The following is a 55,159-nucleotide window of genomic DNA, read 5'->3' on the forward strand; positions in this document are numbered from 1 at the left end:
CGCTGCTGGCCCGGCGGGCCGGCCCCGCCCGCCGGGCGGTGGCGCTGGCCGGCGAGTGAGCCGGCCGCGGCGGGGCATGGTGGGCCGGGGCCGCGGTAGGCCCCGATAGGGTGCGGAAGGGAACGTACGCACCAGGAGGCGCAGTGATCACCGCGATCGTGCTGATCAAGACCGATGTCGCCCGTATCCCGGAGGTGGCCGAGACGATCGCCGCCCTGGAGGGGGTCAGCGAGGTCTACTCCATCACCGGGGAGTACGACCTGATCGCGATGGTGCGGGTGCGTGAGCACGAGGAACTGGCCGAGATCATCCCCGGACGGCTCAACAAGATCCCCGGCATCCGCGACACCGAGACCCACATCGCCTTCGAGACCTACTCCCAGCACGACCTGGAGGCCGCCTTCGCCCTGGGGCTGCCCGACTAGGAGGCCGCCCGACCGGCCCCGTCCGTCAGGACGGGGACTTCGACGGGGACTTCAGGGACTGCGAGACCCGGACCCAGCGGTCCAGCAGCGCGGCGGCGGCACCGGAGTCCACCGCCTCGGCGGCCCGCCGGTAGGCCTCGCGCAGCGCCTCGGTGAGCTTGGCGGCCGGCGGGGTGCCCTCGGCCGCCACCATTACCGCCGCGGCGTTCAGCAATGTCATCTCCCGCACCGGCCCGTCCTCGCCGGCCAGCAGTGCCCGCGCCACCCCGGCGTTGTGCGCGGCGTCGGCGCCGCGCAGCCGGTCGAGGGTGGTGCGGGCCAGCCCCAGCTCGGCGGGGTCGAACCCGACCTCCTCGGCGGTGCCCTCGCGCACCACCCACACCGACGAGGTGCCCGTGGTGGTCAGCTCGTCCAGGCCGTCGTCACCGCGGAACACCAGCGAGGAGCAGCCGCGCTCGGCGAACACGCCGGCCAGCACCCCCGCCATCCGGGCGTCGAACACGCCCACCGCCTGCGCCCTGGGCCGGGCCGGGTTGGTCAGCGGGCCCAGGAAGTTGAACACCGTGGGCGTGCCCAGCTCGCTGCGCGGCTTGGCGGTGTGGCGGAACGCCGGGTGGAACAGCGGCGCAAAGCAGAAGGTGATGCCGACCTCCTCGGCCACCCGCGCCGTCCGCTCAGGCGTCAGGTCGATGGCCACGCCCAGGGCCTCCAGCACGTCGGCCGAGCCGCTGGAGGAGGTCGCGGCCCGGTTGCCGTGCTTGACGATCCGCACGCCCGCCGCCGCCGCGACGATCGAGGCCATCGTGGAGAAGTTCACCGTGTGCGCCCGGTCGCCGCCGGTGCCGACCAGGTCGGCGATCGGGCCGTCGGACAGGGCGGACAGGTTCATGGGGGTGGCGTTGGCCAGCATCCCCTCGGCTAGCCCGGCGACCTCGGCGACCGTCTCGCCCTTGGCCCGCAGTGCCACCGCGAACCCGGCGATCTGCGCGTTGGTGGCCTCGCCCGCCATGATCTCGTTCATCGCCCACGCCGTCTCCTCCGACGACAGCGGCTGCCCGTCCAGCAGGGCGTTGAGCAGAGCAGGCCAGGTCCTACGCGCGTCCATGGGTTCCCCAAACAGTGCGTTCCGAAGGTGATCAGGGGGGAGCGGAGGATACGCGCGGGCGCACCCCCCGGCGCGGGGGGCTAGCGGACCGGCAGCCGGGACTCCCGGCGCCGGCGCATCAGGTCGGCCACCGCCTGGGCCAGCGCCATCGGGTCCAGCGGCTGGCTCACCACGGCGTCGGCCCGCGACCAGGTCGCCAGCCACCCGTCGTCGCGGCGCGCGATGATCGCCACGAACGGCGGGCAGTCGTACACCTCGTCCTTGGCCTGCCGGCAGACCCCCAGCCCGCCGGCGGGCTGGGCCTCGCCGTCGACCACCGCCACGTCGATGTCGCCGGCGTCCAGCCGGGCCACCACGGCCGGCTGGGTGGCGACCTCCACGTACTCCACCTGGGGCAGGTCGGCGGCGGGCCGCCGGCCGATCGCCATCCGCACCTGCGCGCGGGTGTCGGCGTCGTCGCTGTAGACCAGGACCTTCATGGGGGCTTCGCTGCCGAAGGCGTCGGCCCCGGACGGGGAGGTGCTCATGGCAGGTAAGGGTATCGGGTCCACCGTCCCCGGACCCCCTAACGGGGGGTCATGCGTCAGACCATGACTAGGTGGCGCAATAATGCTGCCCGTGGCAACAGCATCCGCGATACAAGCAACTCCGCACGCTCGGACCAATCGCCCCAACCTGGTCAGCGTGGGGACGATCGTCTGGCTGTCGTCCGAGCTGATGTTCTTCGCGGCGTTGTTCGCGATGTTCTTCACCATCCGCTCGGTGATCATCGGCCAGGAGGGGCACCACGCGTGGCCCGGCGCCGAGCTGGACCTGCCGCTGTCGGCCTTCAACACCACCATCCTGGTGCTGTCCTCGGTGACCTGCCAGATGGGCGTGTTCAAGGCCGAGGCCGGCAAGGTCGGGCGAGACGGTGGGCTGCTCAACGTCAAGCGGTGGGGCCTGCGCGAGTGGTACGTGCTCACGTTCCTCATGGGCGCCTACTTCGTGGCCGGGCAGTGCTTCGAGTACTACAACCTGGTCACCAAGGACGGCCTGACCCTGTCGTCCTCGCCCTACGGCTCGGTGTTCTACCTGACCACCGGCTTCCACGGGCTGCACGTGACCGGTGGGCTCATCGCCTTCCTGTTCGTGCTCGGCCGTACGTACGCCGCCAAGCGCTGGACCCACGAGCAGGCGACCAGCGCGATCGTGGTGTCGTACTACTGGCACTTCGTCGACGTGGTCTGGATCGGCCTGTTCGGCGTGATCTACCTGCTCGACCTCTAGCCCCTGCCCGACTTCCACCGACAACACCCGAACGGGGATATCCGTGAAAAGGTTCACCGCATGGCGACGGCGCCCGTGGGCGGGCTACGCCGTCGTGCTGGCGGCCCTGGCGGCGATCGGCGCGATCTACGCCGGTTTCTCGCCGCGCACCGACCGCGCCGAGGCGGCCAACGCGGCCCAGGCCGCCGCGGACCTGGCCAACGGCCGGCAGCTCTACAACAAGAACTGCGCCAGCTGCCACGGGCCCAACGCCGAGGGCACCAAGGACGCCAAGGGGCGGCCGCTCGCGCCCAGCCTGATCGGTGTCGGCGCCGCGTCGGTCGACTTCCAGGTCTCCACGGGCCGCATGCCCGCGATGAACCCCGGCGCCCAGATGCCGCGCAAGCCGCCGATCCCGGAGTTCAACACCAACATCCCGACCGACTTCCACGACCCCGCGCAGCGGGCCCGCGCCGAGCAGCAGAAGGCCCAGGCCGAGAAGAACCTGGCCGACCTGCGCAACTACATCCAGTCGCTGGGCGGCGGCCCGGAGGTCCCGAGCGCGGAGATGGTCGACCCCCAGGGCGGTGACGTCGCGCTCGGCGGCAAGCTGTTCCGCACCAACTGCGCCCAGTGCCACAACTTCGTCGGCTCCGGCGGCGCGCTGACCGGCGGCAAGTACGCCCCGCCGCTGAGCAACGACAACGTCACGCCGACGCAGATCTACGAGGCGATGCTGACCGGGCCGCAGGCCATGCCGGTGTTCAACGACACCACGCTGACCCCGGAGCAGAAGAAGGCGATCATCGCCTACGTGGTGCAGACCCGTGAGGAGCCCAACCCCGGCGGCAACGGTCTGGGTCGCATCGGCCCGGTGGCCGAGGGCCTGACCGGCTGGCTGATCGGTCTGTCGATGCTGATCCTGGCCGCGATGTGGCTGACCGCCAAGAAGCCCAAGAAGCTGAAGAAGTCATGAGCGACAACAACCTCGGCTCGAACGAGCCCATGGAGCCGGGCGACGCCGCGCACGCGCGCAACCAGTCGCCCAAGCGCGTGATCGGCACTCCGGAGCAGGGCGGCCGGCTGCTGGCCACCGCCGAGTCCGAGCCCGCCCCGCACGGCGCGGGCGCCGAGCTTGACGAGGCCGCGGCCAAGCGCGCCGAGCGGATCGTGGCGCTGTTCTTCCTGCTGGCCGCGCTCGGCAGCGTCGGCTTCATCGCCGCCTACGTGTGGAGCGGGCAGCAGGGGCCCAACGGCATGCACGGCATCGAGGACGCGCGGGCCTCCAACTACGCGCTCGGTGTCGCGATGACCGTGGCCATGCTGGCGATGGCGATCGGCGTCACCATCTGGGTGCGCCGGCTCATGACCAGCAAGCAGATCGTCCAGCAGCGCGGCCCCCTGCGCTCGGACGAGGAGACCCGCGCGGAGTTCGAGGCCGCCTTCCTGGAGGGCGCCGGCGACAGCGCCGTCACCAAGCGGCCGCTGCTGCGCCGCACCCTGCTGCTGGCCGCGGCTCCCCTGGGGCTGGCCCCGCTGGTGCTGCTGCGCGACCTGGGCCCGCTGCCGGAGAAGCGGCTGCGTCACACCTTCTGGGGCCCGGCCGTCACGGAGGCCAAGAAGCACGGCAAGCAGGGCGTCCGCCTGGTGGTGGACGGCGCCCCCACCCAGGCGCTGAAGGTCAGCGACTTCGCCACCCCCGGCTCCATGATCACGGTGCTGCCGGAGGGGATCGAGGAGTCGCACCACGCGCTGAACGAGATCGCCAAGGCGGTCACCATCCTCATCAACGTCCCGGCCGACAAGTTCAAGCCGGTCAAGGGGCGGGAGAACTGGCATGTGGGCGGGATCGTGGCCTACTCCAAGATCTGCACGCACGTGGGCTGCCCGGCGGCCCTGTACGAGCAGACCACCCACCACATCCTGTGCCCGTGCCACCAGTCCACCTTCGACGCCACCGACGGGGCCAAGGTCATCTTCGGCCCGGCGGCGCGGCCGCTGCCGCAGCTGCCGCTGTCGGTGGACAAGGAGGGGTACCTGATCGCCACCGATGACTTCCCCGAGCCCATCGGGCCGAGCTTCTGGGAGCGCGGATGAGCACGTCGACCACGGGCGCGGCGGCCCCGAAGGCGGTCTCCGGACCGCTGAACTTCATCGACGACCGGCTCGGTTCGACCACCTTCTTCCGCCGCAACATGAAGAAGGTCTTCCCGGACCACTGGTCGTTCATGCTGGGCGAGATCGCCCTCTACTCGTTCATCATCCTGCTGCTCACCGGGACCTTCCTGACGCTGTGGTTCCAGCCGAGCATGCACGAGGTGGTGTACGAGGGCTCCTACACCAAGCTCAACGGCGTCAAGATGTCGGAGGCCTACGCCTCCACCCTGCACATCAGCTTCGACGTGCGGGGCGGTCTGCTGATGCGGCAGATGCACCACTGGGCCGCGATCCTGTTCATGATCGCCATCGTGGTGCACATGCTGCGGGTGTTCTTCACCGGCGCCTACCGCAAGCCGCGTGAGCTGAACTGGCTGATCGGCATCGGCCTGTTCACCCTGGGCATGGTCGAGGGCCTGTTCGGCTACTCGCTGCCGGACGACCTGCTGTCGGGCACCGGCCTGCGGATCACCCAGGGGGTGGCCGAGTCGATCCCGGTGGTCGGCACCTACCTCTACATGTTCCTGTTCGGCGGCGAGTTCCCGCACGGCACCAACGGCGAGATCATCCCGCGGCTGTTCACCCTGCACGTGCTGCTGATCCCCGGCATCATCCTGGCGCTGGTCACCGCGCACATGATGATCATGTGGCACCAGAAGCACACCCAGATGCCCGGCCCGGGCCGCACCAACGACAACGTGGTGGGGTACCCGTTCTACCCGGTGTTCATGGCCAAGACCGGCGCGTACTTCCTGTTCACCTTCGGGGTGATCGCGCTGCTGGCGACCTTCGCCCAGATCAACCCGATCTGGCTGTTCGGGCCGTACGACCCGGGCGCGATCTCGGCGGGCTCGCAGCCGGACTGGTACATGGGCGTGCTGGAGGGCTCGCTGCGGATCATGCCGAACTGGGAGACCACCGCGTTCGGCCACACCATCAGCTGGAACGTGCTCGTTCCGGCGCTGGGTCCGCTGGGCATCATCTTCACCGGCGCGGCGCTGTGGCCGTTCATCGAGCAGTGGGTCACCGGGGACAAGCGCTGGCACCACACCGTGGAGCGCCCGCGCAACGCCCCGGTCCGTACCGGTGTCGGCATGGCGGCGGTCACCTTCTACGGCATGCTGTGGCTGGCCGGCGGCAACGACGTCATCGCCGAGAAGTTCCATGTGTCGCTGTTCGCCACGACCTGGTTCTTCCGGTTCGCCGTCTTCATCGGCCCGGTCCTGGCGTACATCATCACCAAGCGGATCTGCCTGGGCCTGCAGCGCAGCGACGCCGCCACCATGCACCACGGCGTCGAGGCGGGCGTGATCATCATGTCGCCGGAGGGCGGCTTCAGCGAGAAGCACGAGCCGGCCAACGAGCAGGAGCGGGCGGTCATCCTCAGCAAGGAGAACAGGACCCCCGCGCTGCCGGCCACGGAGAAGGACGGCATCCCGGCCCCCGGCTCCAAGGGCCCGCTGGGCCACCTGCGTGCGCGCCTGCACCGCTACTGGGCCATCGACGACATCCCCGTGGAGGCGCACGACGACCACCACGAGGCCGAAGAGGTCGAAGAGGGCAAGAGCGGCCGCAAGGAGCTCACGCACTGACCGGTTCGTGACACCACGAGAGCCCGCCACCGGAACCTCCGGTGGCGGGCTCTCGTTCTCATGGCCTCGCCGTGCTCGGCGGTCCGCCGGAGCCGCGACCATGAGTCCGCCGTCGCGGCGAGCCGCGACAATGGACGCGAGATGACGAAGACTCTGGTGGTGACCAACGACTTCCCGCCCCGGCCGGGCGGGATCCAGGCGTTCGTGCACAATCTGGCGCTGCGCAGGCCGCCGGGTTCGGTGGTGGTGTACGCGCCGGCCTGGAAGGGCGCGGCCGCGTTCGACGCCGCGCAGCCGTTCCCGGTGGTGCGGCATCCGACCTCGCTGATGCTGCCGGAGCCGGCGGTGCTGCGCCGGGCCGGGCGGATCGCCCGGTCGGAGGGCTGCGACTCGGTGGTGTTCGGCGCCGCTGCCCCGCTCGGCCTGCTGGCCCCGGCGCTGCGGCGGTACGGGGTGGAGCGCCTGGTGGGGATCACCCACGGCCACGAGGCCGGCTGGGCGGCGCTGCCGGTCGCGCGGCGGCTGCTGCGCCGGATCGGCGACGGCGTGGACGTGCTGACCTATCTGGGGGAGTACACCCGGGCCCGGATGGCCGCGGTGCTGTCGCCGCAGGCCGCCGCCCGAATGGCGCGGCTGGCGCCCGGGGTGGACGAGCAGGCGTTTTGCGCGGGGGCGGGCGGCGCGGAGGTCCGCAGGCGGCACGGGCTGGGGGACCGGCCGGTGGCGGTGTGCGTGTCCCGGCTGGTGCCGCGCAAGGGGCAGGACGCGCTGATCCACGCCTGGCCCGCCGTGCTGCGCGAGGTGCCGGACGCGGTGCTGCTGCTGGTCGGCGGCGGCCCATACCGGGCGGAGCTGGAGCGGCTCGCCGCCGACCGGGGCGTGAGCGGCTCGGTGGTCTTCACTGGCAGCGTGCCGTGGGAGGAGCTGCCCGCCCACTACGACGCCGGTGACGTGTTCGCGATGCCGTGCCGGACCCGGCGGCGGGGCCTGGACGTGGAGGGCCTCGGCATCGTCTACCTGGAGGCGTCGTCCACCGGGCTGCCGGTCGTGGCGGGGGACTCGGGCGGCGCCCCGGACGCGGTGCTCGACGGGGAGACCGGCGTGGTGGTCAGGGGCCGTTCCGTGCCGGCCGTCGCGGAGGCGGTCGCCGGTCTGCTGGGCGATCCCGAACGTGCCCGCAAGATGGGGGAGCAGGGCCGGGCCTGGGTGGAGCGCGAGTGGCGCTGGGACGTCCAGGCCGGGCGCCTGGACGCCCTCCTCGGCTGAGACGGCGTGGCTCGGGGCCGGGCGGACGTGGCGGCCCGCTCGGCCCCGAGGCCCTCGGTCAGCCGTCGCGGCGTCTGGGGCGGCGGATGAGCAGGGCGGTCGCCGCCGCCCCGAGTAGCAGGCCCGTACCGACGTGCGTCAGGAGCGTCTTCAGCGACGTCCCGGCGTCCGGGGCGGGGGAGGCTCCGGACGCCGGGGTGCTGTCCAGCTCGACCACTGGTGCGGCCGACGCGCTGTGCGAGTGCTCGGCCGGGGCCGGGCAGACCGGTGTGGGACGGGCGGGGGCCGCCGGTCCGGACGGCGGCTGGGGCTGCGGCGCCGGTGCTGCCCCGGTGCCGCCGCCTTCGCCGCCGGTGAAGTCGATGTCGGAGCAGGAGTAGAACGCCTCCGGGCTGTCGGAACGCTGCCAGATGGCGTAGATCAGGTGCCGTCCGCTCCTGCCCTGCGGCAGGGTCCCGGTGAACGTGTAGGACCCGTTGACCAGCGTGGGGTCCTTCACGGTGAGGAACGGCGAGGTCTCCAGGTCGGCCCAGCGCAGCGGCTTGGCCGGGTCGTAGCCGCTGCGCGTCACGTACAGCTCGAAGGTGCCCTTGTGCGGCGCGGTCGCCTTGTAGCGGAACTCGTGGCGGGCGCCGCCGGTCAGCCGGGTGGCGGGCCAGTCGGCGCGGGCCAGGTCCAGCCCCTTGTACTTGGCCCGTCCCGCGCTGCACAGCTGCCCGTCCGGGATGAGTCGCCGGTGCCGGCCGGCGGCGTCGGCGATGTTGACCTCGTGCCAGTCATAGAGGGCCTGGGTGCCACCGAGGGCGACGGCGGCCTTGCACGCGGCGGACTCGGGGGACTCGGGGTTCTTCTGCCGGCAGGTGAACGACCTGCTCGCCGGGGTCTGCATGGAGCCGTGCGCCAGGGCGGGGACCGCGGTGAGGCCGAGCAGGCCGGTCACGCCCAGCGTGGCGGCGAAGGCGGCGGGTCCGCGGTGTCGTGCGGTCATCGGGGCAGTCCTCCGGTGGTCTGGGGATGGCCGGCGGGTCCGTCCGAAAACCTAGATCGCCGAAGGGCGGTGGGGAGGTGCGCTTAGGCGGCGCTTAAGCCCTGCCTACGTCGATGTTGATTCGGGCTCGGGCGGCTCGGGGGCGCAATCGGGGTCATGCAGCTCGAACCAGACCAGCCTTCCCGCGGCGGTGCGGCGGCTGCCCCACTGCTTGGCCAGCAGGTCCACGATGAGCAGGCCGCGCCCGCTCTCACCCTCGCCGTCGGCCTCGGAGTCCGCCTTGGGCGCCGGGACGGAGTCCGAGCCCGCGTCGCGGACCTCTCCCCGGACGACGTCCCCGACATGGCGGAGCGCCACCTCGACGGTCTCGGAGTCGGTGTGGACGATGGCGTTGGCCGCGACCTCGTCGATGAGCAGGACGGCGTCGTCCAGGACGGAACACCCCCGTAGCGCCGCCGCGGCGAAGCTGCGCACCCTGGCCAGCTCAGCCGGTTCCCCCTTGAAGGCTCTGCGGTGCACCCGCTCGTTCGTCACGGTCCTGTCCCTTCAGTGCCGGCTCGTTCCCGGAGACGTCACCCCCGGGTCGTCCGGCACGCCCGCCCCACCGACACCGTCCTTACGCAGCGTGCCGAGGTGCAACTGAAAGTAACGATACGCTCTCAAAGGGCTTCCCTCACTGCACTTGGGGATTCCGCTCCGGACGCGCCGTGATTCGCCTGCTGGTCCCCGCAGGGCACCGCCCGCCCTCTGGACGGATGCGCCGGGCCGAGGAGCGGGTGGCGCGGGACGCCGCGCGACCGGCGCTTCGAAGTGATCAACGCGGGGCGGCCGGTGACCGGGTGGCCCTGGAGGTCCGCCGGCCGGGGCGCCGGCCGTGTCGCTGCGCCCCGCATGAGGGCCTGTTTCCAGGCTGAGATCCATTATCGCGGTGTACGGGGGCGCGTGTCATCGATCCGCCGAACGATTTTTCGGAGGGTGGTCCGGCATTAATGTCGTGGCTCGATCCGGCTTGATCCGGCTCGATCGAATGAGGACAGGTGAGGCATGAACACCGAACTGGCGGACGAACTCGTCGCGATGGCGGAAGCGGACCACGCGGCGGTGCGCAAGGGGCTCAGCGACGACTTCGCCGAGCAGTTGCAGTGGCGGCGGCTGACCGCCGAGCACGGCGACCGGCTCGGCCGGATCATGGACGAGCACGGGTGGCCGACGGTGCCGATGGTCGGGCCGGAGGCCGCGCGGGCCGCCTGGCTGATCGCCCAGCACGCCGACCGGCAACTGGACGTTCAGCGGCGTGCGCTCGTGCTGATGGAGCAGGCCGTGGCCGCCGGTGAGGCCGGTGTCAGGGAGTTGGCGTTCCTGCGCGACCGGGTGCGGGTGAACGAGGGGCGGCCGCAGATCTATGGCACGCAGATCGCCGGCGTGCGGGACGGCGCCCCGGTGCCGTGGCCCTGCGAGGACCCCGAGGCGATGGACCGGCTCCGGGCGGAGGTGGGGATCGACCCGTTCGCTGTCCACGTCGCCAGGCATCCCGCCGGGTGATCCGCTGCGGGAACGACCGCCGGCCGCCGCCGTTCCCTTGGCGTGACGGCATTCATGCGCCGATGTTATCGGTAATTTATTTTGCTCCGATATGCTGGAATAAATGATCCCGCCGGCGTGATTGACATCGTCTGGTTCGCTCCCTCGGAAAGGACCAGGCGATGCAGGAAGGCCGGCTCGGCCGGACCGCGCTGATGGCGGCGGGCCGATGCCCTGCGCCCGTTCGACCTGATGCGGCTGGTCCGCGCCACCGTCCGGTAGCCGTCGTCCGATAACCGTCCAGGACACCGATAACCCTGTTGCGGCGCGGACGCGGAGCCGGGCAGAGTGCCGGGCATGGCGAACGAGTGGCCGGAACCGCGCAGCGTGCAGGACGTCCGCAGGCTGGAGGAGCAGGGGCGGCCGCTGCGGTTGCTGTTCTTCTGGGGCCACCGGTCGACCGGCACGGGAGAGATCGGCAAGGGCTGCCTCAGCCAGTGGTGGGAGGGCGACTTCACCGTCGACGGGATCACCTACCGCAGCGCCGAGCACTGGATGATGGCGCACAAGGCCCGCCTGTTCGGCGACGAGGAGACGTTCGAGCGGATCGTCGCGGCGGCGCATCCCGCCGAGGCCAAGGCACTCGGGCGGCGGGTGCGCGGCTTCGACGAGGACAGGTGGGCGGCCCACCGCGAAGAGATCGTCACGGCCGGCAACGTCGCCAAGTTCGGCCGGCACCCCGCGCTGCGGGACTACCTGCTCGGCACCGGGCGGCGGATTCTGGTCGAGGCCAGCCCGCTCGACCGCGTCTGGGGCATCGGCCTGTCCGCCGAGGACGAGCGCGCCGCCTCACCCGCCCGGTGGCGGGGCCTCAACCTGCTCGGCTTCGCGCTGATGGAGGCGCGTGCCCGGCTGCGGGGGGATGCCCCGGCCGGGTGACCTGCCGCTCCGTCGGCGCCGCGCCGCCGGTTTCCGGATGGACGCCTGCCCGCGCCGAAGACGAGGCGCCCACCCCGAGACCGGCGGCGTGTGCGCGGACGGCCGAGGCCGCGCCGGCACCCCCGCAGACCGAATCCACGCCGCCCTTTCCGTGTAGGGCGTGATCCGGTCGTTGCCGGCGGCCTGGCGCCCAGGGTGGGGGAGTCTGGAGGTGGGCGCCGGCTGCGTGGCGGCCGCCTGGCCGGATCGAATGCGGGCGTGGACGGGGGTGCCGGACGCGGTCCGGACTGCGGCCGGTCGTACCGAGGAGGGGTCGTGAGCGCTCGTTGGTGGAACGGGCGCATTGGATCCTCGGTGATGCCGGTGACCGGCCGCATCTGCGACGTTAGGCAGTTCGCGCGCCCGCCGCACCCCTCTTAGGTCTCCCTTAAGGCGGAGCTGAGACGGCGCTAAGCCGCCCGCAGTCGGTGGTGGTCGGCGACCTCGAACCAGACGACCCGTCCGTGCGGCAGCGCGACGGTGCCCCACTCGCGGGCGAGCATGCTGACCAGCAGCAGGCCGCGGCCCGCCTCCTGGGACCACGCCGGCGGCAGGGGCGTGCCGGGCGGCCGGCGGGGGCCGGCGTCGTGGACCTCGGCGCGGACGACGCCGGCGCGGTGGCGGATCACCACTTCGAACGCGCCGCCCGGCCGCCCGGAGTCGCTGTGCAGCACGGCGTTGGCCGCTACCTCGTCCAGCAACAGCAGGAAGTCGGCCAGCACAGGGCAGCCCGGCGGCAGCGCCTCGCGGGCGAAGCGGTGGACCGCCGCCAGTTCGGCGCGCTCTCCCCGGAACGTCCTGCGGTGGGCCTGCTCGTCCATCGGACCCTCCTCCCGTGCGGCGACTGACCGCGTTCGCACGCTAAACCCGGAAAGGACTGAAGGAAACAGCCTTATACGGCATTTAAGGATATGGACAGGAAGGGCTAATCCGGGCGTCGTGTCCGGCCCGCGGTGGCGGCGCCCAGCGGCTCCGCCGGGCGTCCGGACGGCGCCGCCCGCCACGGCGGTCCCCTCGCCGTCGGAGCGCGCAGCCCCTCCGCCGTGGGCGTCCCCGGACCGTACCGAAGGGCGTCGCGGGCGGGCGGGAATGGTCTTCTGGCACAATCCGGAGCGGAATTCTTGTGCCTGTCGGTCATCCGGACGGCTCTTGGGGCGTATGCTCCCGGACTGTCGGGACGTTGCCGGGCAGAGCGGGCTCGGGTAGCGTCCACGGCGCGCCGTAAGGCACAGCCTCAGGGAACAGCACAGCGGGTCAGTTCGTCGTTCGCCGACTCCACCTCCTCCAGAGGAGAGGGAATGGCACGACGCTCATCCCAGGATCCGTCGGATCCGTACCGGGAGTTTTGGGAGCATCCGGGCCGTTCGTCCCGGCGTTCCGGCCGGCGGGCGGACTCGCGGCGGACGGAACGCACCGGCCGGCCCGCCGAGCGGCCCCGTGGTCCCCGGCCGCGCTCCGACGCGCGCACGGACGTTCGTTCCGACCCGCGCGCCGGTTCCCGCGCCGAGCCCCGCGCGCCCTTCGACCCCCGCGCGCCCCAGGACCCGCGGGCGCGCGATCGCCGGACGTCCTTCGACGTGCGGATCGGTCCCGCCGTCCGGCCGGGCCGCGCCGCCCGGGCGGACGAGGACCCCGGACCGGGCCACGGCGCCCGCACGGGGGCCGGCGGGCGTGCCGGATTCGACGCCTGGAACTGGTTCGGCCCGGTGAGCGGGTCCGGCGGGCGCCCGGGGTTCGACGCCCGCACGGCCTTCGCCGAGGAGAACGCACGCCGGCGGCGTCCGGCCGCCAAGCCGCGGGCCAGGACGCGCAAGGCGGGGCGGCGGCGCGAGCAGCAGGCGACGGCGGCGATCCCCGGCTATCCGCAGCGGTCGGCCGACGGGTTGACGATCGGCTCGGTCGTCGTCGTCTTCGTGGTCGGGCTGTCCACCCTCGCCGCCGTCGAGAACAGCCTGCTGACCGGGCAGTTCACCGACGCGGCCGGCAGCACCCGGGCGGCCGGCGACGGCGTCTCCGCCACCCCGCGGCCCAGCCGCGACCCACGCCGTCCCCAGCGACCGGCGCAGCCTCCCGTCCAGAACCTCAACGCCCGGGTCAACGAGCTGACCCTGCAACTGCGCGGCCCGGCCGCCCGGCAGTCCTACGGCGGCGATCGTCCCCCGCTGAGCGGGGCGATCAGGTTCAGCCGCGACCGCACCTGGGCGTTCGGCACCACCGCGATCCCCGTTCCCCCCGACCGGGAGGCGATGCCGCAGGCCGCACTGTACGTGGCGCAGTGGACGGGAGACCGCTGGCGGATCGCCTTGTCGGGCACCGAGGAGTTCACCGACCTGCTGGCCAGGGTGCCGGCACCGATGATGCCCGCCGACGAGCGGCGGACGCTGGCCCGCTTCAGTTCCGGCGCCGGCCAGGCGGCCGGGGCCGCCGGGCTGACGCTGCCCTGGCGGACCGGCCAGACCTGGACGATGACCGCCGCGCCCCTGGGCGGGACGGCGGGCGGGCAGGCGGCGCGGCCGCTGGGCGCGGTGGCGTTCCGGGGCGGCGACGGCCGGGTGCTGGCGGCCGGGCCGGGACGGATCTACCGGTTCTGCCCCACCGGCGACGGCCGCGGCCTGGTGATGGTGATCCACCCCGACGGCCTGGCCACCACCTACTACCACCTGACCGGTGTGCGGCGGGTGCGCGACGGCGACACGGTCGCGCGCGGCGACCTGCTGGGGCGGATCGGCACCGACCGGCCATGCGGGGGCGCACCGGCCGACCGGCCCCAGGTGCAGTTCGGGTTGCGCAGCGGCAACGAGGACCTGCCGTTCGAGGGCGTGTCCCTGGGCGGCTGGACCTTCCGCGAACGGGCCCGGCCCCTGGTCGGCTGGGCCGAACGCGGCCTACTGCAGATCCTGCCGGGCGGGCTGCTGCGCAACTTCGGCCCGGACGCCCCGCCCGAACCCACCCCGGAGGAGGAGGACACCGGCCGGCCCGGCCCGCCGGATCCCGACCCGCCCGGCCTGCCCGGCTCGGGCGAGCAGGACCGGCCTCCCACGCAGAACGAGAGGAATGCCAGTGGAGACCCGCAACAGTGACCGGCCCCTTCTACCCCCGTGGGCGCTGCGCGTCATGGCGTTCGGCGCGCTCGCGGTGCTCGTCGGAGCGGCCACCCCGCCCGGCGCCGCCGCGGCCGCCGAGGTGCAGCGCTTCCTGGCCTTCTACGCCGGGGTGTTCTCGCTGATCGCGATGTCGGCGGCGGTGGTCAGCGGCCTGATCGCCACCGAGCGGATGATCCTGCGGATCGGGCACCGGGTGCTGGCCCAGGCGGTGCACCGCGCCTCGGCCCTGGTCGGCTTCACCTTCCTGGTCTCGCACTTCCTGGTGAAGGTGCTCGGCGGGCAGGCGGCCCCGGCGCAGATCGTGGTGCCCTACGCCGGGCCGGTCGGGCTGGGCGCGATCGCCTTCGACCTGTTCCTGATCGTGGTGATCACGGGATTGCTGCGGCCGCGGTTCGCCAGTGCCGCCCGGCCCTGGATGTGGCGGATGTTCCACGTCACCGCGTACGTGGCCTGGCCGGTGGCGATCACGCACGGGCTGACCGCGGGGCGGCCGGCCGCGAACTGGGTGGTGCTGAGCTACCTGCTGTGCGTGCTGGGCGTCGCGATGGCCGCCTTCACCCGGCTGCTGGTGACCGTCAAGCCCCGCTCGGTGCCGCGCGGCGCCCCGGACACGATGCCGGCGGCGACCGTCGCCGGGCAGCGGACCACCTCCGGGCAACGGCAGGAGGCGCTCAGGTGAACTCGCGTGGCGGCGCGGCGTCCGGGGCACGTGGCGGAGAGGGGACGGGCCGATGAGGACGGTGACCGTCACCGGCGTCGGCGGGCCCCGGCTCACCCTGGGCTTCGACCGGTTCGACCGGCTCGACCTCGACCGGCACCGGGCGATGCACGGTGGGCTGCCGGCGCCCTCGCTGGGGGAACTGGTGCGGATGGTCGAGGCGGCCGACCTGCGCGGGCGGGGCGGGGCGGGTTTCCCGTTCGCCCGCAAGCTGTCGGCGGTCGCCCGCCGCTCCGCCCGCTCGGCCGACGGGCGGGCGGAGCGGCCCGTGGTGGTCGTCAACGGGGCCGAGGGCGAGCCCGGCAGCGCCAAGGACAAGGTGCTGCTGGCACGGGCCCCGCACCTGGTGCTGGACGGCGCGAGCGTCGCGGCGTCCGCGCTGGGCACCGACGAGATCGTGCTGGCCGTCGAGAGCGGCGCGGCGGCGCGTTCGGTGCGCGCCGCCGTCGCCGAACGGCGGATGCCCGCGCGGGTCGTGCGGCTGCCGGAACGGTTCGTGGCCGGTCAGAGCGGTGCGGTGGTGCGCGCGATCAACGGCCGGACGCCGGTGCCGCCAGGCCGCCGCGAACGCGCCGCCGGGATCGGGGTGGACGGGCGCCCGACGCTGGTGTCCAACGCCGAGACCTACGCGCAACTGGCGGTGCTGGCCTCCCTCGGACCCGACCTGTACGCCACGGCCGGGACCCCGGACGAGCCGGGCACCACCCTGCTGACCGTGGGCGGGACCACGGTGGTCGAGGTGCCGTTCGGCACCCGGCTGGCGGAGGTGCTGGACCACTGCGAGGCCGCGGCCGGGCAGGGCGTGCTGGTCGGCGGCTACCACGGCCGCTGGTTGGATCCGGCGGCGGCGTCGCGGGCGGTGCTGTCGCGGGCCGGGATGGAGGCGGTGGGCGGCACGCTCGGCGCCGGGATCGTGCTGCCGCTCACCCCCGGCACCTGCGCGCTCGGCGAGGTGCGGCGGATCGCCGCTTACCTGGCCGGGCAGTCGGCCGGGCAGTGCGGGCCCTGCCGGCTGGGCCTGCCCGACGTGGTACGGGCGCTGGACGACCTGGCCGACGGTTCGGGTGGCCCGGATGCGGTCCGGCGGGCGGCCGGGGTCGGGCGTGGCCGGGGGGCCTGCTTCCATCCCGACGGCACCGCCCGCTTCGTGCTGTCGGCGCTGGAGGCCTTCGCCGACGAGATCGGCGCCCATCGGCGCGGCGGCTCCTGCGGGATGCCGGTCTACGGGGTACTGCCGCTGCCGGTGCCCTCGGGCGAGGAGGCCCGGCTGGCCGTCGACTGGACCCGCTGCGACGGCCACGGGCTGTGCGGACATCTGCTGCCGGAACTGGTGCGGCTGGACCGCTACGGATACCCGGTGCTGCTCGACTTCGACATCCCGCCGTGGATGGAACACGACGTCCAGCGGGCGGTGGGCATGTGCCCGGCGCTGGCGCTGCGCGTCACCACCGGTGTGCGGGAGACCGCCGTCCGGCGCTCCTGAACGCCCGGAAACAACTCGTTCCGCATTTTCACCGGTGCCGTGGGATGGCACCGGCGAATTGCCGTTCCCGCGGGCCGGGCAATGGATGAAGCGCGATTTTTTCGCCGAATTCGAGGAGATCGGTGAACGCGTGAGCCGGCGCGCCGCGTACTAACTGACGACCCGCATCGGGCGCCCCGCCCGGACGGCACCACAGAGCACATGACGACCGACAGGAGAAAGGAGGACGGCGCCATGAGGTTCCTCAACCGCGGCACGAACCGTCGCCGTGGAGGGCGGCTGGGACGGCGCGGCGACCTGGTGTTCCTCGCCGTCGCCGTGGTGGCCGCGGCGGCCGCGCTGTTCGTGGTGCTGAGCCCGCCGGGCACCCCGGCCGACGGCGGCACCGTGGCCGGGGTGTCCGGGACGGTGCAGACCCGCTGGGGGCCGCTCAGCGACCGGGACCGGGAGCTGCTCGCCGGGGTGAGGCGGGCCGGACTGTGGGAGGCGCCCTCGGGCCAGCAGGCCCAGCAGCGCGCCGCCAGCCGGCGGGTCAAGGAGATCGGCGGGATGATCGCCACTGAGCACCTCAAGCTCGACGAGGACGTGCGGCAGGTGGCCGAACAGCTCGGGGTGGTGCTGCCCAGCGAGCCCAACCGCGACCAGAAGCAGTGGATGGCCGAGTTGTCGGCGCGCTCCGGCGACGCCTACGACCGTCATTTCGTGTTCCGCCTGCGCGCCGCGCACGGCAAGGTCTTCGCCCTCATCGCCGACGTCCGCGCGAAAACCCGCAACAGTCTTGTACGCGATTTCTCCGCCCGCGCCAACGCCGCCGTACTCCGGCACATGAGCTATCTGGAGAGCACGGGCCTGGTGGATTACTCGACACTTTCCTGATCCGCATCCGAGGAGACCTCTCATGCAACGCAAGAAAGGCATGGCCGTGCTGGTGCCGGCGCTGGCGCTGGCCGCCGCCGCGGCGCAGGTGCCCGCGGCCGCCATGGCGGCGGCCACCCTGACCCGGCCGGCCGCGCCGGACACCGCGGCCGACGCGCCGGCCGCCGCCGCTCCGGGCGGGCACGGCGGGCACCTGCGCCGGGTGGCGGCCCCGGGCGACCCGGACGACAACGGCCAGGACCCCGGCCAGGCACCGGATGCGGGCCAGACCGGCGACCCCGGCCAGGGCCAGGACCCGAGCCAGGTCCCGAGCCAGGACCCCGGCCAGACCGGTGATCCCGCCCAGCAGGATCCCGGCGCGGGCCAGGACGCCGGCCAGGACGCCGGGCAGGATGGTGGCCAGGACGGCGGGCAGGATGCCGGCCAGGACGGCGGTCAGGACAACGGCCAGGACGTTGGGCAGGGTCAGGCGCAGCAGGGGCCGAAGGCCGAGGACTTCGTCGACATCCAGAGCGTGCGGCCCAATGTCCAGCGGGCGCGCAACGGGCGCGGAGCCTCGCGCGGCTCGTTCACCTCGCGCTGCGGCCGCAACGAGAACGGCCACTTCAACTCCGACAACTTCATCGTCGCGCCCGGCGTGAGCAACGGCGCCCACCACACCCACGACTACGTCGGCAACCTGTCCACCGACGGGTTCTCCACCGACGAGAGCCTGGCGGCGGCCGACACCACCTGCGCGCGGGGCGACCGCTCCACCTATTTCTGGCCCGTGCTGCGCGTCCTCGGCGAGGACGACGACAGCGAGCAGGCCGCGCAGAGCACCGCCGACGGCAACGTCGGCCGCATCGTCACCCCGTCCTCGGTGAGCCTGCGCTTCCAGGGCAACCCGCGCAGCCGGGTCACCGCGATGCCGCGCTTCCTGCGGGTCATCACCGGCGACGCCAAGGCCACCACCAATGGCACCGCCAACGCCAGGGCCCAGTGGACCTGCTCCGGCTTCACCAACCGGGTGCTGACCGACAAGTATCCGCTGTGCCCCGGCGGCAGCCGGGTGACGCGCATCCTGGACTTCCCGAGCTGCTGGGACGGGCAGAACGTCGACTCGGCCAACCACCGCACGCACATCGTCTTCCCGGATCGCAACGGCGCCTGCCCGTCCGGGACCAGGGCGGTCCCGCAACTGCGGATGACGATCACCTACAACGTGCCGAACGAGGCGCAGGCGTTCGCGCTGGACAGCTTCCCCGAGCAACTGCACGCCCCGGTCACCGACCACGCCGACTTCGAGAACGTCATGCCCGACCGGCTGATGCGGCAGGCGGTGGACTGCATCAACCGCGGCCGCAACTGCTGAGCGCGGGCACACCATGAGGCACACGACCGGTGAGGCAAGGAGGCCCGTCCCTTGGCGCACCCTCACCGGTCGTGTCGACGCAGGGCCGGGGGAGCGGAGCCGCAGCCTGGCGAACTACGGCGGGTTCCGCGGCCCACGGCATCGCACCCCCGGCCCTGCACTTCCCGTCCACGCACCGACCAGGGGGCGGCCGGCGTGCAGAGCAATCCAGGGTCGCCGCACAGTGACCTGACCCTCGCCGCCCGGCCCGGCGCGGCCCGGCAGGCGCGCCGGCACGTCGCGCGGGTCCTGCCGGGCTGGGGGATGGCGGGGCTCGCCGACACCGCCGAGCTGCTGGCCTCCGAACTGGTCACCAACGCGGTCCGGGCCACCGCCGCGCTCGTGGCCGCCGCCCCGGGCGAGGATCGGCCGCCCGTGGTCCCGCCCGACCGGCTTGGAACGATCCGACTCCGCCTGTCACGGCCCGGGGGACGGCTGCGCATCGAGGTCTGGGACGCCGACGGCCGCCCGCCCGTCCCCCGGGCGGCCGACGCCGACGCCGAGGGCGGCCGGGGGCTGCTGCTGGTGGCGGCGTTGAGCGCCGGCTGGGGCTGGCATCCCGCCCGCGACGGGGGGAAGGTCGTGTGGTGCGAGCCGGCCGGTCCGTAGGATCGCGGTCATGAACGTAGTGATCGCCGGAGGCCATGGGAAGATCGCGCTGCGGCTGGCCAGGGTGCTGTCGGCCGGGGGCGTTCAGGTGACGGGCCTCATCCGCAATCCGGACCACGCCGACGACGTCCGCCGGGCGGGCGCGCGGCCCGAGGTGTGCGACCTGGAGCACGCCTCGGTGGAGGAGGTCGCGGCCCTGCTGGAGGGCGCCGACGCGGCCGTCTTCGCCGCCGGGGCGGGCCCCGGCAGCGGCGCCGCCCGCAAGGACACCGTGGACCGCGCCGCCTCGGCGCTGCTGGCCGACGCCGCCGAACGGGCGGGCGTGCGCCGCTTCCTGCAGATCTCCTCGATGGGCGCCGGGAGGCCGCCGCGGCCCGGCACCGACGAGGCCTGGGCCGCCTACGTCAGGGCCAAGGGGGAGGCCGAGGACGACCTGCGCGCCCGCGACCTGGACTGGGTGATCGTACGCCCCGGGCTGCTCACCGACGACCCCGGCACCGGCCTGGTCACGCTGGCCGAGCCCGACGTGGGCCGGGGCGAGGTGACCCGCGACGACGTGGCGGCCGTCCTGGCGGCGCTGCTGGACGCCTCCGGGGTGAACCGCCGCACCCTCGACCTGGTGGGCGGCACCACCCCGATCGAGGAGGCCGTCGCCGCCCTCACCGCCTAGCGCGGCGCCGGGCCGGCGTGGGTCAGGACTTGCGGGCCGGGGCCCCGTCCGTGGCGTACAGGGCCTCGATCTCGGCGGCGAAGTCCTGGATCACCTTGTTCCGCTTCACCTTCAGCGACGGGGTCAGGTGCCCGCCGGCCTCGGTGAAGTCGACGTCCAGGATCCGGTACTTCTTGATCGCCTCGGCGTGGCTGACGCTCCGGTTGGCCTCGGCCACCGCGGCGTCGATGGCCGCGATCACGTCGGGGTCCTCGCGTAGCCGCTCGACGGTCAGGTCGGCGGGCTTGCCGTTGGCCTGCGCCCACGGGCCGACGGCCTCCTCGTCCAGCGTGATCAGCGCGCTGATGAACTTGCGGCCGTCGCCGACCACCAGGCACTGGCTGACCAGCGGGTGGGCGCGCAGCCGGTCCTCCAGCGGGGCGGGCGCCACGTTCTTGCCGGCCGCGGTCACCAGGATCTCCTTCTTGCGGCCGGTGATCTTCAGGAAGCCGTCGGAGTCCAGCGCGCCGAGGTCGCCGGTGTGGAACCAGCCCTCGTCGAGGGCCTCCTTGGTGGCCGCCTCGTTGCCCCAGTAGCCGCGCAGCACGTTGATGCCCTTGACCAGCACCTCGCCGTCCTCGGCGATCCGCACGGTGACGCCGGGGATGGGCTGGCCGACGGTGCCGACGCGCAGGGCGCTGGGCCGGTTGACGGTGGCCGGGGCGGTGGTCTCGGTCAGCCCGTACCCCTCCAGGATCACGATGCCGACCCCGCGGAAGAAGTGGCCGAGCCGCTCGCCGAGCGCTGCGCCGCCGGACACCGCGTACTTGACCTGGCCGCCGACCGCGGCGCGCAGCTTGCCGTACACCAGCCGGTCGAACACCCAGTGCCTGACCTTCAGGGCCGTGCCCGGCCCGCCGGGGGCGTCCAGGGCCTTGCTGTAGGCGATGGCGGTGTCGGCGGCGGCATGGAAGATCTTCCCCTTGCCCTCGGCGGTGGCCTTCTGCTCGGCGCCGTTGTAGACCTTCTCGAACACCCGGGGCACCGCGAGCAGGAACGTGGGCCGGAAGGAGGCCAGGTCGGGCAGCAGGCTGGGGATGTCGCTGTGGCCGAGGACGATCCCGGCCTCGATGGTGGCCACCTGGATCAGCCGGGCGAACACGTGCGCCAGCGGCAGGAACAGCAGTGTCGAGGCGCCGTCCATGGCGACCTCGCTCAGCGCGCCCTGGATGGAGTTGCGGGAGGTCTCCACGAAGTTGGCGTGGGTGAGCTCGCAGCCCTTCGGGCGCCCGGTGGTGCCGGAGGTGTAGACGAGGGTGGCGGTGTCGGTGCCCGTCCGGGAGGTGCGGCGCTCGCGGAACGTCTCGTCGGAGACCTCCGCGCCCAGGGCCGTCAGCTCCGCCACGGCGCCGGCGTCGATGCCCCATACGTGCGCCAGTCCCGGGAGTTGGTCGCGGACCTGCGCTACGACGTCCAGGTGGTCGTCGTTCTCGGCGAACATGGCCTTGGCGCCGGAGTCGGAGACGATCCACTCGACCTGCTCGGCCGAGGAGGTCTCGTAGATGGGAACGGTGACGCCGCCGGCCGCCCACACGGCGTAGTCCAGCAGCGTCCACTCGTAGCGGGTGCGGGACATCAGGGCGACCCGGTCGCCCGGCTCGACGCCCGCGGCGATGAGGCCCTTGGCCACGGCGGTGACCTCGTCGGCGAACTCGACGGCGGTGACCGAGCTCCAGGCGTCGCCGGACCCACCGGCCTTGCGGCGCAGGACGATCCGGCCCGGCTCGCTGTCGGCGCGGGAGAAAAGCGCGTCGGTCAGATTGGTGGAGCCGGGCACCTCCACCATGGTGGGGACGCTGAACTCGCGCACGGTCACTCCTCCATTGAGCGCGGTAGACGGCCTGGACGACCTGGTTGGACTCGAAGGGACGGTACCGCTTCCGGCTACTGGTGGGTAGCTCCCGCCGGGAGAAGCCGTTCACGATCACGTCACATGTCCGTCTCACAGGGTATGCGGTCGGCCCTCGGCGCCGGCCCGTGCGCGGCCGTCGTCTCCCCTACGCTGGACGGCACACCCATCGCAGGGGCCGCACGAGGAGGCGCCATGGCGCTGCTCGAAGTGATCGCACTGGACGCCGCCGACGCGCAGGCCGCCGAGGAGGGCGGGGCCGACCGCATCGAGGTCGTGGCCGACATGGCCGCCGACGGCCTGACCCCTGACCCGGAGGCGGTCGCTCGGATGCGCCGGGCCACCTCGCTGCCCATGCGGGCGATGCTGCGGGCCAACCCCGGCTTCCGCACCACGCCGCCGGAGCTGGACCGGCTGCGGCGCGCCGCCGGGGACCTGCGCGAGGCCGGCGTGGACGGCTTCGTCTTCGGCTTTCTGGACCAGGCCAGGAACGTGGACTTGGCCGCCACCGGCAAGCTCGCCGCGCTCGTGGCCCCGCTGCCGTGGACGTTCCACCGCGCGCTGGACCACGCCGCCGACGCCGACCGGGCATGGCGGGCGGTCCGTGAGCTCGGCGGCACCCTGGACACGGCGCTGACCGCGGGGTCGGCGCGCGGTGTGGACGCCGGGGTGGACGTGCTGGTGCGCCGGGCGGCGGGCGACCCGGCCGCGGCGCGGATGATCATGGCCGGCGGTGGGCTGCGGCGCAAGCACGTGGCGGTGCTCGCCGCCGCCGGCGTCGGCGCCTTCCACGTCGGTGGCGCGGTCCGCCCGGACGGGTCCTGGGACGCGCCGGTGGAGGCCGGTCTCGTCCGCGAGTGGCGTGCCCTGGTCTCCGCCGCCGTGGGCTGAGCCCCGAGCCGAACGGACAAAAGGGCCTTATTGTCTGTTCATGCGGATCCATGTGGTGAGCGACGTCCACGGCAATGTGGAGGCGCTCGGGCGGGCCGGCGAGGGCGCGGACGTGTTTATCTGCCTGGGCGATCTGATCCTGTTCATCGACTACTCCGACCACGGCCAGGGCATCTTCGCCGAACTGTTCGGGCAGGACAACGCCGATCGCTTCATCGCGCTGCGCACCGAGAAGCGGTTCGAGGAGGCGCGGGAGTTCTCCCGGGGCCTGTGGGACTCGCTGGAGGGTGGCGCCTGGCCGCACATCGAACGCGCTGTTCGCCGCCAGTACGCCGACCTGTTCGCCGCCATGCCGCAGCCGGCCTACCTGACCTATGGCAACGTCGACGTCCCGCAGATGTGGGGCGACTACGTACGCGAAGGCCACCGGGTGCTGGACGGGGAGGTCGCCGAGATCGGCGGCCTGCGGTTCGGGTTCGTCGGCGGCGGGCTGCGCACCGTCTACCGCACCCCCAACGAGATCGACGATGAGGAGTACGCCGCCAAGGTCGCCGCGCTGGGGGAGGTGGACGTGCTGTGCTGCCACATCCCGCCGGCCGTCCCCGACCTGCTGTACGACACCGTCGCGCGCCGGTTCGAGCGGGGCAGCGAGGCGGTGCTGGAGGCGATCCACCGCACGCAGCCGCGGTACGTGCTGTTCGGCCACGTACACCAGCCGCTGGCAAAGCGGATGCGGATCGGCCGTACCGAATGTGTCAACGTGGGGCACTTCCGGGCCGGCGGCGTCCCGTACGTGCTGGATCTTTGAAGATACTGATCACGGACGGCCCGGCACCGGGCCCGCGGCGGACGTGCAGGGCGTAAGGGCGTTAAGGCGTGAAGGGAAGGCATCCGATGGCGGACCGCGCGAGTTCTTCCATCACCATCAGGGCGGACCGGGACGAGATCATGGCGGTCATCGCCGATCTGCCGTCCTACCCCGAGTGGGCCGGTGGGATCCGCGACGTCGAGGTGCTGGAGACCGGGCCGGACGGGCGCCCGGCCCGGGCCCGGCTGACGATCGACGCCGGCCCGATCAAGGACACCTACGGGCTGGCCTACACCTGGGACCCCGACGGCGACGGGGTGCACTGGGAGCTGGTGGAGAAGGGCAACGTGGTCTCCGCGCTGCACGGCTCCTACCGGCTGGCCGGCGCCGGGCAGCACACCGAGGTCACCTACGAGCTGGCGGTGGACGTCCGGGTGCCGATGATCGGGCTGGTCAAGCGCAAGGGCGAGAAGATGATCATCGATTCGGCGCTGAAGGGGCTCAAGCGGTACGTCGAGCGCTGAGTGACACCTTCGTCACCGGTATCGGGGCGATACGGTGTCTGACCGATGACGGATGGATGATGTTCTCATGACGGACCGGTCGGACCAGTCGGACGACGTCCTCGACGAGGCCGCCGGGCTGCTGGACGGCCTGCGCCGGTGGATGCGGGCCCCCGGCGGCGAGCGGACTGGGGACGTCTGGGAGCGGGCCGTCGGACAGGACTCCCCGCACATCGCCGTCGAATGCCGCTACTGTCCCCTGTGCCGCGCCATGGCGGCCGCCCGGGCGTCCGGCGGTGACGTCGAGGGCCGTCTGCTGGAGGCCGCTAGGTCGCTGCTGGCGGCGGCCGGGGACTTCCTGGACGGTTTGGAGCGGTCCCGTCCGCCGTGCACCGGCACCGGGCGGGAGGGCCCCGACGGGGATTCCGCCGACATCCGACGAGCTGAGGGATCCTGAGGAGGAGACGTTCATGGCGCTGACCATCGGCGTGGACGTGGGAGGCACGAAGGTCGCGGCCGGCGTGGTCGACGACGGCGGGCGGATCCTGGAACAGGTGCGCAGGCCCACCCCCTCCACCGATCCCCGGCAGACCGCCGAGGTCATCGCCGAGGTGGTCGACCTGCTGAAGGGCAAGTACGAGCAGGTCGAGGCGGTCGGGCTGGGCGCGGCCGGCTTCGTTGACGAGGCCCGCGCCACCGTGCTGTTCGCCCCCAACCTGGCCTGGCGGGACGAGCCGATCAAGGACAAGGTCGAGGAACTGGTCGGGATGCCGGTGGTGGTGGAGAACGACGCCAACGCCACCGCCTGGGGGGAGTTCCGGTTCGGCGCCGGGCGCGGCGAGCGGTTCCTGGTGCTGGTCGCCCTGGGCACCGGCATCGGCGGCGGCATCGTGGTGGACGGCGAGTTGTACCGGGGCCGGTTCGGGCTGGCCGGCGAGATCGGCCACCTGCGGATGGTGCCCGATGGCCGCCGCTGCGGCTGCGGCAACCGCGGCTGCTGGGAGCAGTACGCCAGCGGCAACGCCCTCGTCCACGAGGCCCGCGAACTGGCCCGGGTCGCCCCGCTGATGGCCGCCCGGCTGCTGGAGCTGGGCGACGGCACCCCCGAGGGCGTCGGCGGCCTGGAGATCACCCAGGCGGCCCGTGAGGGCGACCGGGCCGCGCTGGAGTGCTTCGGCACCGTGGCGGCGTGGGCCGGGCAGGGGCTGGCCGACCTGGCCGCGATCCTGGACCCGGGCGCGTTCATCATCGGGGGCGGGCTGTCGGACGCCGGCGACCTGCTGCTGGAGCCCGTCCGCGCCGCGTTCGAGGCCGCGGTGACCGGGCGTGGCTACCGCAGGCTGCCCGAGGTCCGGATCGCCGAACTCGGCTCGGCCGCGGGCATCGTGGGCGCCGCCGACCTGGCCCGCCAGCGCTGACCGCCCCGCGGTGACGACGGTACGGGCGCTCAGCTACAACATCAGGTCCCTGCGGGACGACCGGGCCGCGCTGATGCGGGTCATCCGGGCCTGCGACGCCGACCTGGTGTGCCTGCAGGAGGCGCCGCGCCTGCTGAACTGGCGCGCCCGCCGGCGGGCCCTGGCCGCCCGGACCGGGCTGACGCCGGCCGCCGGCCGCCGCCCCGCCGGGCTGGCGGTGCTGGCCGGGCCGCGCGCCCGTCGCGTCCATGCCGAGTACCACTTGCTCACCCGGATACCCGGGCTGCACCGCCGGGGCCTGGCCCTGGCGGTGCTGGAGATCGACGGCGCCCGGGTGATCGCCGCCTGCACCCATCTGGACCTGGCCGAGGACGCCCGGCGCACCCACACCGCCGAGGTGATCGGCCTGCTGGAACGGGCCCGCCGCAGATTTCAGGCCCCGGTGGTGCTCGGCGGCGACATCAACGAGGAGCCCGGCGGGCCGTCCTGGGACCTGCTGACCAGCGTGTTCACCGACGCCTACGCCGCCGCCCCGCGCGGCCCCGCCCCCACCTTCTCCGCTCGCCGCCCTCGCAGGCGGATCGACGCCATCTTCACCGACCCCGGCATCGAGGTCATCGGCTGCGGCGTCCCCTCCGACGCCGCCCCACCCGCCGATTACACCCGGGCCACCGACCACCTGCCGGTCCTCGCCGACCTGAGACTCCCGAACGAACCACAGAACTAGCCGACGGCGCTGTCGTCGGTGTCGTGAGGGTCGTCGCTCGTGCGCGGGACCAGGGTGGCGGAGCTGCTGGTGGGTGGGTGCGGCGACCGCTTGGGGGTTAGACGACGGCGCTGTCGTCGGTGTCGTGAGGGTCGTCGCTCGTGCGCGGGACCAGGGTGGCGGAGCCGCTGGTGGGTGGGTGCGGCGATCGCCTGGGGTTAGACGACGGCGCCGTCGTCGGTGTCGTGGGGGTCGTCGCCCATGCGCAGGACCAAGGTGACGAAGCCGCCGATGAACGCGGCGACCGCCAGGAACGCCGCCCAGCCGGGGACGCTCCAGCCGAGGATCACCGTGACCAGCAGGTAGAGGGGGCCGCCGACCAGACAGAGCCAGGCGGTCTTGGTGATCGGGTCGGTGCTGGGCAGCGGCGGGGGCGGCGGCGGGACGTAGTGGCCCTCGTCGTCGGGGGGCGGCGGCTCCGGGTCGTCGGCGGGCTTGATCACCCGGGAGATCGGCAGCAGCCCGGCGCGGTCCTCGCCCTCGTCGGCCGGCCCGGGCTGTGCGCGTCCGGCCGGCGGCTCGTCGATGTTCTCCTGCTCGGGCCACGGGGTCTCGCCGTCGGCGGGCACGGTGTCGAAGCCGGCGACGATCTCGGCCCAGATGGCGTCCTCGTCGCGTTCGGCGGTGGTGCCGGCGACCGAGTCGGCGGGACGGGGTTCGGCCCGGCCGCGCGGCGACGGGTCGACGGCGCCCGGGTCCGCCGGGCCGGAGTCGGGGTCGGGGCCGTCGGCCGGATCGCCGTCGGCGGCCCGCAACCGGGTCAGGTGGGTGTGCAGGATGCCCTCGGCGGCCGACTGCATCGCGGTGTCGACGTAGAGGCGGTCCAGCGAGTCGCCGTCCGTCCCGGTGATGCGCGGGCCCGTCTCGTCGGGGTCGGGGGTAGGGGTCACGTAGGCGGCGACCCCGGCCTCCCGCAGCGCTTCCAGCATGGTGTCGGCCAGGTGGGGGGCCAGATCTATCAGCGGAGCGTACGAGTCGGCGTCCAGTCCATTGCCACGGCGCTTCACGGGGCCGGCTCCTTCGACGACTCAGGCGTGACCGACGGCACCGGCATGACGGCCTCCGCTCCCCAATCACGTGACTCCCCAAGGTACCCGCCGCGCCACCCGGCCGGGCCCCGGAAGTGCACTCCCGCGTGGGTTCTACGGTATTCGTTCGGCGGCGTTGGGCAAGACGGCAATGCCCCATTGTGTGCGACTTCCACGACGAACGCGCCGGCCGGCCGCGCCTTGCCGGGCGTTGCCGCCCCGGTGGTGTGGGCATGGGTGTCCGGAGATGGGAAGATGACCCATCATCATCGCCGCGTCGCGGTGCGGCGGGGCGTGGTGAGACAAGACGAGCGGGGGCCGCGGGCACGGCGCGGCCGAGGAAGGTGTCGGCATGTTCTGGTTCTGGGTGCTGCTCCGGATCGTCCTCTCACCGATCATGTACCTGCTGTGGCGGCCGCGGAACTCCGGCATGGAGAACGTGCCGAAGTCGGGTGCGGCGCTGCTGGTCAGCAACCACCAGTCGTTCGCCGACCACTTCTTCGGGCCGCTGCCGCTGCGCCGCCGGATCTTCTTCATCGGCAAGGCCGAGTACTTCTCCGGCCGTGGCCTCAAGGGGCTGGTCAGCAAGGCGTTCTTCACCGGGGTGGGCGTGGTGCCGGTGGACCGTACCGGCGGCAAGGCCAGTGAGGCCGCGTTGCAGACCGGGCTGCGCATCCTGGCGGAGGGCAAGCTGCTGGGGATCTATCCCGAGGGCACCCGGGCGCCCGACAACCGGCTCTACAGGGGCAAGACCGGGGTGGCCCGGCTGGCGCTGCAGTCGCGGGTGCCGGTCATCCCGATGGCGATGCTCAACACCTTCGAGCTGATGCCGTCCGGCCAGCCCTACCCCCGGCTCGGCGTGCGGCCCGGGGTGCGCTTCGGCCGGCCGATGGACTTCTCCCGCTACTACGGCATGGAGGACGACCGGGAGGTCCTGCGCAAGGTCACCGACGAGATCATGCAGGCCATCCGGGAGCTGTCCGGCCAGGAGTACGTCGACCGCTACGCCGCGGAGGTCAAGGCGGAGATGGCGGGCAAGGCCCCGCGCCCGGTCGACGACGACGAGTGAGCCGCGCCGGGTCCCGCCGGGCCGCGCCGGACCCGCTGGGCTTCGAGGTCCCGCTGTGGCGGGCGATCGCGGTCTTCCGGGCCGTCGCGCTGGGGTACGCCGGCGCCCTCATCCTGAGCAACGCCGACGAGTACCGCAGCCGGGCCGGCGGCTGGGCGGTGCTCGCCGTCATGGCGCTGTGGACGGCGTACGCGAGCTACGCCTACGCCGAGCCGGCCCGGCGCCGCCTGCCGCTGCTGGCCGCGGATCTGGCGGTGGCCGCCGGCTGCCTGCTCGCCACCGCCTGGGTGGAGCGTCCGGAACGGATCGCCGAGGGGGCGCCCACGCTGCCGCTGGCCTGGGTGGCGGCCTCGGTGCTGGCCTGGGGCGTCTCCGGCGGCAAACGGCTGGGCCTGCTGGCCGCCACGCTGATCGGCATCGCCGGGATCACCGTGCACGGCGTCTCCGGGCGCGGGTTCGTGCCGAGCCACGCCACCTTCAACGGCGTCGTGCTGGTGCTGATGGCCGGGTTCGTGGCCGGGCACGTCGCCAGGCTCGGCGCCAAGGCCGAGGCCCGGCTCGCCCGGGCGGTCGAGCTGGAGGCGGCCACCCGCGAGCGGGAACGGCTGGCCCGCGACATCCACGACTCGGTCCTGCAGGTGCTCACGCTGGTCCAGCGGCGTGCCGAACGCATGCGCGGGGAGCTGTCGGACCTGTCCCGGCGCGCGGCCGAGTCCCAGGCGGCGCCCGGCTCTGCGGAACGGCCGGATCGCGACCGCGATCCGGCGCCGCAGGTGCTGGCCCTGGTCCGGCGGCGCGGCGAAGAGCTGGGCGGGGAGGCCGCCGAGCTGGGACGGCTGGCCGGCGAGCAGGAGGCGGCGCTGCGCGCCCTGATCGGCCTCACACCCGAGGCCGCCGAATCCGGCGGCGGCACCGACCTCGACCTGCGCGCGCTGCTGGCCGCCCGCTCGTCCACGACGGTCACCGTGTCCACGCCGGCCACGCCGGTCCGGCTGCCCGCCCCCGCGGCCCGGGAGATCGACGCCGCGGTGGGCGCCGCCCTGGACAACGTGCGCCGTCACTGCGACCCCGGCGCGCGCGCCTGGGTGCTGCTGGAGGACGGTCCGGGCGAGGTCACGGTGAGCGTCCGCGACGACGGGCCCGGCATGCCCGCCGGCCGTCTCGCCGAGGCCGCGGCCGGCGGACGGCTGGGGATCGCCCAGTCGATCAAGGGCCGGATCCGTGATCTGGGCGGCCGGGTATCGGTGATCTCGGCCCCCGGAGAGGGCACCGAGATCGAGATGACCGTGCCGCTGCCCTGAAATCCCGGTTTACGGCGGCTTAACGGGACGGCGCCCATGATGGGCCTGCCGAACCGATGCCGAGGGAGAACCATGCCCGACGAAGACGACAAGCGCGTCGCCGGACCCGACTCCGGCGAGCCCCGGCAGGGGCCGCCCGCCGGGCCCCCGCAGCCCCCGCCCGCGGCCCCGGCACCGTCCGCCGGACCGGCTTCGGCCGCCCCGGGCCCCGCCGGTCAACCGCACCCTCCGGGCCAGGCGTCCCCCGCCGCCCCGCCCCCGCAGCCGGGCCAGGCGCCGCCGGGCGCACCGGCACCGGAGCAACCCGCGGCGGCCTTCCATGCGCCGCCTCCCCCTCCCGGCGGAGGCAAGTGGCGCGGGCAGGCCCGGGAGTGGGGACGCAGCCGGCCCCTGCAACTGCTGGCGGCCGGAGTCGCCGGCGCGATCATCGGCGGCGGCGCCGTCGGCCTGCTGGACCTCCTGGACGACCGTGGCGACGAGCACCATGTGCGGATGATCGACCGTGGCGGCCCGTATGGTCCGTACGGGCCGTATGGACCGGGCTGGCGCCGGTGGGGTCCCGAGCAGGACGAGGACTGGCGTGGGCGTATGCCGCCCGAATGGCGGCTTCCCCGGCGGCTCCCGCCCACCGAGCCCCCGACCGCCCCCGCACCCTCGCCCACCCCGACGAACTGATCGGAACGAACCGGCCGGGGTGAGCCGACTCGGCGGGAACGCCCCGGACTGCGGTCCGCCGGCCCGGCAGGACGCCGCCGGCCGGTTTGTTCGGAAGGAACGTCCTGGACTGCGGTCCGCTGTCCGGCAGGACGCCGCCGCCCGGCCGGTCTGTCCGGCGGGTTCGTCCGGTGGTGCGGCCGGGCGGTTGTTCAGTGGGGGTCGGGGGTCTGGTCTCGGGCCGCTTCCGTGGGAGTCTCCGGCGGGATGCCGGGCGCCTGTCCGTTCAGGACCGGGGGCAGGGTGAGCTGTACCTTGCCGCGGTCGCGGTGGGCGGCCAGCGCGCTGCGGTGGTAGGCCTCGACCTGGTGGGCGAAGTCGTCGTCGGCGTAGATCCGCCCGTCCACCAGCGGACCCCGGCGGCCCTCGATGACCGCCGCGATGTCCTCGCCCTGGAGGGTCTTGTGGGTCTCCAGGGCGTGGGCGAGGGCCAGCACCGCCCTGCGGTCGGCCTTGAGCAGCTCCTCGGCCCGGGCCAGCAGTGCGCCGAGCTGGTCCTCGATGCGGTCGGCGAGCTGCCGGCGCATCTCCTGCTCGGCCTCCTTGGCGCCCTTGCCGCCGCCCGGGGCGCCCATGCCGAGCTGAGTGCTGACGGCATGGGAGGACACCGTGGAGCCCATGCCCCAGTAGCCCTCCATCAGCGAGGCCACCCGGGTGGCGGCCTCCAGATCCCCGGAGACTCCTGAGGAGCTGTCGCCGCCGAAGAACATCCGCTCGCCGGCCAGCGAGGCGAGCGAGACCAGGATGTCGGCCTCGTACTCGCTGCGCCACTGGGTGAACTGGTCCTCGGCCGGGATACTGGCGACCATCCCCAGGTACTCCGCGCCCTTCTCGATGGTGGCAATGTCGATCTCCAGATGGCGGCGCACCCGGTAGGCGACGACCGCGTGGCAGGCCTCGTGCACCGCCGTGGCGTGCCGTTCCCGCTCGTGGTACTCCACGCCCTCGGGCGGGCCGAGGCTCTTGAGCTGCTTGGCCCGCATCACGTCCGCCCAGGTGATCACCTCGCGGTCGTCCCGGGTGGCGATGATCAGCGCCTCGTTGACCAGGTCCTTGATGGTCGCCCCGGTGGCGTACGGGGTGATGGTGGCCAGCTTGTCGACTTGTTCGGGGGTGAGCTCGTGCCGCACCTTGGCGAAGTAGCCCTCGTAGGTGCGGACCCGGCCGGCCTTGGCGGGGTAGCCGACCTTGTAGATGCGGTCGATGCGGCCGGGCCGCAGCAGCGCCTCGTCCAGGGCCTGCGGCATGTTCGTGGCCATCATGACCAGGATCCGGTACTTGGGCGGCGGCTTGGGCTTCATGCCCAGCAGCCGCCGCACGTACCGGTTGACGATCCCGCGCGGCTTCTTCAGCCCCGACAGCTCGGTGAGGAGCGCCTGCAGGGTGCCCATGTCGCCGCCCCCGCCGCCCATGCCGCCCATGAAGAACCGGTCACGGCGGACGCCGGGCTCGGCGGCCGGTGTCATGCCGTCCAGGACCAGCTGCCGGCGCGCGTCCGGCGACAGGTACGACAGGCCGTGGCAGCCGGCGGCCTGGAATGCCGCCGGCGGCCCGGAGCCGGCGGGACGGCCGCCCGGCCCGACCTGGGCGAGGGCTCCCCGGCGGCCGAGGGAGTCGGCCTCGTCGAAGAACACGATGACCCCGCCGTACCGCAGCGCCAGCTTGCGCAGCTTGCGGAACAGCGACTTGACCTTCAGCACCCCGACGCCCATGAACATCTGGACGAACGCGCCGGGATCGACGAACACGTACGGCTTGCCGGTTTCGCCCGCCACCGCCTCGGCCATCAGCGTCTTGCCGGTGCCGGGCGGCCCCCACAGCAGGATGCCGCCGGGCACGTAGCCGCCCCGCTCCTCGATCTCCCGCGGCCGTTCCAGGAAGACGATGTTCTCCTTGACCCGCTCGACCACGTGGTCCTGGCCCCACACGTCGTCGAAGCGGGTCGTGATGTCATCGGGCATGTAGGTGTCGATCCCGCCCCGCGACAGGAACCAGAACAGGCCGACGAACTGGATGATGATCACGAAGAACAGGAACACGATCTGCAACAGGAACGGCAGCGCCTGCCACAGCAGCGCCGGGGCCTCGAACAGCGCCAGCACCGGCGAGGTGTCCAGGACCTTGCCGGTCACCACCGCCGCGACGGCGATCCACAGCAGCCACACCGTGGCCCGCCAGACCCGGAACCGGGTCCACGGGCTGAACCGGCGGTGCGTGAACCGTTCGAACCCGCCGAACACCCGGTGCGTCCAGAACCGGTGGTAGCGCGACCACCGCTCACTGACCAGGAAGTGGACCTGCCGGACGAGTTCCAGCCCGGCGAGCACGAACACCCAGGCCGCGTCCCGGGACTGCATCCGCATCGCCTCGGTGAACGGCAGCAGCGGGTTGTCGGCCATCGCCGCCCACACCAGCACGAACCAGATCAGCGTCAGCAGCAGCAGGTACTTGACCCGGTCCCACGGCGGCAGCCTCCGCCGGGTCGGCCGCTCGGCACCGTGCGGGGTGTCGCCGGGCGGCCGCAGCCCCTCCCGCCCCTCGTCCACGACCGCCTGCGCGGTCCCCGCCGTTCCGTCCGCCACCGCCTGTGCCGGACTGGCCGTGCCGGCTTCGGCCGCCTGCGCAGAGGCGGTCGGCGTGGCCGGGGCCGCTGCGGTGAGCGGCTCCCGCGGCGCCGCTTCGCCGGGAACGTTCCCGGTGGGCGGATCCTGGGACGGGGCTCCGGGAGCCTTGTCGCCGTGTCGCTTGCGTCGCCGGAAGATCATGGGCGGATCCTCACCGTGAAGGACTCGGCGATCGAGTCGAACTCGCCCTTGCGCTCCTTGTAGCACCGTGCGGAGCAGCGCAGGACCAGGACGTACAGGCGGCCCTCATCGCTGGCGTAGGCCGTCACGTCGAAGGTCTGCAGCACCGGCAGCGGCGGTACCTGGTAGTTGTAGGCGACGCGCACGCCGCGCAGCCCGTCGCCCGGCTTGAGCGTGTCGTCGCGCAGCAGCTCGAACCCGGTGAGCAGGGCGCCGCGTTCGGCGGCCGCCGTCCGAGCCTCCTCGGTGACCGGCAGGAAGGCGTTCCGCATCAGGTTGAGCGAGACCGTCGCGTGCTGCTCGTCGGTCAGCTCGCGGACGAGGGCGTACGCGAACGGCTCGTCGCTGCCCCACCCGTACAGGTGGCTGGGATCGGGGGGGTCACCGGCGTCATAGGCGATCGACCAGCTCAGCCTGCGGTTCAGCTCGGCGGTGGCCGAATCGGGATCGGCGTCGCTGAGCACGGCCTCCAGCGCCGGCTGGTCGATCCTTTTCCATTCCGCGGGGACTTTGAAGTAAGTCCTCACCTTGGAGTTCTTGACATAAGTGTATTCGGATGCTCCGCACCCGGAAGCCGCCACCAGCAGTGCCGTGACCAGCGCGGACCGCAGTGCGACCGAGCGAGCGGCCGAACGAACGGGAGTGTCGCCCGCGCGCCTTCCTGGGATCCTCATATGCCCTCCGGAGCGTGCCGGCGACGGGAACGCCACCTCCCGTCTCCTGCGAGTATGAACGCAAATGCCTATTACGACCAGATAGCCGTCCGATAACGCGGTTATTTCGCGATCCGGGGCTGTCCTAGGGTGGCGTCCGTGGAGCGGGCGAGCGAGCAAAGCGGCAGGCCGGAGCCCCCGTCGCGGCCGGTGCGGGTGATGGTCGTCGACGACCACCCGATGTGGCGCGACGCGGTGGCCCGGGATCTGGCCGAGGCCGGCCACGAGGTCGTCGCCACGGCGGGGGAGGGCAGAGCCGCCATCCGGATCGCGGCCGCCGCCCGCCCCGAGGTGGCTGTCGTCGATCTGCAACTGCCCGACATCAGCGGGGTCGAGGTGGCCCGCGCCCTGGCCGCGCCCGGCGCGGACGGCGAGCCGGTGGTGCGGGTGCTGGTGCTGTCGGCCAGCGGGGAGCAGCAGGACGTGCTGGACGCCGTCAAGGCGGGCGCCACCGGTTACCTGCTCAAGTCCGCCGCCCGTGAGGAGTTCCTGGACGCGGTGCGCCGCACGGCCGAGGGCGATGCGGTCTTCACCCCGGGCCTGGCGGGACTGGTGCTCGGCGAGTACCGCAGGCTGGCCGCCGCGCCCCGCCACCGAGACGACGACACCCCCCGGCTGACCGAGCGCGAGACCGAGGTGCTGCGGCTGGTCGCCAAGGGGCTGACCTACAAGCAGATCGCCCAGCGGCTGGTGCTGTCGCACCGCACCGTGCAGAACCACGTCCAGAACACCCTGAACAAGCTGCAACTGCACAACCGCGTCGAACTGGTCCGGTACGCCATCGAAAAGGGCCTCGACCAGGACTGACCGGCAACCGCCGGAACTACTTCCGAACCGGATGAACCAGGATGTCCGTCCTGGCGTCCAAGAAACGGGGCCCGTCATGCAGGGCCGTGACACTGGGAGGCGCCCGTGGACGCGCTCGCTGTGGACGTGTTCGCCGGAACAGGCGACACCTGGGGGATCTCCGGACCCGACTTCCTCCTCATCTATGTCGCCGCGGCCATAGTGCTGCTCGGCGCCGCCCTGGCGGCGCGGCGGTGGGCGTGCCGGGGCCGCCCCCCGCAGGGCGACCTGGACGCCTACGAACTGGCGTACCTGGTCGGCGGGATGCGCCGGGCGGTCGCCGCCTCGGTGGCCGCGCTGCGCGCCGAGGGCGCGATCAACGTCGCCAGGAAGGGCAAGCTGCGTGACGTCCGCGAGCCGCAGACCTCACGCACCGAACTGGACCAGGCCGTCTTCGCCGAGGTACGGCACCTGGACCGGCCCGGCGTCCGCCAGATCGGCAACATGTCCAAGGTGCGGGCCGCCGCCGACCGGATCCGCGACGGGCTCGTCGCCAAGGGGCTGCTGGCCGGCCCCGCCGAACGCGCCCAGGCCCGGCTGGCCACGGTGCCACTGCTGATTCTGCTGGCGATCGGAGTGGTCCGGCTGGTGGCCGGGCTGCAGAACCACCGGCCCGTCTGGTTCCTGGTCATCGCCATGGGCGTGGTCGCGGTCGTCACCGCGGTGCTGTGGCTGAGGCAGCCCGGCCTGCTGCGCGCCGGCACCGCCGCCCTCGACGCGGCCCGCGCCCGCAACGCGCATCTCAACCCGACGGTGCGCCCGGCCTGGACGACGTACGGGGCCGAGGGAGCGGCGTTCGGCGTGGCGCTGTTCGGCGCGGCCGCCCTGACGGGCATCGACCCGCTCTTCGCGGAGGAGGCGGAGCTGGCCAAGCAGCTGGCAGCCGGCTCCGGCGGCGGCAGCTCATCCAGCGGGGCGTCCTGTGCGGGCGCAAGCAGTTGCGGAGGCGGCGGCGGTTGCGGCGGCGGCGGTTGCGGTGGCGGCTGCGGCGGCTGACCGGGGACATGGACGAAGGAACACGGCACAGGGACGACCCGCCGCCCGGCCTGGGGGTCGGCATCGGCTGGCGGCCCGAGATCGCCGGCTTCGTGGCCGGGCTGCCCGGGCTGCGCTTCACCGAGGTGATCGCCGAGTCGGTGCACCGGGACCATCCGCCGTCCGGCCTGACGGCGTTGCGCGACCGCGGTGTCCGGATCGTCCCGCACGGGGTGCGGCTGTCGCTGGGCGGGGCCGAGCCGGTGGCGGCCGAGCGGGTGGCGCACCTGGCCGCCACCGCCGAGCTGCTGCGGGCCCCGCTGGTCAGTGAGCACGTCGCGTTCGTCCGGGCGGACGGGATGGAGGCCGGGCACCTGCTGCCGGTGCCGCGCACCAGGGCCGCCCTGGACGCGCTGACCGACAACATCCGGCGCACCTGCGCCGAGCTGCCGGTGCCGCTGGCCGTCGAGCCCATCGCGGCGCTGTTCGACTGGCCCGACGCCGAGTACGACGAGGCGGACTTCCTCACCGAGCTGCTGGAGCGCACCGACGCCCTGCTGCTGCTCGATATCGCCAACGTCCACGCCAACGCCCGCAACCGCGGCGAGGACCCGCTCGTCCTGCTCGACCGGCTGCCCCTGGAACGCGTCGCCTACTGTCATGTCGCCGGGGGCAGGCAGCACGAGGGGCTCTACCACGACACCCACACCGACCCCGTCCCGGCCGAGGTGCTGGCGCTGGTGAGGGAGCTGGCGGCCCGGCACCGCCCGCCGGGCTTCCTGCTGGAGCGCGACGGCCGCTATCCGCCCGCGGCCGACCTGCGCGCCGAGCTGGACGCCATCGCCGGCGCCGCCGGGCTGGCGGTGATCACGTGACGGGGTTCGCGCCGGACGCGGCCTCGTCGGCGCCGCAGCCGGCGGATGCGCCGGCGGGCGGGCGGGAGGAGCTGGCGGCCGCCCAGCGGGCGCTGGTGGCCGCGCTGGTGGCGGGCGGGCCGCTGCCGCCGGGCTTCGACGCCGAACGGGTCGGGGCCGCCGCCCGGGCGCTGCTGCGCAAGCGGGCCGGAGAGGTGGCGCGCGCCTGGCCCGTGCTGGCCGCCGCCTACGGGCCGCAGTGGGCGCGCGAGTTCGGACGGTGGGCCTCCGGCCGGCCGACTCGGGGCTCGTGGCGGGACGGCTGGGACTTCGCCCGCGCCCACCGCGACTCGCTGCCGCCCGCCGCCGTCTGCGAGCTGGTCCTCACCGAGGCCCGATGGGCCTACGACGGGCGGGACGACCCTCGGCCGCGGCGGTTCGGGGTGCGCCGGATCCCCGGCGGGCTGGTGCTGATCGCCTTCGGCCGGGTCAGAACGGTCCGGCGCACCCCGAACTGACGCTATGGTCTAGACCAATGGCGTGACCCGCCGAGGCGCGCCGACGCGGGCCGGATATGCGTCATGCCGTCGTGCCTGCGCTACTAGGCTGGCCAGGTGAGTTCTGGGGAGGAATACATGCGCGTCGGAGTGCTGACCGGGGGCGGGGACTGCCCCGGTCTGAACGCCGTGATCCGCGCTGTGGTGCGCAAGGGCATCCAGGTCTACGGGTACGAGTTCGTGGGCTTCCGGGCGGGCTGGCGCGGCCCGCTGGAGGGCGACACGATCGCGCTGGACGTCCAGGCCGTGCGGGGCATCCTGCCGCGCGGCGGGACGATCCTGGGATCGTCGCGGACCAACCCGATCAAGGTCGAGGGCGGCATCGAGCGGATCAAGGACAATCTGGCCGGGCTCGGCGTGGACGCGCTGATCGCCATCGGCGGCGAGGACACCCTCGGCGTGGCCAAACAGCTGCACGGGGCCGGCGTCAACGTGGTCGGCGTGCCCAAGACCATCGACAACGACCTGAACGCCACCGACTACACCTTCGGTTTCGACACGGCGGTCAACATCGCGATGGAGGCGATCGACCGGCTGCACACCACCGCCGAGAGCCACCACCGCGCGCTGATCTGCGAGGTGATGGGCCGGCACGCGGGCTGGATCGCACTGCACGCCGGCATGGCGGCCGGCGCCAACGTGATCCTGATCCCGGAGAAGCCGTTCGACATCGAGAAGGTCGTCGAGTACGTCGAGAGCCGCTTCAAGACCCGGTACGCGCCGATCATCGTGGTCGCCGAGGGCGCCCACCCGCTCGAGGGCCAGATGGCGGTGCAGACCGGCGAACTGGACGCGTTCGGGCACGTGCGCCTGGGCGGCATCGGCCAGCGGTTGGCCGACGAGATCGAGAAGCGCACCGGTAAGGAGGCTCGCTGCACCGTGCTGGGGCACATCCAGCGCGGCGGCACGCCGACCGCCTTCGACCGGGTGCTGGCCACCCGGTTCGGGCTGCAGGCCATCGACGCGGTGCACGACGGCGAGTACGGCAAGATGGTCGCCCTGTCGGGGACCGACATCGTCCGGGTGGACCTGAGCGCCGCGACCGACAGGCTCAAGACCGTCCCGGTCGAGCGCTACGAAGAGGCCGAGATCTTCTTCGGCTGACACGCTCGCACATCGGCATCGGGCTCGCGGGGCCCCGGGGAATATCCCGGGGCCCCGCGAGCCTTACCCTGTCGCGGCACCGGCCCCGCTGGGCGACACTAGAAGACGGTCCGTTCCCACGTTCTCCACAGGAGGTCCCCGCATGACCGTGCTCGACACCACGGCCGCGCAGCCCGCCGGCGGCCCGCCGGTGGCCGGCGAGCCGTGCGTGCTGATCAAGCTGGGCGAGGTCGTGCTCAAGGGCAGGAACCGCGAGCTGTTCGAACGGCGGCTGCAGAACAACGTCCGCTCCGCGGTCCGCGACATCGCCCCGGTGGAGATCTGGCGCCGGCACGGCGTGATGGTGGTGCGCATCCGCCCCACCGAGGACACTGGGGACACCGAACGGGACGCGCGCGCCGACGTCGCCACGGTGGACGCGCTGGCCCGGCGGATCAGCGACGTGATGGGCATCGTGTGGGTGCACCGCGCCTGGCGGGTCGCCAAGGACCCCGACAGCGTGGTGCGCGCCGCCCTGGACCTGATGGCCGGGCGCACCGGCGCGTTCGCCGTCCGCTCCCGCCGCCGCGACAAGCGCTTTCCGCTGACCTCCACCGAGCTCGACCGGCTGGTCGGCGCCAAGATCGTCGAAGCCTACCAACTGCCGGTGCGGCTGAAGGACCCCGAGCACACCCTGTCCGTCGAGGTCGACCGGGACGAGGTGTTCGTCTTCACCGGCGGGCTGCCCGGCCAGGGCGGGCTCCCGGTGGGCATGAGCGGCCGCGCGCTGGTGCTGATGTCGGGCGGCATCGACTCCCCGGTGGCCGCCTACCGGATGATGCGCCGCGGCCTGCGGGTGGACTACCTGCACTTCTCCGGGATGCCGTTCACCGGCCCCGAGTCGATCTACAAGGCGTACGCGCTGGTGCGCGAGCTGGACAGGTTCCAGGGCGGCTCCCGGCTGTTCGTGGTGCCGTTCGGCAAGGCCCAGCAGCAGATCAAGTCCTCCGGTGCCGACCGGCTGGCGGTCATCGCCCAGCGCCGGCTGATGCTGCGCACCGCGCAGACGCTGGCGCACCGCCTCGGCGGCGCCGCGCTGATCACCGGCGACTCCCTGGGCCAGGTCAGCAGCCAGACGCTGGCCAACATGACCGCCCTGGACGACGCGGTGGACCTGCCCATCCTGCGCCCGCTGGTCGGCATGGACAAGGTCGAGATCATGGACACCGCGCGCCGGATCAACACGCTGGCCATCTCCGAACTGCCCGACGAGGACTGCTGCACGCTGCTGGCGCCGCGCCGGGCCGAGACCCGCGCCAAGATCGAGGACCTGCGGCAGATCGACAAGCGGCTGGACGCCGACGAACTGGCCGAGCGGCTGGCCGACTCGATCACCGAGCACCGTCCCGCCTACGGCGAGGGTGGCTCCTGACCCCGCCGTGATCCTCCCGGACGCCCGCCCGGCCCCGGTCCTCGACAGGACCGGGGCCGGGCTCCGTTCACGGCGCCGCAGCCCGTCATAGGACGGGAGCGGCCGGGGGCGCGCCTCCCCTCCGCGGGGCGCCGGGTCACAGACCGCGGTCGGAGGGGCGGGGGGTCTCCGGGCCGTCCGGGCCCACCAGCACCATCCGCTCGACCCGCACGATCCGGAAGCGCCGCCCGGCCGCCACGATGCCGTTGCGGCGCTGCCCGTCCTCCATCAGGTCCGCCGCCTCGGCGTACTCGGCGAGTTCGAGCGGGTCCGGCCGCTCCACCGACGGCACCACGTGCCGGAAGTAGGTGACCAGCGAGTCTCGGGCCTCCTGCGGCAGGCCGTACAGCCGGGGTCCGGGCCGCCACAGCTGCCCGGACCGCTCGGCCACGGTGAACATCGGCGCCAGCTGCACCGGGGCCAGGAACGGCTCGGCCGGCTCGGAGCCGTGCCGCGCCGCCTCGTCCAGGTACTGGCACAACAACTCGGCGGTGACGATGTCGTCGGTGCCGCGGGTGTCCCTGGCCGGGTCGGCGATGAAGTCCGGCGGGCGGCGCGGCACCGGCCGCCCGGGGCCGGGCGGCCGCGGGTCGTGGTCGGTGGGCCGGGGCGGCTCCGGCCCGTCGGCGCCGGTCCGCATGAGCTGCTCGATCCGCACGATCCGGAACCGGCGGGCCAGCACCGACAACTCGTCGCAGGAGCCGTCCTCCAGCCGCCGTGCCGCCTCCTGGAAGTCCCGGCCCGCCGTCCGGCCGGCCACGGCCCCCCGGTTGCGCAGGTGGGCCGCCAGCAGCTCACGGGCGCCCTGGGGCAGTGGATCGCAGGGGCACACCGCCTGCCAGCCGCCCGGCACCTGCTCGGCCGGGGCGAACAGCGGCCCCGCCACCACCAGATCCGGGTAGGTGCTCAGCGAGCGGCGGGCGTCGGCCAGCATCACCGCCGCCACCGGATCCACGGCGTCCAGATCCTCCGGGAAGATCCGTCCCCCCGCATCCCCATCGCCCATAGTCATGCGCAGCATCTTCCTCGGCCCGGTCGCCTTGCGCGAGGGGTTCGGACCAGTTCGGTCGGACCAATTCGCCAGATGGGGGGCCGGCGGCGCCGCCGGCCCCCCAGGCCGCTACCGCCGTTCGGCGAGGATGAGCAGCAGCAGGCCTGCCGACAGCAGGCCCAGGCCCGCCAGCGCGACCCCGCCGAGCCGCTCGTGCAGCACCAGCAGGCCCAGCACCGCCGCCACCGCCGGCTCGGCCAGCGTCAGCGTCGTCGCCGTGGTGACCGGCGTGCCGCGCAGCCCCCGGGCGTACATCAGGTAGGCGCCGGAGGTGGTGATGACCCCCAGGTAGACGGTCACGAGCGTGCCGGAGGCGGTGAGCAGCCAGCCGGGGGAGCCGGCCACCAGCACCGGCAGCAGCAACACCGCCGCCCCGCCGAACAGCACCCCGACCACCGCCCGGTCGTCCTCGCGCCGGGTGATGAACCAGGACGCGACCGTCGCGTACACCGCGTACGTGAACCCGGACAGCAGCGCCAGCGCGACGCCGAGCGGCTCGACCCCCGCCGACCGGCCGCCGCCGACCAGAGCGGCGCAGCCGGCCACCGCACAGGCCGTCGCCGCCGCCCACCGCCAGGTGGGCCGCGGGCCGCCCGTGGCCAGGGCGATCAGCCCGGTGAACGCCGGGGCGCTGCCGATGGTGACGACGGTGCCGGTGGCGACGCCGGTACGGGCCACCGCGGCGAAGAAGGCGCTCTGATACACCGCGGCGCACACCGCGCCGAGCGCCAGCAGCCACCAGGTCCGGCGCCGCGTCAGCAGCCGCCGCAGCCCCTCCCCACGGGCCATCGTGGCAGGACGGCCTGCCACGCCGGCGGTGTCCCGGGCCAGGGCCGCCACCAGCATCAGGACGGCACCGCCCAGGACCATCCGGGCGGCCCCGACGGACACGGGGTCGGCCTCGGCGGGCGCCAGGGTGCGGACGGTGCCGGTCGTCCCCCACAGGGAGGCGGCCAGCAGGATGTACGCGCTGCCGGCCTGCCGCCGCGCGGGCACGGCGGAGCCGGTGGAATCGATGAGGCGTGTGGACACGCGAAACGCTCCTGAACTCGAATCGGAAGAAGTGATCCGGGTCCGGGGCGCGCCTGAAGAAGGGCCGGGCGTCTCAGCGCCGGGCCCTGGAGGGATGAGCCGGAATGAGCCGCGCCCCGGTCAGGAGCGAGGGGGTCCGAGCTGCGCCGTCCAGTACGCCATGATCGGTGACCCTACCAATCCCGCCGTGGCCACGCGAGGGGCCCCCGGCCTCCGCGTGACCACGGCGTCCCTCACCGGGAGGGAACGTTCCCGGTCAGTTCACGGCCAGCGGGTCGGGGGACTGGGTGAGGGCCCGGCCGAAGACCGGCGGCAGCTCGCGGACCAGCCTGGCCAGCTCCCGCAGGTCCCCGTCCACCAGCGCCTGCGGCCCGTCGCACAGCGCCGTCTCCGGGTGCGGGTGCACGTCGATGATCACGCCGTCCGCGCCCACCGCGATCGCCGCCCGGGTCAGCGGCAGCACCAGGTCGCGGCGCCCGCCCGAGTGCGACGGGTCCACGATCACCGGCAGGTGCGACAGCCGCTGCGCCACCGGCACCGCGGAGATGTCCAGGGTGTTGCGGGTGGCCTGCTCGAACGTGCGGATGCCCCGCTCGCACAGCACGATGTCGAGGTTGCCGCGCTGGGCGACGTACTCGGCCGCCATCAGCCACTCCTCGATGGTGCCGCTCATGCCGCGCTTGAGCATCACCGGCTTGCCGGACTCCCCGGCCGCCTGCAGCAGCGCGAAGTTCTGCGCGTTGCGGGTGCCGATCTGCAGCATGTCGGCGTAGGAGGCGACCAGCTCGACGTCGTGGGCGTCCACCACCTCGGTGACGACCGGCAGCCCGGTCTCCTCCCGCACGTCGGCCAGGATCCGCAGCCCCTGCTCGCCCAGCCCCTGGAAGGCGTACGGCGAGGTGCGCGGCTTGAACGCACCGCCGCGCAGCAGGGTGGCGCCGGCGGCCTTGGCCATCTGGGCGGCCTGCAGGGTCTGCTCGGGGGTCTCCACCGCGCAGGGACCGGCGATGAGGGTCATGGTGCCCGGGCCGATCGGCACGCCGCCGACCCGCACCACCGAACGCTCGGCGTGGTTCTCCCGGCTGACGAGCTTGTAGGGCACCGAGATCCGGATGACGTCGCGCACGCCGTCCATGCCCCGCAGGTTCAGCGAGCCGAACTGTTCGACGTCGCCCACCAGCCCGACGATCGTCCGGGCCACCCCACGGCTGACGAAGGCCTCTCCACCCGCCGTCTCGACGATCGACACGACGGCTGCGATATCCGCCTCGGTGGCCTCCGGCCCCATCACCACGACCATGCTCTTCTCCTCGCTGCTCACCTGTGCGGGCTTCGGTCCGAACACGAAAAAGCCCCGGGCGGTTGTGCTGCCCGGGGCTTTTCCGTGAGATCTGTCAGCGCAACGCTGGATCGACCGTCACCCGTGACCCGGGCTGGCCATAAAAACCCCAACGGAGAGCGTTGCGCACGGGACCAGGGTAGACCATGCCGCGCGGTGACCCGGTGGGGAGGGGCCGGGTATGGCTCACGTCACGGGGATGGCAGGATGAGCCCGTCATGTCCTCCCCATCGGAACAGACCCCAGAAGCAGGGGCCCTGCCGCCCGGACAGTACGTCCCCCGGGGCTGGCCCGTCCTGCACTATGGCCCGGTGCCCAGGTTCCGTCCCAAGGACTGGGACTTCCGGGTGTTCGGGGCCACCGCCTCGGGCGAGCAGCACATCTGGACGTGGGAGGAGTTCGAGGGCCTCCCACGCACCGAGGCGGTCGGCGACTTCCACTGCGTCACCAAGTTCACCATCCCCGGCAACCTGTGGGAGGGCGTCTCCGGCACCACCATCGTGGAGCTGGCGCCGCCCCATCCCGACGTCACCCACGTCATGGTGTGGGCCGAGTACGGCTACAGCGCCAACATCCGGATGGCGGACTTCCTCGCCGAGGCGACCATGTTCGCCCTGCACCGCAACGGTGAGCGGCTCACCCCCGATCACGGCTTCCCCGTCCGGCTGGTGGTGCCGCACCTGTACGCGTGGAAGAGCGTCAAGTGGGCGCGCGGGGTCGAGTACCTCATCAAGGACCGCCGCGGATTCTGGGAGGAACGCGGCTACCACAACGTCGCCGATCCCTGGCGGGAGCAGCGGTACTCCTACCAGGAGGACGAGGGCGAGTCGCCGCCCCTGTGACCGGCCCCGGTGGCCGACACGCCCGCCTCGCATAGCGGAACGGATTGCGGACGCACAGTAACTAGGGGCATGGTCCTGTCATGCTACGAGTGCTGGCGGTCGACGACGAGGTCTCCGCGGTCGAGCGCCTGGCCCGCTTACTGCGGGCCGATCCCCGGATCGGGGAGGTCGCCACCGCCGGTGACGCGGCGACGGCGCTGCGGGACCTGGCCCGCGGGGTGGCGGCGGGCCGGCGGCTGGACGCGGTCTTCCTCGACATCCGGATGGAGGGGCTGGACGGGCTGGACTTCACCCGGCTGCTCGGCGGGTTCGCCGAGCCTCCCGCGGTGGTCTTCGTGACCGCCCGCGCCGACTGCGCCGTTGAGGCCTACGAGGTGGGCGCCGTGGACTACCTCCTCAAGCCGGTGCGCCCCGAGCGGCTGGCCGAGGCCGTGCGCCGCGTCGATGAGGCGGTGCGGCGCACGGCCGGGACAGGCCGCCGTCCCCGCCCGCCCGGCGGGGGCGAGGGCGCCGACACGGACGGCGGGCCACTGGAGGACGAGCTGGTCCCGGTCGAGCTGGGCGGGCGTACCCGGATGGTCTCGCGCAGCTCGGTGCGCTACGTCGAGGCGCACGGCGACTACGTGCGGATGCACACCGCCGACGCCAGCTACCTGGTCCGCATGTCGCTGGTGTCGCTGGCCCGCCGCTGGGAGCCGGCCGGGTTCATCCGCATTCACCGCAGCACCCTGGTGTCGTCCGCGCACGTCACCGAGCTGCAGTTCGACGGAGGCCGGGCGGCGGTCCAGGTGGGCGACGAGACGCTCCAGGTGAGCCGGCGGCACACCAAGCTCGTGCGCGACCTGTTGGTCCGGCGGTTCCACCGGGCGGACCAGGTGCCGGAGCCCTGAGACCGCTCGCCGTGCCGGACCGGCCGCTCGTCGTGTGACTACTCTGCGTACGTCGGCAACTACGGACCGTTGGTCGACGGGGGGATGTCAGACCTCCCGCCGGGCCGTGCCGGTGTCTAGCGTTCTGTGTGTCGCCGGCTCACGAAGACGACACCGGAGACCTGGGGACGGCCGCGGACCGGTTCCGCCGCCGCCCGGGTCAGGAGCCGTCGGATCCCGTACCGGGGGGGTGGGATCCGACGGCGGAAGCTCAGGCGCTGCTGGACAGTCGGGGGGTTGTCCAGCAGCGCCTGAGCGTGTTCACAGCCTTGCCGCGTTCGGCGGCTCACGCGCCTGCGGCGTATCGGCGGATGGTCTCCGGCGCGCGATGCCCGAGGCTGGGCGGCGCGGACGGGCCGGGCCCTCCAGGCGGTACGGAAGGATCAGGGCCCTGGGACGGCGAGCCGGGCCTCAGGGCGGAACGAGGGGCCGAGAGGACCTTGGCGGGGTGTTTCGGACCTCAGGAGGCCGGAAGATTGTCGCGGAGGCGTTTGAGGGTCTCCACGTCCTTGCGGTGGGGCTCGGGGGCGCGGCCGGGGGTCTCGATGATGAACGGGACGCCGGCGACCGCCGGGTGGCGGAACAGGTCGGCGAAGGGCGCCTCGCCGATGGCGCCGGCGCCGATGTTCTCGTGGCGGTCCCGGCCCGAGCCGCAGGGGTCCTTGGAGTCGTTGGCGTGGATCAGCTTGAGCCTGTCCGGGCCCACGGCCTCCACCAGGGCGTCCACGGTGGCCTTGACACCGCCGGACGCGGTCAGGTCGTGCCCGGCGGCCCAAGCGTGACAGGTGTCCAGGCAGACCCCGACCTTGGGGTGGTGCTCCAGGGCCTCGAAGTAGGGGCCGAGCTGCTGGACGGTGGCGCACAGCATGTTGGCCTGCCCGGCCATCGGCTCCAGCAGCAGCTGCGGCCCGTCCTCGGGGATCTCCGCCACGACGGGCAGCAGGTGCTCGTGGACCTGCCGCATCGCCTCCTCGTAGGACCAGGTGACCGACGAGCCGGTGTGGATCACCACGCCGCCGGCGCCGATGGCGTGCCCCCGCTGCAGGGCGTGCCGGATCGAGGCCAGTGACTTCTCCAGGGTCTCCGCGTTGGGGGAGCCGGGGTTGATCAGGTAGTTGGCGTGCACGAAGACCGGGACGCCGCTGTCGCGCAGCCGGGCGTCCTCCTCCGGCCGGCCGGCGGCCTGCGCCCAGCCGCGCGGGTTGGAGACGAAGACCTGGATCGCCTCCGCCCCGATCTGCTCGGCGTACTTCAACCCGCCGGTGGCCAGCCCACCGGCGACCGGAACGTGTCCCCCGACGGGGCTGTGCACGGTGCTCATAGGGGCATCAGCCTAGTGGGCGCCCGCCGCCGCGCGGACGCCCCGCCGTCAGTGCCAGATCTTGACCTTGCTGCCGCGCCGCGCGGTGCCGCCCACCCCGGGCTCCTGCCGCAGCACCCGGTTCAGCCCGACCTCCCGCTTGACGTCGACCTCGAACCCGGCGCCCCGCAGGATCTGGACGGCCTCGTTGACGTCCTTGCCGATGACCGTGGGCACCGGCAGGGCGTTGGGGTCGCCGCCGTCCCGGCAGAACGGGTTGAGGTCGCCGAGGAAGCCGCAGTCCTTCTTGTTGACGACCAGTGTCACCTGGTCGCCCCGGGACACCCCGGTGCCCGGCTGCGGGTCCTGGCTGAGCACGATGCCGCGCGGGCGGTCGGCGACGTCCTGCTCGGTGACCTTGACGTTCAGGCCCATGGCACGCAACTGGTTGGCGGCCTGGTCGGCGTTGGTGTTGACCAGGTTCGGCATCGACATGCCGGCGCTGACCACGAGGTCGACCGGCTCGTCGGGGGAGGCCTTCTCGCCGGCCTTGGGGTCGGTGCGGATCACCTTGTCCTTGGGCACGGTCTGGGACGACTCGCGGGACACGTCGCCGGGCTCGAACCCGGCGTCCTCCAGGACGCCCCTGGCGTCCGGCAGGGACTTGCCGGCGGTTTCGGGCACCTCGATCGGCTCGCGGCCCTTGGAGACGGTCAGCGTGACCACCCCGCCCTGCGCGATCCGCTCGCCGGGGCCGGGGTCGGACTTGGCGACGCGGCCCTTGGGCACCTTCTCGCTGTAGGCGGACGGACCGGTCTGCACCACGATGCCGTCGGAGGCCAGCAGCCGCTTGGCGTCCTCCAGCTTCATGCCGATGATCTGGTCGGGCACTCGCTCGTACTGCCCGGCCGCCTGGTACCAGACCGCCCAGCCGAGGATCACCGCGGCCAGCGCGCCGATCGCGATCAGCACGTACCGACTGGTGACCGCGCTGATCAGCCGGTCCATCGGGGTGCCCGGGGGCAGCGGCGGCGGCCCGGCGGGCTCCAGGTGCGCCGGAGGCATCGTCTCGGGCCCCAGCACCCGGGTGTGGGCGTGCGGCACCGCCGGGGCCGGGGTCGGGGCGGGCATGGGCAGCACCGAGGTGGCGTTGTGGGCCGCCTGCTCGACCCGCTGGTCGATGTCGCGCGGCAGCCCGGCGGCCACGTCGGCGACCGCCGCCAGGAACCGGCCGGCGTCCTGCGGGCGGCGCGCCGGGTCGTGACTGGTCGCCAGCGTGACCAGGGTGTCGAGCTGGGACGGCAGCCCCGGCACCAGGTCCGAGGGCGGCGGCACCACGTCGTTGACGTGCTTGTAGGCCACCGCCAGCGGGGTGTCGCCGATGTGCGGCTGCCGGCCGGTCAGCAGCTCGAACAGCATGATCCCGGCGGCGTAGACGTCGGAGCGGACGTCGGCGTGGCCGGTCAGCACCTGCTCGGGCGCCAGGTACCCCACGGTGCCGATGATCAGGCCGGTCTTGGTCTGCTTGCTGGCCGACTCGGCCCGGGCCAGCCCGAAGTCGGCGACCTTGACCTGGCCCTCGTCGGTGAGTAGCACGTTCTCGGGCTTGACGTCGCGGTGCACCAGCCCGGCCCGGTGCGCGGCGCCGAGGGCGGCCAGCACCGGCTGCATGACCTCCAGCGCCTCGCGCGGCCCGAGCCGGCCGCGCTCGGTCAGCAGGGCGCGCAGCGTCCTGCCCCGCACGTACTCCATCGCCAGGAAGACGTGCTGGCCGTCGGTGCCCTGGTCGTACACCGCCACCACGTTGGGGTGCGACAGGGCCGCGGCCGCCTTGGCCTCGCCGATGAAGCGCCGCACGAAGTCCTCGTCCTGGGCGAGGTTGGCGTGCATCACCTTCAGCGCGATCTCGCGATCGAGCTTGATGTCGCGGGCCACGTAGACCGTGGCCATGCCACCTCGGGCGATCCGGGACTCAATGCGGTAGCGCCCGTCGAGCACCTGCCCGACGAGTGGATCGGCAACCGTCGTGTCCATCAGAGGGAGTCTACGGGCGATTTGGTCGGAGTCTCATCACTCCCGAGTAGTAGGTGCGGACGAAAACACGGCCGTGCCCGTCGGTGACCATTCGGTCACGACGTGCCGATGCCCTCCCACGGCGAGGATGCCTGGGCGTGGCGGCGCTTGGGGATCCGGCCGGCCAGCCTGGCCAGCCGCCCGGCCCGCACCGCGTGCCGCATCGCGGCGGCCATCGCCGCCGGGGACTGCGCCCGGGTCACGGCGGTGGCCAGCAGCACGGCGTCGCAGCCCAGCTCCATCGCCAGCGCGGCGTCGCTGGCGGTGCCCAGCCCGGCATCCAGGATCACCGGCACCTGTGCCTGTTCCACGATCAGTTCGATGTTGTGCGGGTTGCGGATGCCCAGCCCAGAGCCGATGGGCGAGCCCAGCGGCATGACTGCGGCGCAGCCCAGCTGCTCCAGCCGCCGCGCCAGCACCGGGTCGTCGTTGGTGTAGGGCAGCACCGTGAACCCGGCGTCCACCAGCTGCTCGGCCGCGTCGACCAGCTCGATCGGGTCCGGCAGCAGGGTGTGCTCGTCGGCGATCACCTCCAGCTTGACCCAGTCGGTGCCCAGCGCCTCGCGGGCCAGCTTGGCGGTCAGCACCGCCTCCCCGGCGGTGAAGCAACCGGCGGTGTTGGGCAGCACGTCGATGTCCAGGCGGCGCAGCACGTCGAGCACCGAGCCACGTGCCGCCGGGTCGACCCGGCGCATCGCCACCGTGGTCAGCTCGGTGCCGGAGGCGGCCAGTGCCTCCGCCAGCACCCGCATGCTCGGCGCCCCGCCGGTCCCCATGATCAGCCGCGAGCCGAACTCCCGGCCGGCGATCACCAGCGGGTCCGCGTGCTCCCGCGCGTCCGTCGTGCCTGTCATGCCCGTCGTGTCCGTCGTGGTCACCATCATCCTCCCTGCACCGCGGTCAGCACCTCGACGCGGTCCTGGTCCCGCACGGCCGTGCCGGCCCAGGAGCCGCGGCTGACGACCTCGTCGTTGATCGCCACCGCGACCCCGGTGGTGGCCTCGGTGACCGTCGCCACGACGGCCGCCACGGTGGTGCCCTCGGGCAGCTCCCTCGATTGCCCGTTGACGGTGACCCTCACGCCCTCGCCTCCACTTCGAACGGTTCGAACCGGTCCGGGGTGAACGGCGCGGCCACCTCCGGCACGGTGCCGTCCACCAGCATCTCGGCCATGGCGTCCGCGGTGACCGGGGCGAGCAGCACCCCGTTGCGGAAGTGGCCGGTGGCCAGGAACAGGCCGGGCAGGGCGCTGGCGCCCAGTACCGGCGCGTTGTCCGGCGATCCGGGCCGCAGCCCGGCCGACACCTCGGCGAACTCCAGCTCGGTGACGCCGGGCAGCAGCTCGCGGGCGTCGCGCAGCAGCTGCCAGAGCCCGCCCGCGGTGACGGTGGTGTCGAAGCCCATCTCCTCCTGGGTGGCGCCCACCACGATCTCGCCGTCGGCCCGGGGGACGAGGTAGATCGACGAGCCCCGCACCAGGCCGCGGGTGGCGCGGCCGAGGAACGGCGCCCTGGCGCGCAACCGGACGACCTGGCCCTTGACCGGCCGTACCTCGGGGACGACCCCGTCCGGCAGGCCCTTCAGGTCGTTGCTCCAGGCGCCGGCCGCCAGCAGCACCTTGCCGGCGCGCAGCTCGGCGCCGTCGTCCAGCCGCACGCCGGTGGCGGTGTCGCGTTCCACGATCAGCGCGTCCGCGCGGCGCTCGACGAGCCGCACGCCCGCGTTCTGGCAGGCGACCAGCAGCGCGCCGGTCAGCCTGCGGGGGTCGACGGAGCCGTCCTCGGGGGCCAGCAGACCGCCGCGCACCGAGGGCGCCAGCATCGGCTCCAGGCGGCGGCACTCGCGGCCGGTCAGGGCCTCGACCGGAACGCCCAGCGACTCCTGGAAACGCCGCAGGTCGTCCAGGAACGCCAGGTCGTCGGAGTCGAAGGCGACCTGCAGCAGGCCGTCTCGGCGGTAGCCGGTCTCGTGCCCGGCGGCCTCCTCCAACTCGGCGACGAACGAGGCGTAGCGGTCGCGGGAGGCGATGCCCAGGCGCAGCAGCGGCTCCTCGCCGTAGGCCAGCTCGCTGACCGGGGTGAGCATCCCGGCGGCCACCCGGCAGGCGCCGCCGGCGGGATCGGGGTCCACCACAGTGACGCTCAGGCCCCGCGACGCCACCCGCCAGGCGGTGGCCAGCCCGATCACCCCGGCTCCGATGATCAGCACGTCCCACGCCGGTGGACGCCGCGGGTCCCTCGCGGTGGCGGACATCGGGCACGCTCCCTTCGCCGGCATGATCCGGATCAGGTCCTGGCGGTCGGCGGCCCCGTCAGCCGCCCTCTCAGCCCGGTCGCACCGGGCTCCCGCGCCTGTCGCCTCCTAGCCTATGCCGTCCGCTCTGTACCCGTTCGCCCGGTCGTCTCGCGTAAGTGGGCGGGTATTAAGGTTTGCCGACATGGATCACGTCATCGTGGTGGGCGGCGGACTGGCGGGAGTCCGTTCCGTGGAGGCCCTGCGGGCCAAGGGGTACGAGGGCGGGCTGACCCTGGTGTCGGCCGAGCCGCATCGGCCCTATGACCGGCCGCCGCTGTCCAAGGCCGTCCTGACGGGCGACAGCGACGACACCACCGTCGACGCCGACTGGGCGGCGCTGCGCTGCGAACTGCTGCTGGGCGAGCGCGCCACCGGCCTGCGCCCGGCGGACGGGGGCGGCGGCACCGTAACGACCACGGCGGGTGACCTGCCGTTCGACGGGCTGATGATCGCCACCGGCGCCACCCCGATCACACTGCCCGGCGACGGGCCGCAGCGCGTGCTGCGGACGATCGACGACGCCCGGCGGCTGCGCGCGGGCCTGCGCGAGGGCGCGCGGATCGTGATCGTCGGCGCGGGCTGGATCGGCGCCGAGGTCGCCACCGCGGCGGCCCGCAAGGGCTGCGCGGTCACCGTCGTCGAAGCGGCCGACGCCCCGCTGGCCAACGCGATCGGCCCCGAAGTCGGCGCGCACACGGCCCCCTGGTACGCCGAGGCCGGCGTCGAGCTGCGCACCGGGGTCAAGGTCGCGGCGGTCGAGCACGGCGGGCTGACGCTGGCCGACGGCGGCCGCATCGACGCCGACGAGGTCGTGGTGGGCGTCGGCGTCCGGCCCGAGACCGGCTGGCTGGAGGGATCGGGCCTGGAGGTCGCCGGCGGCGTGGTGACCGACGCCGCGCTGCGCACCAACCGTCCCGGGATCGTGGCGGTCGGCGACTGCGCCGCCTGGTGGTCGCGGCGGTACGGCCGCCGGATGCTGGTGGAGCACTGGGACACCGCGCTGAACGCCCCCGAGGTGGCAGCGGCGACGCTGCTCGGGCAGGAGGCCGTCTACGACGCCGTCCCGTACTTCTGGTCGGAGCAGTTCGGCCGGATGGTGCAGTACGCCGGGCACCACCCGGTCGCCGAGCGGATGGTGCGCCGGGGCGATCCCGGCGACCCCAAGTGGGCCGTTTGCTGGCTCACCGGCGACCGCCTGGAGGCGGTGCTGACCGTGGACCGGCCGCGCGACCTGGTGCAGGCCCGGCGGATCATCGCCGCGGGCGACCGCGTGGACGCGGTGGCGCTGGCAGATCCGGAGATACCCCTCCGAAAGACCCTTCTCACCTGAGGGTTTCAGAAATGTGCGGACGTGGTAGGCAGGTGGCGTGACGCAGATGCAAGCCACAGTTGAAAGCACTCTCGACGCACACACCGACGCCCTCGTCGGGGAATGGCTCACACTGCCGGAGGCGGCCGAAAGGCTGGGCCTCAACCTGAGCAGGACCAAGCAGCTCATCCGCGACCACAAGCTCCTCGGCGTCCAGCGCGGCGGGTCCCTGATGATCCCGGCCGCGTTCATCGCCGACGGACAGGTGGTCAAGGGGCTCGCGGGCACCCTGACGCTGTTGTCGGACGCCGGCTATGACAGCGTGGAGACCCTGCGGTGGCTGTTCACCGCCGACGAGACCCTCCCCGGCACTCCCGCCCAGGCACTGGCGGAGAACCGGGGCACTGAGATCCGCCGCCGCGCCCAGGCGCTGGCCTTCTGACACTCCGACGGGCCGCCCCAGGGCGACCCAGGAAAGGCATCCCCCCGCGTTGTCAAGACACCTGCTGTCCGATCGCGCCGTCGCGCTGCGGGCCCGGCTGGACCGGGCCCGCCTCTACCTGTGCACCGACGCCCGGGAACGGCAGGGTGACCTGCCAGAGTTCCTCGACGCGGTGCTGGCGGCCGGAGTGGACATCGTCCAGCTCCGCCAGAAGGGGCTAGAGGCCCGCCAGGAGCTGGAGTACCTGGAGGTCTTCCGGGCGGCCTGCGACCGGTACGGGGTGTTGCTGGCGGTCAACGACCGCGCCGACGTGGCGTACGCGGCCCGGGCGGACATGCTGCACCTGGGGCAGGACGACCTGCCGGTGCCGTACGCCCGCCGGATCGTGGGAGAGGACGTCCTGATCGGGCGCTCCACCCACTCCGACCACCAGGCGGCGGCGGCCTCCGCCGAGCCCGGCGTGGACTACTTCTGCGCCGGGCCGGTGTGGCCCACCCCGACCAAGCCGGGCCGTGCGGCGCCGGGGCCGAAGCTGCTGGAGTACACCGCCGCGCTGCGCACCGGGCGGCCCTGGTTCGCGATCGGCGGCATCGACGCCGGCAACCTCGACCAGGTGCTGGCGACCGGCGCCCGCCGGGTCGTGGTGGTACGGGCGATCACCGAGGCCGCCGATCCGGCCGCCGCGACCGCCGAACTGGCCCGTCGGCTGCACGAGGCGTCCCCGGCCTGAGGCCGGGGCGTCGTGGCGGGCGTCGCCGGCCGGGTCGTTCCGCCCGGTCGTCGGGCCGTCACCGGACAACCCGCCGGCGTGGCGCCGTTCCGCCGGCGTGCGTCGTCGGCGGAACGGGTGGGACATGCGGGGCGGAAGGGCCGGGGTGGTCATGCGCCCGGCCGGGATGCCCGACAATTGACGCATGACGATCAGCCCTGACGAGGAGCGTCCCGTCGACCTGGTCGACGACGACATCGAGATCCTGCCCGACCAGACCGCCGACGACACCGACACCGGCTGGGGCGAGTGGCGGGGCGACAGCGACTCCCGCCTGTTGGAGGAACGTCCCCCGCACTGGTGACGCGCCCGCGCCGTGCCCGGCCGGTGACGGCCGGGCACGGCGGCGCTCAGACCCCGGGCAGCAGCACCCCGACGGTGAAACCGGCCACGACGACCACGGCCAGGGCCACCATCATCCGCCACCGGTAGCGCGGGATGCTCTGCGGCCGGGGCTCGGGCGCCGGTGCGCGGCCCTCCCGCAGCGCCCGCACCAGCTGGGGCGCGGTGGGCCGGGCGGCGGGGTTCTTGTCCAGACAGCGCACCACCAGGCCGCGCAATGGTTCGGGCAGGTCGCCCAGGTCCGGCGGGCGGGACGTCACCCGGCGCATGATCGCCGCGTTGGACCCCGAGCCGAACGGTGGCCGCCCGGTGGCCGCGTACACCATGGTGGCGCCCCAGGCGAAGACGTCGGCGGGCGGCCCGACCGGCTCGTCCTCGATCTGCTCGGGCGCCATGTAGGCGGGCGTGCCGACCGGGCCGGTGGTGATGGCGGCGCTGTCCGGCGCACGGGCGATGCCGAAGTCGATGACCTTGGCGCCGCCCTTGGCCAGCAGTACGTGACCGGGCTTGAAGTCGCGGTGCACCACCCCGGCCCGGTGGATGGCCGCCAGCGCCCGCGCCGTGCGCAGCGCCACCTTGTGCAGCCGTTCCTGCGGCAGCGGGCCGCGCTCGGCGACGATCTCCTGCAGCGAGGGCCCTGGGACGTACTCGCTGATGATGTACGGGCGTGCCCCGCTCACCCGGGCGGCCAGTACCCGGGCGGTGTGCGGCCCGGCCACCTGTCGGGCGGCGGCGACCTCCCTGGCGAACCGGCTGCGGGCGCGCGGCGTAGCGGACTGCCCGCCGCGCAGCAGCTTCACGGCGGCCAGCTCGCCGTCCTTTCCGCGCCCCAGGTAGACGACCCCCTGGCCGCCCTCGCCCAGCCGGCCCAGCAGGACACGGCCGCCCAGTCGGCGGGGGTCGTCGGGACCGAGGGGGACCGTTTCCGGCTGCACGGCACGCTCCGGGGCGGATTCGGGTTTCGGCGAGGATCGCATCTTTTGTACCGCGCCATTTGTACCGTGCCGGATCGGCCGGTGTGCGGGGAACCGTCCGGTACGGGGTCAGGTCGCCGCGTCCGGCTGCACGCGCAGGGTGTTCAGCGCGTAGGCGAGCATCCGGTGGTGGCCGATCAGCATCACCAACTCGATCAGGCCGCGCTCGTCGAGCCGTCTGGCCAGCAGGGTCCACACCGCGTCGCTGAGGGTGCCGGTGTTGTGCAGCTCGTCGGCGGCGGCCACGACCGCCCAGTCCTGTGGTGCCCAGGCGTGCGCGTCCAGCGCGCCGCCCAGCGCGACGATCTCGTCGTCGGTCAGCCCGGCCTCGCGGCCGGTCGGCACGTGGTGGGCCCATTCGTAGGCGCAGCGGCTGTTGCGCGCGGTCCGCAGGATCGCCAGCTCCCGCACCCGCGCGCTGAGCGTCCCCCTGAGCAGCAGCATCGAGCTGAACTCGAGCCAGGAGGCGAACAGCTCCCGGTGGCGGCCCAGCGTGGCGAAGACGTTGAGCGGACCGGCGGTGGCCACCACGCCCTTGAGGACGTCGTCCCAGTCGCCCTCCTCCAGCGGGGCCAGGCGCGGGGCCAGGGGCGGCGGCATGCGGGGATTCTGCTGAGGCATGGCGCTATTTGTGCCGGAA

56 protein-coding genes (1 of these 56 only partly in view) are annotated in these 55,159 nt (G+C 73.4%); 37 read left to right on the top strand and 19 right to left on the bottom strand.

From position 1 onward, the window contains the following. A protein-coding gene (locus tag C4U03_RS00415) for a rhomboid family intramembrane serine protease (protein ID WP_103935576.1) crosses the window boundary here: on the top strand, window positions 1–59 show its 3' end. 688 nt of this gene lie to the left of the window's left edge; only the last 59 of its 747 coding nucleotides appear in the window; the start codon falls outside the window, past its left edge; it ends in the stop codon at window positions 57–59. 84 nt (window positions 60–143) lie between these two features. Then, a complete protein-coding gene (locus C4U03_RS00420) occupies window positions 144–425 on the top strand; it encodes an Lrp/AsnC family transcriptional regulator (protein ID WP_103935577.1) in 282 nt (93 codons plus the stop codon). 25 nt (window positions 426–450) lie between these two features. Here the strand turns inward: C4U03_RS00420 and trpD are convergent, their stop codons facing one another. Together trpD and C4U03_RS00430 are read right to left on the bottom strand one after the other, a co-directional pair. Then, window positions 451–1,530: an anthranilate phosphoribosyltransferase gene (trpD, locus tag C4U03_RS00425; protein ID WP_103935578.1), complete on the bottom strand. Its 1,080-nt coding sequence runs from the start codon at window positions 1,528–1,530 to the stop codon at window positions 451–453. 80 nt (window positions 1,531–1,610) lie between these two features. After that, window positions 1,611–2,057, bottom strand: coding sequence for a DNA-binding transcriptional response regulator (locus C4U03_RS00430; protein ID WP_103935579.1), 447 nt, complete (start codon window positions 2,055–2,057; stop codon window positions 1,611–1,613). 82 nt (window positions 2,058–2,139) lie between these two features. Between C4U03_RS00430 and ctaE the strand changes: the two genes are divergently transcribed. The 5 genes from ctaE to C4U03_RS00455 all read left to right on the top strand — a co-directional run bounded on the left by ctaE (window position 2,140) and on the right by C4U03_RS00455 (window position 7,793). Further along, complete coding sequence (ctaE, locus tag C4U03_RS00435; protein ID WP_103935580.1) at window positions 2,140–2,799, top strand: aa3-type cytochrome oxidase subunit III; 660 nt, start codon at window positions 2,140–2,142, stop codon at window positions 2,797–2,799. A gap of 43 nt (window positions 2,800–2,842) precedes the next feature. Further along, on the top strand, window positions 2,843–3,754 hold the full coding sequence (qcrC, locus tag C4U03_RS00440) for a cytochrome bc1 complex diheme cytochrome c subunit (RefSeq protein ID WP_103935581.1): 912 nt from the start codon (window positions 2,843–2,845) through the stop codon (window positions 3,752–3,754). Beyond that, window positions 3,751–4,875: a cytochrome bc1 complex Rieske iron-sulfur subunit gene (gene qcrA / locus C4U03_RS00445; RefSeq protein WP_103935582.1), complete on the top strand. Its 1,125-nt coding sequence runs from the start codon at window positions 3,751–3,753 to the stop codon at window positions 4,873–4,875. Before qcrC ends, qcrA begins: the two co-directional genes overlap by 4 nt. Continuing rightward, window positions 4,872–6,527: a cytochrome bc1 complex cytochrome b subunit gene (gene qcrB / locus C4U03_RS00450; protein ID WP_103935583.1), complete on the top strand. Its 1,656-nt coding sequence runs from the start codon at window positions 4,872–4,874 to the stop codon at window positions 6,525–6,527. The genes qcrA and qcrB overlap by 4 nt, the downstream gene beginning before the upstream one ends. A gap of 141 nt (window positions 6,528–6,668) precedes the next feature. After that, window positions 6,669–7,793, top strand: coding sequence for a glycosyltransferase family 4 protein (locus C4U03_RS00455; protein WP_103936240.1), 1,125 nt, complete (start codon window positions 6,669–6,671; stop codon window positions 7,791–7,793). Window positions 7,794–7,851: 58 nt separating this feature from the next. On the opposite strand, the gene C4U03_RS42770 is transcribed toward C4U03_RS00455, so the two are convergent. Beyond that, on the bottom strand, window positions 7,852–8,781 hold the full coding sequence (locus C4U03_RS42770) for a lytic polysaccharide monooxygenase auxiliary activity family 9 protein (protein ID WP_103935584.1): 930 nt from the start codon (window positions 8,779–8,781) through the stop codon (window positions 7,852–7,854). Between the two features lie 105 nt (window positions 8,782–8,886). After that, window positions 8,887–9,315, bottom strand: a complete 429-nt coding sequence (locus tag C4U03_RS00465) for an ATP-binding protein (RefSeq protein ID WP_103935585.1) — start codon at window positions 9,313–9,315, stop codon at window positions 8,887–8,889. Between the two features lie 510 nt (window positions 9,316–9,825). On the opposite strand from C4U03_RS00465, the gene C4U03_RS00470 reads away from it, so the two are divergent. Together C4U03_RS00470 and C4U03_RS00475 are read left to right on the top strand one after the other, a co-directional pair. Continuing rightward, entirely contained in the window at window positions 9,826–10,323 is a 498-nt protein-coding gene (locus tag C4U03_RS00470; RefSeq protein ID WP_103935586.1) for a DUF6624 domain-containing protein, read from the top strand. A gap of 336 nt (window positions 10,324–10,659) precedes the next feature. Beyond that, window positions 10,660–11,241 carry an NADAR family protein gene (locus C4U03_RS00475; protein ID WP_103935587.1) on the top strand — a complete coding sequence of 194 codons (582 nt, stop codon included), beginning with the start codon at window positions 10,660–10,662 and terminating at the stop codon, window positions 11,239–11,241. A 449-nt stretch (window positions 11,242–11,690) separates the two neighbouring features. Here C4U03_RS00475 and C4U03_RS00480 read toward each other — a convergent pair whose 3' ends face one another. After that, window positions 11,691–12,101 carry an ATP-binding protein gene (locus tag C4U03_RS00480; RefSeq protein WP_103935588.1) on the bottom strand — a complete coding sequence of 137 codons (411 nt, stop codon included), beginning with the start codon at window positions 12,099–12,101 and terminating at the stop codon, window positions 11,691–11,693. Between the two features lie 477 nt (window positions 12,102–12,578). Here C4U03_RS00480 and C4U03_RS00485 point away from each other — a divergent pair, with 477 nt between their 5' ends. The 7 genes from C4U03_RS00485 to C4U03_RS00515 all read left to right on the top strand — a co-directional run bounded on the left by C4U03_RS00485 (window position 12,579) and on the right by C4U03_RS00515 (window position 20,133). Further along, entirely contained in the window at window positions 12,579–14,360 is a 1,782-nt protein-coding gene (locus C4U03_RS00485) for a M23 family metallopeptidase (RefSeq protein WP_103935589.1), read from the top strand. Continuing rightward, on the top strand, window positions 14,341–15,063 hold the full coding sequence (locus C4U03_RS00490) for a hypothetical protein (RefSeq protein ID WP_103935590.1): 723 nt from the start codon (window positions 14,341–14,343) through the stop codon (window positions 15,061–15,063). Before C4U03_RS00485 ends, C4U03_RS00490 begins: the two co-directional genes overlap by 20 nt. A gap of 52 nt (window positions 15,064–15,115) precedes the next feature. Further along, the gene (locus C4U03_RS00495) at window positions 15,116–16,585 is read left to right on the top strand and encodes an NADH-quinone oxidoreductase subunit NuoF family protein (RefSeq protein WP_103935591.1); all 1,470 of its coding nucleotides are present in this window, start codon (window positions 15,116–15,118) and stop codon (window positions 16,583–16,585) included. A gap of 234 nt (window positions 16,586–16,819) precedes the next feature. Then, window positions 16,820–17,461 (top strand): DUF4142 domain-containing protein, encoded by a 642-nt coding sequence (locus C4U03_RS00500; RefSeq protein WP_103935592.1) that lies wholly within the window; start codon window positions 16,820–16,822, stop codon window positions 17,459–17,461. 22 nt (window positions 17,462–17,483) lie between these two features. Next, complete coding sequence (locus C4U03_RS00505; RefSeq protein ID WP_103935593.1) at window positions 17,484–18,815, top strand: DUF1996 domain-containing protein; 1,332 nt, start codon at window positions 17,484–17,486, stop codon at window positions 18,813–18,815. A 195-nt stretch (window positions 18,816–19,010) separates the two neighbouring features. Next, window positions 19,011–19,463, top strand: coding sequence for an ATP-binding protein (locus tag C4U03_RS00510; protein ID WP_103935594.1), 453 nt, complete (start codon window positions 19,011–19,013; stop codon window positions 19,461–19,463). 10 nt (window positions 19,464–19,473) lie between these two features. Next, the gene (locus C4U03_RS00515; protein WP_103935595.1) at window positions 19,474–20,133 is read left to right on the top strand and encodes an NAD(P)H-binding protein; all 660 of its coding nucleotides are present in this window, start codon (window positions 19,474–19,476) and stop codon (window positions 20,131–20,133) included. Window positions 20,134–20,155: 22 nt separating this feature from the next. Here C4U03_RS00515 and C4U03_RS00520 read toward each other — a convergent pair whose 3' ends face one another. Further along, a complete protein-coding gene (locus C4U03_RS00520; RefSeq protein WP_407701399.1) occupies window positions 20,156–21,982 on the bottom strand; it encodes an AMP-dependent synthetase/ligase in 1,827 nt (608 codons plus the stop codon). Between the two features lie 234 nt (window positions 21,983–22,216). On the opposite strand from C4U03_RS00520, the gene C4U03_RS00525 reads away from it, so the two are divergent. The 6 genes from C4U03_RS00525 to C4U03_RS00550 all read left to right on the top strand — a co-directional run bounded on the left by C4U03_RS00525 (window position 22,217) and on the right by C4U03_RS00550 (window position 26,368). Beyond that, window positions 22,217–22,912, top strand: coding sequence for a copper homeostasis protein CutC (locus C4U03_RS00525; protein WP_103935596.1), 696 nt, complete (start codon window positions 22,217–22,219; stop codon window positions 22,910–22,912). Between the two features lie 40 nt (window positions 22,913–22,952). Further along, window positions 22,953–23,720, top strand: a complete 768-nt coding sequence (locus tag C4U03_RS00530; RefSeq protein WP_103935597.1) for a metallophosphoesterase family protein — start codon at window positions 22,953–22,955, stop codon at window positions 23,718–23,720. An 86-nt stretch (window positions 23,721–23,806) separates the two neighbouring features. Continuing rightward, window positions 23,807–24,244 carry an SRPBCC family protein gene (locus tag C4U03_RS00535; RefSeq protein WP_103935598.1) on the top strand — a complete coding sequence of 146 codons (438 nt, stop codon included), beginning with the start codon at window positions 23,807–23,809 and terminating at the stop codon, window positions 24,242–24,244. 67 nt (window positions 24,245–24,311) lie between these two features. Further along, window positions 24,312–24,680, top strand: a complete 369-nt coding sequence (locus C4U03_RS00540) for a hypothetical protein (RefSeq protein WP_103935599.1) — start codon at window positions 24,312–24,314, stop codon at window positions 24,678–24,680. Between the two features lie 13 nt (window positions 24,681–24,693). After that, complete coding sequence (locus C4U03_RS00545) at window positions 24,694–25,641, top strand: ROK family glucokinase (protein WP_103935600.1); 948 nt, start codon at window positions 24,694–24,696, stop codon at window positions 25,639–25,641. 10 nt (window positions 25,642–25,651) lie between these two features. Beyond that, the gene (locus C4U03_RS00550) at window positions 25,652–26,368 is read left to right on the top strand and encodes an endonuclease/exonuclease/phosphatase family protein (protein WP_103935601.1); all 717 of its coding nucleotides are present in this window, start codon (window positions 25,652–25,654) and stop codon (window positions 26,366–26,368) included. 197 nt (window positions 26,369–26,565) lie between these two features. Here the strand turns inward: C4U03_RS00550 and C4U03_RS00555 are convergent, their stop codons facing one another. Then, a complete protein-coding gene (locus C4U03_RS00555) occupies window positions 26,566–27,414 on the bottom strand; it encodes a hypothetical protein (RefSeq protein WP_103935602.1) in 849 nt (282 codons plus the stop codon). Window positions 27,415–27,787: 373 nt separating this feature from the next. On the opposite strand from C4U03_RS00555, the gene C4U03_RS00560 reads away from it, so the two are divergent. From C4U03_RS00560 to C4U03_RS00570, 3 genes are all read left to right on the top strand, one after another. Beyond that, complete coding sequence (locus C4U03_RS00560) at window positions 27,788–28,504, top strand: lysophospholipid acyltransferase family protein (protein WP_103935603.1); 717 nt, start codon at window positions 27,788–27,790, stop codon at window positions 28,502–28,504. Then, window positions 28,501–29,805, top strand: a complete 1,305-nt coding sequence (locus C4U03_RS00565; protein WP_235017536.1) for an ATP-binding protein — start codon at window positions 28,501–28,503, stop codon at window positions 29,803–29,805. The genes C4U03_RS00560 and C4U03_RS00565 overlap by 4 nt, the downstream gene beginning before the upstream one ends. A 72-nt stretch (window positions 29,806–29,877) precedes the next feature. Continuing rightward, complete coding sequence (locus C4U03_RS00570; protein WP_103935604.1) at window positions 29,878–30,480, top strand: hypothetical protein; 603 nt, start codon at window positions 29,878–29,880, stop codon at window positions 30,478–30,480. Between the two features lie 191 nt (window positions 30,481–30,671). Here C4U03_RS00570 and C4U03_RS00575 read toward each other — a convergent pair whose 3' ends face one another. Together C4U03_RS00575 and C4U03_RS00580 are read right to left on the bottom strand one after the other, a co-directional pair. Then, window positions 30,672–33,284, bottom strand: coding sequence for an AAA family ATPase (locus C4U03_RS00575; RefSeq protein WP_103935605.1), 2,613 nt, complete (start codon window positions 33,282–33,284; stop codon window positions 30,672–30,674). Beyond that, a complete protein-coding gene (locus C4U03_RS00580; RefSeq protein ID WP_200826947.1) occupies window positions 33,281–33,850 on the bottom strand; it encodes a DcrB/PsbP domain-containing protein in 570 nt (189 codons plus the stop codon). The genes C4U03_RS00575 and C4U03_RS00580 overlap by 4 nt, the downstream gene beginning before the upstream one ends. Window positions 33,851–34,195: 345 nt before the next feature. Here C4U03_RS00580 and C4U03_RS00585 point away from each other — a divergent pair, with 345 nt between their 5' ends. The 6 genes from C4U03_RS00585 (at window position 34,196) to thiI (ending at window position 39,783) form a co-directional block, all read left to right on the top strand. Next, entirely contained in the window at window positions 34,196–34,843 is a 648-nt protein-coding gene (locus tag C4U03_RS00585) for a response regulator (protein ID WP_103936243.1), read from the top strand. A 105-nt stretch (window positions 34,844–34,948) separates the two neighbouring features. Beyond that, complete coding sequence (locus tag C4U03_RS00590) at window positions 34,949–35,878, top strand: TIGR04222 domain-containing membrane protein (RefSeq protein WP_103935607.1); 930 nt, start codon at window positions 34,949–34,951, stop codon at window positions 35,876–35,878. Window positions 35,879–35,886: 8 nt separating this feature from the next. Further along, on the top strand, window positions 35,887–36,732 hold the full coding sequence (locus C4U03_RS00595; protein ID WP_103936244.1) for a DUF692 domain-containing protein: 846 nt from the start codon (window positions 35,887–35,889) through the stop codon (window positions 36,730–36,732). Then, window positions 36,729–37,229: a hypothetical protein gene (locus tag C4U03_RS00600; RefSeq protein ID WP_103935608.1), complete on the top strand. Its 501-nt coding sequence runs from the start codon at window positions 36,729–36,731 to the stop codon at window positions 37,227–37,229. The genes C4U03_RS00595 and C4U03_RS00600 overlap by 4 nt, the downstream gene beginning before the upstream one ends. Before the next feature lie 117 nt (window positions 37,230–37,346). After that, window positions 37,347–38,372: a 6-phosphofructokinase gene (locus C4U03_RS00605; RefSeq protein ID WP_103935609.1), complete on the top strand. Its 1,026-nt coding sequence runs from the start codon at window positions 37,347–37,349 to the stop codon at window positions 38,370–38,372. Between the two features lie 142 nt (window positions 38,373–38,514). Further along, window positions 38,515–39,783 (top strand): tRNA uracil 4-sulfurtransferase ThiI, encoded by a 1,269-nt coding sequence (gene thiI / locus C4U03_RS00610; protein WP_103935610.1) that lies wholly within the window; start codon window positions 38,515–38,517, stop codon window positions 39,781–39,783. 136 nt (window positions 39,784–39,919) lie between these two features. Here thiI and C4U03_RS00615 read toward each other — a convergent pair whose 3' ends face one another. From C4U03_RS00615 to aroF, 3 genes are all read right to left on the bottom strand, one after another. Continuing rightward, window positions 39,920–40,834: a DUF5954 family protein gene (locus tag C4U03_RS00615; protein ID WP_146087224.1), complete on the bottom strand. Its 915-nt coding sequence runs from the start codon at window positions 40,832–40,834 to the stop codon at window positions 39,920–39,922. 108 nt (window positions 40,835–40,942) lie between these two features. Beyond that, on the bottom strand, window positions 40,943–41,905 hold the full coding sequence (locus C4U03_RS00620; protein WP_103935612.1) for a DMT family transporter: 963 nt from the start codon (window positions 41,903–41,905) through the stop codon (window positions 40,943–40,945). 256 nt (window positions 41,906–42,161) lie between these two features. Further along, window positions 42,162–43,205 carry a 3-deoxy-7-phosphoheptulonate synthase gene (gene aroF / locus C4U03_RS00625; RefSeq protein WP_103935613.1) on the bottom strand — a complete coding sequence of 348 codons (1,044 nt, stop codon included), beginning with the start codon at window positions 43,203–43,205 and terminating at the stop codon, window positions 42,162–42,164. Between the two features lie 257 nt (window positions 43,206–43,462). On the opposite strand from aroF, the gene C4U03_RS00630 reads away from it, so the two are divergent. Together C4U03_RS00630 and C4U03_RS00635 are read left to right on the top strand one after the other, a co-directional pair. Further along, window positions 43,463–44,086 (top strand): sulfite oxidase-like oxidoreductase, encoded by a 624-nt coding sequence (locus tag C4U03_RS00630; protein ID WP_103935614.1) that lies wholly within the window; start codon window positions 43,463–43,465, stop codon window positions 44,084–44,086. Window positions 44,087–44,166: 80 nt separating this feature from the next. Next, the gene (locus C4U03_RS00635; RefSeq protein WP_103935615.1) at window positions 44,167–44,976 is read left to right on the top strand and encodes a LytR/AlgR family response regulator transcription factor; all 810 of its coding nucleotides are present in this window, start codon (window positions 44,167–44,169) and stop codon (window positions 44,974–44,976) included. Between the two features lie 499 nt (window positions 44,977–45,475). On the opposite strand, the gene C4U03_RS00640 is transcribed toward C4U03_RS00635, so the two are convergent. The 5 genes from C4U03_RS00640 to thiO all read right to left on the bottom strand — a co-directional run bounded on the left by C4U03_RS00640 (window position 45,476) and on the right by thiO (window position 50,641). After that, on the bottom strand, window positions 45,476–46,336 hold the full coding sequence (locus C4U03_RS00640; protein WP_103935616.1) for a deoxyribonuclease IV: 861 nt from the start codon (window positions 46,334–46,336) through the stop codon (window positions 45,476–45,478). Window positions 46,337–46,384: 48 nt separating this feature from the next. After that, on the bottom strand, window positions 46,385–48,349 hold the full coding sequence (pknB, locus tag C4U03_RS00645) for a Stk1 family PASTA domain-containing Ser/Thr kinase (RefSeq protein WP_103935617.1): 1,965 nt from the start codon (window positions 48,347–48,349) through the stop codon (window positions 46,385–46,387). Window positions 48,350–48,444: 95 nt separating this feature from the next. Continuing rightward, complete coding sequence (locus C4U03_RS00650; RefSeq protein ID WP_103936245.1) at window positions 48,445–49,242, bottom strand: thiazole synthase; 798 nt, start codon at window positions 49,240–49,242, stop codon at window positions 48,445–48,447. 26 nt (window positions 49,243–49,268) lie between these two features. Then, the gene (gene thiS, locus C4U03_RS00655; protein WP_103935618.1) at window positions 49,269–49,469 is read right to left on the bottom strand and encodes a sulfur carrier protein ThiS; all 201 of its coding nucleotides are present in this window, start codon (window positions 49,467–49,469) and stop codon (window positions 49,269–49,271) included. Then, window positions 49,466–50,641 carry a glycine oxidase ThiO gene (gene thiO / locus C4U03_RS00660; RefSeq protein WP_103935619.1) on the bottom strand — a complete coding sequence of 392 codons (1,176 nt, stop codon included), beginning with the start codon at window positions 50,639–50,641 and terminating at the stop codon, window positions 49,466–49,468. Before thiO ends, thiS begins: the two co-directional genes overlap by 4 nt. 184 nt (window positions 50,642–50,825) lie before the next feature. Between thiO and C4U03_RS00665 the strand changes: the two genes are divergently transcribed. From C4U03_RS00665 to C4U03_RS40955, 4 genes are all read left to right on the top strand, one after another. Next, window positions 50,826–52,013, top strand: coding sequence for an NAD(P)/FAD-dependent oxidoreductase (locus C4U03_RS00665; protein WP_103935620.1), 1,188 nt, complete (start codon window positions 50,826–50,828; stop codon window positions 52,011–52,013). Window positions 52,014–52,059: 46 nt separating this feature from the next. Further along, window positions 52,060–52,434 carry an Rv2175c family DNA-binding protein gene (locus tag C4U03_RS00670; protein ID WP_103935621.1) on the top strand — a complete coding sequence of 125 codons (375 nt, stop codon included), beginning with the start codon at window positions 52,060–52,062 and terminating at the stop codon, window positions 52,432–52,434. Between the two features lie 49 nt (window positions 52,435–52,483). Further along, complete coding sequence (gene thiE / locus C4U03_RS00675) at window positions 52,484–53,164, top strand: thiamine phosphate synthase (protein WP_200826948.1); 681 nt, start codon at window positions 52,484–52,486, stop codon at window positions 53,162–53,164. A 184-nt stretch (window positions 53,165–53,348) separates the two neighbouring features. After that, entirely contained in the window at window positions 53,349–53,507 is a 159-nt protein-coding gene (locus tag C4U03_RS40955; protein WP_200826949.1) for a hypothetical protein, read from the top strand. Between the two features lie 46 nt (window positions 53,508–53,553). Here C4U03_RS40955 and C4U03_RS00680 read toward each other — a convergent pair whose 3' ends face one another. Beyond that, window positions 53,554–54,480, bottom strand: a complete 927-nt coding sequence (locus C4U03_RS00680; RefSeq protein ID WP_103935622.1) for a serine/threonine-protein kinase — start codon at window positions 54,478–54,480, stop codon at window positions 53,554–53,556. Window positions 54,481–54,588: 108 nt separating this feature from the next. Continuing rightward, complete coding sequence (locus tag C4U03_RS00685) at window positions 54,589–55,119, bottom strand: carboxymuconolactone decarboxylase family protein (protein ID WP_103936247.1); 531 nt, start codon at window positions 55,117–55,119, stop codon at window positions 54,589–54,591. Window positions 55,120–55,159: the final 40 nt, after the last annotated feature.

Origin of the sequence: Thermomonospora echinospora, from assembly GCF_900108175.1 — a bacterium.
Lineage (GTDB): Bacteria > Actinomycetota > Actinomycetes > Streptosporangiales > Streptosporangiaceae > Thermomonospora > Thermomonospora echinospora.

Coding starts and splice junctions, on each gene's coding strand:
- trpD (WP_103935578.1), bottom strand. CDS start 1,530: ATGGACGCGCGTAGGACCTGGCCTGCTCTGCTCAACGCCCTGCTGGAC.
- C4U03_RS00430 (WP_103935579.1), bottom strand. CDS start 2,057: ATGAGCACCTCCCCGTCCGGGGCCGACGCCTTCGGCAGCGAAGCCCCC.
- ctaE (WP_103935580.1), top strand. CDS start 2,140: ATGCTGCCCGTGGCAACAGCATCCGCGATACAAGCAACTCCGCACGCT.
- qcrA (WP_103935582.1), top strand. CDS start 3,751: ATGAGCGACAACAACCTCGGCTCGAACGAGCCCATGGAGCCGGGCGAC.
- qcrB (WP_103935583.1), top strand. CDS start 4,872: ATGAGCACGTCGACCACGGGCGCGGCGGCCCCGAAGGCGGTCTCCGGA.
- C4U03_RS00455 (WP_103936240.1), top strand. CDS start 6,669: ATGACGAAGACTCTGGTGGTGACCAACGACTTCCCGCCCCGGCCGGGC.
- C4U03_RS42770 (WP_103935584.1), bottom strand. CDS start 8,781: ATGACCGCACGACACCGCGGACCCGCCGCCTTCGCCGCCACGCTGGGC.
- C4U03_RS00470 (WP_103935586.1), top strand. CDS start 9,826: ATGAACACCGAACTGGCGGACGAACTCGTCGCGATGGCGGAAGCGGAC.
- C4U03_RS00475 (WP_103935587.1), top strand. CDS start 10,660: ATGGCGAACGAGTGGCCGGAACCGCGCAGCGTGCAGGACGTCCGCAGG.
- C4U03_RS00480 (WP_103935588.1), bottom strand. CDS start 12,101: ATGGACGAGCAGGCCCACCGCAGGACGTTCCGGGGAGAGCGCGCCGAA.
- C4U03_RS00485 (WP_103935589.1), top strand. CDS start 12,579: ATGGCACGACGCTCATCCCAGGATCCGTCGGATCCGTACCGGGAGTTT.
- C4U03_RS00495 (WP_103935591.1), top strand. CDS start 15,116: ATGAGGACGGTGACCGTCACCGGCGTCGGCGGGCCCCGGCTCACCCTG.
- C4U03_RS00500 (WP_103935592.1), top strand. CDS start 16,820: ATGAGGTTCCTCAACCGCGGCACGAACCGTCGCCGTGGAGGGCGGCTG.
- C4U03_RS00505 (WP_103935593.1), top strand. CDS start 17,484: ATGCAACGCAAGAAAGGCATGGCCGTGCTGGTGCCGGCGCTGGCGCTG.
- C4U03_RS00515 (WP_103935595.1), top strand. CDS start 19,474: ATGAACGTAGTGATCGCCGGAGGCCATGGGAAGATCGCGCTGCGGCTG.
- C4U03_RS00525 (WP_103935596.1), top strand. CDS start 22,217: ATGGCGCTGCTCGAAGTGATCGCACTGGACGCCGCCGACGCGCAGGCC.
- C4U03_RS00530 (WP_103935597.1), top strand. CDS start 22,953: ATGCGGATCCATGTGGTGAGCGACGTCCACGGCAATGTGGAGGCGCTC.
- C4U03_RS00535 (WP_103935598.1), top strand. CDS start 23,807: ATGGCGGACCGCGCGAGTTCTTCCATCACCATCAGGGCGGACCGGGAC.
- C4U03_RS00540 (WP_103935599.1), top strand. CDS start 24,312: ATGACGGACCGGTCGGACCAGTCGGACGACGTCCTCGACGAGGCCGCC.
- C4U03_RS00545 (WP_103935600.1), top strand. CDS start 24,694: ATGGCGCTGACCATCGGCGTGGACGTGGGAGGCACGAAGGTCGCGGCC.
- C4U03_RS00560 (WP_103935603.1), top strand. CDS start 27,788: ATGTTCTGGTTCTGGGTGCTGCTCCGGATCGTCCTCTCACCGATCATG.
- C4U03_RS00570 (WP_103935604.1), top strand. CDS start 29,878: ATGCCCGACGAAGACGACAAGCGCGTCGCCGGACCCGACTCCGGCGAG.
- C4U03_RS00575 (WP_103935605.1), bottom strand. CDS start 33,284: ATGATCTTCCGGCGACGCAAGCGACACGGCGACAAGGCTCCCGGAGCC.
- C4U03_RS00585 (WP_103936243.1), top strand. CDS start 34,196: ATGGTCGTCGACGACCACCCGATGTGGCGCGACGCGGTGGCCCGGGAT.
- C4U03_RS00595 (WP_103936244.1), top strand. CDS start 35,887: ATGGACGAAGGAACACGGCACAGGGACGACCCGCCGCCCGGCCTGGGG.
- C4U03_RS00605 (WP_103935609.1), top strand. CDS start 37,347: ATGCGCGTCGGAGTGCTGACCGGGGGCGGGGACTGCCCCGGTCTGAAC.
- thiI (WP_103935610.1), top strand. CDS start 38,515: ATGACCGTGCTCGACACCACGGCCGCGCAGCCCGCCGGCGGCCCGCCG.
- C4U03_RS00615 (WP_146087224.1), bottom strand. CDS start 40,834: ATGACTATGGGCGATGGGGATGCGGGGGGACGGATCTTCCCGGAGGAT.
- aroF (WP_103935613.1), bottom strand. CDS start 43,205: ATGGTCGTGGTGATGGGGCCGGAGGCCACCGAGGCGGATATCGCAGCC.
- C4U03_RS00630 (WP_103935614.1), top strand. CDS start 43,463: ATGTCCTCCCCATCGGAACAGACCCCAGAAGCAGGGGCCCTGCCGCCC.
- C4U03_RS00635 (WP_103935615.1), top strand. CDS start 44,167: ATGCTACGAGTGCTGGCGGTCGACGACGAGGTCTCCGCGGTCGAGCGC.
- C4U03_RS00640 (WP_103935616.1), bottom strand. CDS start 46,336: ATGAGCACCGTGCACAGCCCCGTCGGGGGACACGTTCCGGTCGCCGGT.
- pknB (WP_103935617.1), bottom strand. CDS start 48,349: ATGGACACGACGGTTGCCGATCCACTCGTCGGGCAGGTGCTCGACGGG.
- C4U03_RS00650 (WP_103936245.1), bottom strand. CDS start 49,242: ATGACAGGCACGACGGACGCGCGGGAGCACGCGGACCCGCTGGTGATC.
- thiO (WP_103935619.1), bottom strand. CDS start 50,641: ATGTCCGCCACCGCGAGGGACCCGCGGCGTCCACCGGCGTGGGACGTG.
- C4U03_RS00665 (WP_103935620.1), top strand. CDS start 50,826: ATGGATCACGTCATCGTGGTGGGCGGCGGACTGGCGGGAGTCCGTTCC.
- C4U03_RS00670 (WP_103935621.1), top strand. CDS start 52,060: ATGCAAGCCACAGTTGAAAGCACTCTCGACGCACACACCGACGCCCTC.
- C4U03_RS40955 (WP_200826949.1), top strand. CDS start 53,349: ATGACGATCAGCCCTGACGAGGAGCGTCCCGTCGACCTGGTCGACGAC.
- C4U03_RS00685 (WP_103936247.1), bottom strand. CDS start 55,119: ATGCCGCCGCCCCTGGCCCCGCGCCTGGCCCCGCTGGAGGAGGGCGAC.